58 protein-coding genes and 1 pseudogene (2 of these 59 cut by a window edge) are annotated in these 55,712 nt (G+C 71.0%); 32 read left to right on the forward strand and 27 right to left on the reverse strand.

All coding sequences use genetic code 11. From position 1 onward, the window contains the following. Together H1W00_RS15475 and H1W00_RS15480 are read right to left on the reverse strand one after the other, a co-directional pair. Nucleotides 1–1,449, reverse strand: partial view of an FtsX-like permease family protein gene (locus H1W00_RS15475; protein ID WP_181756699.1) — the 5' portion only. It extends 990 nt beyond the left edge of the window; the window shows 1,449 of its 2,439 coding nt (coding positions 1–1,449); its start codon is at nt 1,447–1,449; the stop codon falls past the left edge of the window. After that, nucleotides 1,449–2,177: an ABC transporter ATP-binding protein gene (locus tag H1W00_RS15480; protein ID WP_181756700.1), complete on the reverse strand. Its 729-nt coding sequence runs from the start codon at nt 2,175–2,177 to the stop codon at nt 1,449–1,451. The genes H1W00_RS15475 and H1W00_RS15480 overlap by 1 nt, the downstream gene beginning before the upstream one ends. Before the next feature lie 109 nt (nt 2,178–2,286). Here H1W00_RS15480 and H1W00_RS15485 point away from each other — a divergent pair, with 109 nt between their 5' ends. The 6 genes from H1W00_RS15485 to H1W00_RS15510 are packed head-to-tail and all read left to right on the forward strand — an operon-like array spanning nt 2,287 to nt 9,525. After that, nucleotides 2,287–3,531 carry a sensor histidine kinase gene (locus tag H1W00_RS15485; protein WP_181756701.1) on the forward strand — a complete coding sequence of 415 codons (1,245 nt, stop codon included), beginning with the start codon at nt 2,287–2,289 and terminating at the stop codon, nt 3,529–3,531. After that, nucleotides 3,519–4,166 carry a response regulator gene (locus tag H1W00_RS15490; RefSeq protein WP_181756702.1) on the forward strand — a complete coding sequence of 216 codons (648 nt, stop codon included), beginning with the start codon at nt 3,519–3,521 and terminating at the stop codon, nt 4,164–4,166. Before H1W00_RS15485 ends, H1W00_RS15490 begins: the two co-directional genes overlap by 13 nt. A 49-nt stretch (nt 4,167–4,215) precedes the next feature. Then, nucleotides 4,216–6,222, forward strand: a complete 2,007-nt coding sequence (locus tag H1W00_RS15495) for an FAD-dependent oxidoreductase (protein ID WP_181756703.1) — start codon at nt 4,216–4,218, stop codon at nt 6,220–6,222. Next, nucleotides 6,219–7,469: an SAM-dependent methyltransferase gene (locus tag H1W00_RS15500; protein WP_181756704.1), complete on the forward strand. Its 1,251-nt coding sequence runs from the start codon at nt 6,219–6,221 to the stop codon at nt 7,467–7,469. Before H1W00_RS15495 ends, H1W00_RS15500 begins: the two co-directional genes overlap by 4 nt. Then, complete coding sequence (locus H1W00_RS15505) at nt 7,466–8,734, forward strand: SAM-dependent methyltransferase (RefSeq protein WP_181756705.1); 1,269 nt, start codon at nt 7,466–7,468, stop codon at nt 8,732–8,734. The genes H1W00_RS15500 and H1W00_RS15505 overlap by 4 nt, the downstream gene beginning before the upstream one ends. After that, a complete protein-coding gene (locus H1W00_RS15510) occupies nt 8,728–9,525 on the forward strand; it encodes a DUF1295 domain-containing protein (RefSeq protein WP_181756706.1) in 798 nt (265 codons plus the stop codon). The genes H1W00_RS15505 and H1W00_RS15510 overlap by 7 nt, the downstream gene beginning before the upstream one ends. A 20-nt stretch (nt 9,526–9,545) precedes the next feature. Here the strand turns inward: H1W00_RS15510 and H1W00_RS15515 are convergent, their stop codons facing one another. The 9 genes from H1W00_RS15515 to H1W00_RS15555 form a co-directional block, all read right to left on the reverse strand. Next, nucleotides 9,546–11,108: a hypothetical protein gene (locus H1W00_RS15515; RefSeq protein WP_181756707.1), complete on the reverse strand. Its 1,563-nt coding sequence runs from the start codon at nt 11,106–11,108 to the stop codon at nt 9,546–9,548. 78 nt (nt 11,109–11,186) lie between these two features. Continuing rightward, on the reverse strand, nt 11,187–11,552 hold the full coding sequence (locus H1W00_RS15520) for an HNH endonuclease (RefSeq protein ID WP_181756708.1): 366 nt from the start codon (nt 11,550–11,552) through the stop codon (nt 11,187–11,189). 40 nt (nt 11,553–11,592) lie between these two features. Then, nucleotides 11,593–13,158: a peptide chain release factor 3 gene (locus tag H1W00_RS15525; protein ID WP_181756709.1), complete on the reverse strand. Its 1,566-nt coding sequence runs from the start codon at nt 13,156–13,158 to the stop codon at nt 11,593–11,595. A gap of 19 nt (nt 13,159–13,177) precedes the next feature. Beyond that, nucleotides 13,178–14,185 (reverse strand): 5'-3' exonuclease, encoded by a 1,008-nt coding sequence (locus tag H1W00_RS15530; protein WP_181756710.1) that lies wholly within the window; start codon nt 14,183–14,185, stop codon nt 13,178–13,180. Between the two features lie 43 nt (nt 14,186–14,228). Then, a complete protein-coding gene (locus tag H1W00_RS15535) occupies nt 14,229–14,864 on the reverse strand; it encodes a hypothetical protein (RefSeq protein ID WP_181756711.1) in 636 nt (211 codons plus the stop codon). A gap of 76 nt (nt 14,865–14,940) precedes the next feature. Next, entirely contained in the window at nt 14,941–15,936 is a 996-nt protein-coding gene (locus H1W00_RS15540) for a hypothetical protein (RefSeq protein ID WP_181756712.1), read from the reverse strand. A 49-nt stretch (nt 15,937–15,985) separates the two neighbouring features. Further along, the gene (locus H1W00_RS15545; RefSeq protein WP_206680096.1) at nt 15,986–16,309 is read right to left on the reverse strand and encodes a hypothetical protein; all 324 of its coding nucleotides are present in this window, start codon (nt 16,307–16,309) and stop codon (nt 15,986–15,988) included. 114 nt (nt 16,310–16,423) lie between these two features. After that, nucleotides 16,424–16,552 (reverse strand): methionine/alanine import family NSS transporter small subunit, encoded by a 129-nt coding sequence (locus H1W00_RS15550; RefSeq protein WP_181756713.1) that lies wholly within the window; start codon nt 16,550–16,552, stop codon nt 16,424–16,426. Further along, entirely contained in the window at nt 16,549–18,090 is a 1,542-nt protein-coding gene (locus H1W00_RS15555) for a sodium-dependent transporter (protein ID WP_181756714.1), read from the reverse strand. Before H1W00_RS15555 ends, H1W00_RS15550 begins: the two co-directional genes overlap by 4 nt. 208 nt (nt 18,091–18,298) lie before the next feature. Here H1W00_RS15555 and putP point away from each other — a divergent pair, with 208 nt between their 5' ends. Further along, nucleotides 18,299–19,810 (forward strand): sodium/proline symporter PutP, encoded by a 1,512-nt coding sequence (gene putP / locus H1W00_RS15560; protein ID WP_181756715.1) that lies wholly within the window; start codon nt 18,299–18,301, stop codon nt 19,808–19,810. Nucleotides 19,811–19,914: 104 nt separating this feature from the next. On the opposite strand, the gene glnA is transcribed toward putP, so the two are convergent. Next, entirely contained in the window at nt 19,915–21,336 is a 1,422-nt protein-coding gene (gene glnA, locus H1W00_RS15565; RefSeq protein WP_181756716.1) for a type I glutamate--ammonia ligase, read from the reverse strand. A 162-nt stretch (nt 21,337–21,498) separates the two neighbouring features. Continuing rightward, on the reverse strand, nt 21,499–22,620 hold the full coding sequence (locus H1W00_RS15570; RefSeq protein WP_181756717.1) for a CHAP domain-containing protein: 1,122 nt from the start codon (nt 22,618–22,620) through the stop codon (nt 21,499–21,501). Nucleotides 22,621–22,982: 362 nt separating this feature from the next. Between H1W00_RS15570 and H1W00_RS15575 the strand changes: the two genes are divergently transcribed. The 9 genes from H1W00_RS15575 (at nt 22,983) to H1W00_RS15615 (ending at nt 28,431) form a co-directional block, all read left to right on the forward strand. Continuing rightward, nucleotides 22,983–23,495, forward strand: a complete 513-nt coding sequence (locus tag H1W00_RS15575) for a hypothetical protein (RefSeq protein ID WP_181756718.1) — start codon at nt 22,983–22,985, stop codon at nt 23,493–23,495. A 143-nt stretch (nt 23,496–23,638) separates the two neighbouring features. After that, entirely contained in the window at nt 23,639–24,850 is a 1,212-nt protein-coding gene (locus H1W00_RS15580; RefSeq protein ID WP_181756719.1) for a TadA family conjugal transfer-associated ATPase, read from the forward strand. Continuing rightward, nucleotides 24,838–25,692 carry a type II secretion system F family protein gene (locus H1W00_RS15585; RefSeq protein WP_181756720.1) on the forward strand — a complete coding sequence of 285 codons (855 nt, stop codon included), beginning with the start codon at nt 24,838–24,840 and terminating at the stop codon, nt 25,690–25,692. Before H1W00_RS15580 ends, H1W00_RS15585 begins: the two co-directional genes overlap by 13 nt. Beyond that, complete coding sequence (locus H1W00_RS15590) at nt 25,689–26,597, forward strand: type II secretion system F family protein (RefSeq protein WP_181756721.1); 909 nt, start codon at nt 25,689–25,691, stop codon at nt 26,595–26,597. The genes H1W00_RS15585 and H1W00_RS15590 overlap by 4 nt, the downstream gene beginning before the upstream one ends. 15 nt (nt 26,598–26,612) lie before the next feature. Further along, on the forward strand, nt 26,613–26,786 hold the full coding sequence (locus tag H1W00_RS15595; protein WP_181756722.1) for a hypothetical protein: 174 nt from the start codon (nt 26,613–26,615) through the stop codon (nt 26,784–26,786). A gap of 2 nt (nt 26,787–26,788) precedes the next feature. Further along, on the forward strand, nt 26,789–27,184 hold the full coding sequence (locus H1W00_RS15600) for a TadE/TadG family type IV pilus assembly protein (RefSeq protein ID WP_338072923.1): 396 nt from the start codon (nt 26,789–26,791) through the stop codon (nt 27,182–27,184). Then, a complete protein-coding gene (locus H1W00_RS17130) occupies nt 27,181–27,597 on the forward strand; it encodes a hypothetical protein (RefSeq protein ID WP_181756723.1) in 417 nt (138 codons plus the stop codon). The genes H1W00_RS15600 and H1W00_RS17130 overlap by 4 nt, the downstream gene beginning before the upstream one ends. Continuing rightward, nucleotides 27,594–27,998, forward strand: a complete 405-nt coding sequence (locus H1W00_RS17135; RefSeq protein ID WP_181756724.1) for a pilus assembly protein TadG-related protein — start codon at nt 27,594–27,596, stop codon at nt 27,996–27,998. The genes H1W00_RS17130 and H1W00_RS17135 overlap by 4 nt, the downstream gene beginning before the upstream one ends. 52 nt (nt 27,999–28,050) lie before the next feature. Continuing rightward, nucleotides 28,051–28,431 (forward strand): RDD family protein, encoded by a 381-nt coding sequence (locus H1W00_RS15615; protein WP_078700673.1) that lies wholly within the window; start codon nt 28,051–28,053, stop codon nt 28,429–28,431. Here H1W00_RS15615 and H1W00_RS15620 read toward each other — a convergent pair. From H1W00_RS15620 to H1W00_RS15635, 4 genes are read right to left on the reverse strand one after another with little or no spacing between them, the layout of a single operon-like run. Continuing rightward, nucleotides 28,421–29,260 carry a DUF4191 domain-containing protein gene (locus H1W00_RS15620; protein WP_181756725.1) on the reverse strand — a complete coding sequence of 280 codons (840 nt, stop codon included), beginning with the start codon at nt 29,258–29,260 and terminating at the stop codon, nt 28,421–28,423. The genes H1W00_RS15615 and H1W00_RS15620 overlap by 11 nt on opposite strands. A 15-nt stretch (nt 29,261–29,275) precedes the next feature. Continuing rightward, nucleotides 29,276–30,172 carry a lipoyl synthase gene (gene lipA / locus H1W00_RS15625; protein ID WP_078701445.1) on the reverse strand — a complete coding sequence of 299 codons (897 nt, stop codon included), beginning with the start codon at nt 30,170–30,172 and terminating at the stop codon, nt 29,276–29,278. 55 nt (nt 30,173–30,227) lie between these two features. Next, a complete protein-coding gene (gene lipB / locus H1W00_RS15630; protein ID WP_476692250.1) occupies nt 30,228–30,920 on the reverse strand; it encodes a lipoyl(octanoyl) transferase LipB in 693 nt (230 codons plus the stop codon). Between the two features lie 5 nt (nt 30,921–30,925). After that, nucleotides 30,926–31,423 (reverse strand): GNAT family N-acetyltransferase, encoded by a 498-nt coding sequence (locus H1W00_RS15635; RefSeq protein ID WP_181756726.1) that lies wholly within the window; start codon nt 31,421–31,423, stop codon nt 30,926–30,928. 68 nt (nt 31,424–31,491) lie between these two features. Between H1W00_RS15635 and H1W00_RS15640 the strand changes: the two genes are divergently transcribed. Beyond that, nucleotides 31,492–31,884 (forward strand): hypothetical protein, encoded by a 393-nt coding sequence (locus H1W00_RS15640; protein ID WP_181756727.1) that lies wholly within the window; start codon nt 31,492–31,494, stop codon nt 31,882–31,884. A 1-nt stretch (nt 31,885) separates the two neighbouring features. Here the strand turns inward: H1W00_RS15640 and H1W00_RS15645 are convergent, their stop codons facing one another. From H1W00_RS15645 to lpdA, 3 genes and pseudogenes are all read right to left on the reverse strand, one after another. Beyond that, entirely contained in the window at nt 31,886–32,779 is an 894-nt protein-coding gene (locus tag H1W00_RS15645) for a TIGR01777 family oxidoreductase (protein ID WP_181756728.1), read from the reverse strand. Nucleotides 32,780–32,781: 2 nt separating this feature from the next. Next, nucleotides 32,782–34,619: pseudogene (gene sucB / locus H1W00_RS15650) on the reverse strand (2-oxoglutarate dehydrogenase, E2 component, dihydrolipoamide succinyltransferase). Between the two features lie 19 nt (nt 34,620–34,638). Beyond that, entirely contained in the window at nt 34,639–36,015 is a 1,377-nt protein-coding gene (lpdA, locus tag H1W00_RS15655; RefSeq protein ID WP_181756729.1) for a dihydrolipoyl dehydrogenase, read from the reverse strand. A gap of 189 nt (nt 36,016–36,204) precedes the next feature. On the opposite strand from lpdA, the gene H1W00_RS16300 reads away from it, so the two are divergent. Continuing rightward, nucleotides 36,205–36,708, forward strand: a complete 504-nt coding sequence (locus H1W00_RS16300) for a hypothetical protein (protein WP_206680097.1) — start codon at nt 36,205–36,207, stop codon at nt 36,706–36,708. 150 nt (nt 36,709–36,858) lie between these two features. Here the strand turns inward: H1W00_RS16300 and H1W00_RS15665 are convergent, their stop codons facing one another. After that, nucleotides 36,859–38,169 (reverse strand): serine hydrolase, encoded by a 1,311-nt coding sequence (locus H1W00_RS15665; RefSeq protein ID WP_181756730.1) that lies wholly within the window; start codon nt 38,167–38,169, stop codon nt 36,859–36,861. Nucleotides 38,170–38,174: 5 nt separating this feature from the next. Then, complete coding sequence (locus H1W00_RS15670; RefSeq protein WP_181756731.1) at nt 38,175–39,590, reverse strand: leucyl aminopeptidase; 1,416 nt, start codon at nt 39,588–39,590, stop codon at nt 38,175–38,177. Nucleotides 39,591–39,623: 33 nt separating this feature from the next. Here H1W00_RS15670 and gcvT point away from each other — a divergent pair, with 33 nt between their 5' ends. Further along, nucleotides 39,624–40,724 carry a glycine cleavage system aminomethyltransferase GcvT gene (gcvT, locus tag H1W00_RS15675; RefSeq protein WP_181756732.1) on the forward strand — a complete coding sequence of 367 codons (1,101 nt, stop codon included), beginning with the start codon at nt 39,624–39,626 and terminating at the stop codon, nt 40,722–40,724. A gap of 1 nt (nt 40,725) precedes the next feature. Beyond that, entirely contained in the window at nt 40,726–40,920 is a 195-nt protein-coding gene (locus H1W00_RS15680) for a hypothetical protein (protein WP_181756733.1), read from the forward strand. Between the two features lie 16 nt (nt 40,921–40,936). On the opposite strand, the gene H1W00_RS15685 is transcribed toward H1W00_RS15680, so the two are convergent. Then, the gene (locus tag H1W00_RS15685) at nt 40,937–41,485 is read right to left on the reverse strand and encodes a DUF3043 domain-containing protein (RefSeq protein ID WP_181756734.1); all 549 of its coding nucleotides are present in this window, start codon (nt 41,483–41,485) and stop codon (nt 40,937–40,939) included. A gap of 56 nt (nt 41,486–41,541) precedes the next feature. Between H1W00_RS15685 and H1W00_RS15690 the strand changes: the two genes are divergently transcribed. From H1W00_RS15690 to H1W00_RS15705, 4 genes are read left to right on the forward strand one after another with little or no spacing between them, the layout of a single operon-like run. Beyond that, complete coding sequence (locus H1W00_RS15690; RefSeq protein WP_181756735.1) at nt 41,542–42,267, forward strand: PspA/IM30 family protein; 726 nt, start codon at nt 41,542–41,544, stop codon at nt 42,265–42,267. Next, nucleotides 42,242–43,135, forward strand: coding sequence for a zinc metalloprotease HtpX (gene htpX / locus H1W00_RS15695; RefSeq protein WP_181756736.1), 894 nt, complete (start codon nt 42,242–42,244; stop codon nt 43,133–43,135). The genes H1W00_RS15690 and htpX overlap by 26 nt, the downstream gene beginning before the upstream one ends. A 2-nt stretch (nt 43,136–43,137) precedes the next feature. Then, nucleotides 43,138–43,707 (forward strand): PspA-associated protein PspAB, encoded by a 570-nt coding sequence (gene pspAB / locus H1W00_RS15700; RefSeq protein WP_181756737.1) that lies wholly within the window; start codon nt 43,138–43,140, stop codon nt 43,705–43,707. A 25-nt stretch (nt 43,708–43,732) separates the two neighbouring features. Continuing rightward, complete coding sequence (locus H1W00_RS15705; protein WP_181756738.1) at nt 43,733–45,034, forward strand: hypothetical protein; 1,302 nt, start codon at nt 43,733–43,735, stop codon at nt 45,032–45,034. Here the strand turns inward: H1W00_RS15705 and H1W00_RS15710 are convergent. From H1W00_RS15710 to H1W00_RS15720, 3 genes are read right to left on the reverse strand one after another with little or no spacing between them, the layout of a single operon-like run. After that, entirely contained in the window at nt 44,998–45,642 is a 645-nt protein-coding gene (locus H1W00_RS15710) for a hypothetical protein (protein ID WP_181756739.1), read from the reverse strand. The two genes, H1W00_RS15705 and H1W00_RS15710, sit on opposite strands and share 37 nt — an antisense overlap. Next, nucleotides 45,639–46,247 (reverse strand): hypothetical protein, encoded by a 609-nt coding sequence (locus tag H1W00_RS15715; protein ID WP_181756740.1) that lies wholly within the window; start codon nt 46,245–46,247, stop codon nt 45,639–45,641. Before H1W00_RS15715 ends, H1W00_RS15710 begins: the two co-directional genes overlap by 4 nt. Further along, nucleotides 46,244–46,888, reverse strand: a complete 645-nt coding sequence (locus H1W00_RS15720; RefSeq protein ID WP_181756741.1) for a hypothetical protein — start codon at nt 46,886–46,888, stop codon at nt 46,244–46,246. The genes H1W00_RS15715 and H1W00_RS15720 overlap by 4 nt, the downstream gene beginning before the upstream one ends. A gap of 76 nt (nt 46,889–46,964) precedes the next feature. Here H1W00_RS15720 and H1W00_RS15725 point away from each other — a divergent pair, with 76 nt between their 5' ends. From H1W00_RS15725 to H1W00_RS15760, 8 genes are all read left to right on the forward strand, one after another. Continuing rightward, on the forward strand, nt 46,965–48,227 hold the full coding sequence (locus H1W00_RS15725; protein WP_181756742.1) for an aspartate aminotransferase type Ic: 1,263 nt from the start codon (nt 46,965–46,967) through the stop codon (nt 48,225–48,227). A 1-nt stretch (nt 48,228) separates the two neighbouring features. Further along, entirely contained in the window at nt 48,229–49,338 is a 1,110-nt protein-coding gene (locus tag H1W00_RS15730) for a glycerate kinase family protein (RefSeq protein ID WP_181756743.1), read from the forward strand. Between the two features lie 123 nt (nt 49,339–49,461). Beyond that, nucleotides 49,462–49,827: a HesB/IscA family protein gene (locus H1W00_RS15735; protein ID WP_181756744.1), complete on the forward strand. Its 366-nt coding sequence runs from the start codon at nt 49,462–49,464 to the stop codon at nt 49,825–49,827. A gap of 92 nt (nt 49,828–49,919) precedes the next feature. Then, a complete protein-coding gene (locus H1W00_RS15740) occupies nt 49,920–50,924 on the forward strand; it encodes a PfkB family carbohydrate kinase (RefSeq protein WP_181756745.1) in 1,005 nt (334 codons plus the stop codon). Nucleotides 50,925–51,015: 91 nt separating this feature from the next. Further along, complete coding sequence (gene ctaC, locus H1W00_RS15745; protein ID WP_181756862.1) at nt 51,016–51,864, forward strand: aa3-type cytochrome oxidase subunit II; 849 nt, start codon at nt 51,016–51,018, stop codon at nt 51,862–51,864. Next, nucleotides 51,864–53,615, forward strand: coding sequence for an aa3-type cytochrome oxidase subunit I (ctaD, locus tag H1W00_RS15750; RefSeq protein WP_181756746.1), 1,752 nt, complete (start codon nt 51,864–51,866; stop codon nt 53,613–53,615). The genes ctaC and ctaD overlap by 1 nt, the downstream gene beginning before the upstream one ends. 3 nt (nt 53,616–53,618) lie before the next feature. Beyond that, complete coding sequence (locus H1W00_RS15755) at nt 53,619–54,014, forward strand: cytochrome c oxidase subunit 4 (protein ID WP_181756747.1); 396 nt, start codon at nt 53,619–53,621, stop codon at nt 54,012–54,014. A 91-nt stretch (nt 54,015–54,105) separates the two neighbouring features. Further along, a complete protein-coding gene (locus tag H1W00_RS15760; protein WP_181756748.1) occupies nt 54,106–55,293 on the forward strand; it encodes an Ig-like domain-containing protein in 1,188 nt (395 codons plus the stop codon). 4 nt (nt 55,294–55,297) lie between these two features. Here the strand turns inward: H1W00_RS15760 and H1W00_RS15765 are convergent, their stop codons facing one another. Beyond that, nucleotides 55,298–55,712, reverse strand: partial view of an HhH-GPD-type base excision DNA repair protein gene (locus H1W00_RS15765; protein WP_181756749.1) — the 3' portion only. It continues 161 nt past the right edge of the window; the window shows 415 of its 576 coding nt (coding positions 162–576); its start codon lies beyond the right edge, outside the window — the gene reads right to left on this strand; it ends in the stop codon at nt 55,298–55,300.

Genomic DNA, 55,712 nt, shown 5'->3' on the forward strand with positions numbered 1-55,712 from the left:
CGCGAGCGCCAGCACGGTCACCGCGCCGGCGGTTCGCAGCGCGTAGGCGTGGGTCTGGTGGAGCGCCAGCCAGCGCGTGACGGGCGCTCGCTCGCCACGGCGTTCCGCCAGCCGGCCGGTGACGGCACGTGCCAGCGCGGGTCCGCACAGCGCGAGGCCGACGATGCCGAGCAGGGTCCCGCTCACGGCGGAGAGGAACGCCTCCTCGCCGGTGACGACCAGCGCACCGAAGGCAGGTGCCAGCGAGAGGACGACCAGCCCGAGGCCGAGCCCGGTGCGCACCCGCGACGGCTGCCGCGGCTCGACCTGGGCGTCGCCCATGGCCTCCGTCGCCGGGCGCCGTGACGCGCGGAACGTCGCGCCGCGGGCGGCGAGCTGGACCACGACCAGGGTCAGTGCGACCACCACCAGGCCGGCGATCGGTGAGTGCACCACGGGGACCACGACGGGGAGGACGCCGCGCTCGGCCAGCTGGTCGCAGAACCATCCGGCCGCGAGGTACCCGAGGGCCACGCCGGGGAGGAGCCCGCAGGCCGCCGCCACGGTGGCCTGCCGCGCCACGAGTCCTCGGACCTGCCGAGGCGTCGCCCCGACGGCACGCAGCAGGGCCAGCTCGCGGCGCTGGTTCGCGACCGAGGTCGCCATGGCGCTCGCGACGATGCAGCCCACCAGGAGCAGCAAGGTGCCGGCGAGGGAGGCGGCCAGCGCCACCAGCTCGAGCCTCGCGTTGCCGACGGCGAGGGACTCCACGGCCCCGCGTGCGTCGCCCGTCGTCACGGCGTACTCGCCGCCCACGACGTCCTCGATCGCGGCGGCGACGGCGGCGATGTCCGCATCGTCGCTCACGCGGATGGCGAGGAGGTCGCTGGCGCCGCCGGGCAGCGCGGCGAGGTCGCTCATGGTCGACGTGGCGAGGTGGACGCCGGGACCGGGGGCGTCGACGATGCCGCTGACCAGCAGGTTGCGGCGTGTCTCACCGACTCCGACCGCGAGACGGTCGCCGACCTCGATCCCGGCGATCTCCTCGTCCACCACCACGGCGTCCGGGCCGGGGGCCGCGCCGCGCAGCGCCGGGTCGCCGAGGTCGGCGACCGGCCACGGGTGCGCCTCGACGGTCCGGGTCACCCCGTCGGTGGTGATCGAGAGTGGCAGTCCCACGTCGGCCGCCACGGCCGACACCCCCGGAACTCGACCGACCCGCTCAACGAGGTCGGCAGGGACCGTCGCGCGCTCGGGCAGCCGCACGTCGAAGTCCTCGACGACGGGGACGCGCTGGGCCGCGGAGACCAGGATCTCGGCGTCCGCCAGGCGCGTGGGAGGTACCTCCGCGCGCAGGCTCGTCTCGGTCAGCACCGCTCCCACGGTGATGAAGGCGCTGCCGCCGAGGATCGCGAAGGCGAGCCCCACGAGGGCACCGACGTGGCCCCGGGCCAGGGCACGGGCGGACATCACCGGACTCCGACCAGGCTGCCGGCGAGCGTCTCGGCCGTGGGTGCGGCGAGGTACTCGCGGATGCGCCCGTCGGCCACGACCACGGTGGCGTGGGCGCGGTGGGCGGCGCGCGGGTCGTGGGTGACCATCACGACGGTCTGGCCGAAGTCGTCGACGAGGTCGCGCAACAGCCCGAGCACGTCGCTCGCGGTGTGGGCGTCGAGCGCGCCGGTCGGCTCGTCGGCGAAGACCACCTCGGGCCGGGCGGCGAGCGACCGGGCGATCGCCACCCGCTGCTGCTGACCACCGGACAGCTCGGCAGGCCGCCGCTCCAGGTACGGTCGCAGGCCGATCCGGTCGACCACCCGGTCCAGCCAGGCGCTGTCTCCGTCGGTGCCCGCCAGCCGCAGCGGCAGGGTGATGTTCTCCCGCACGCTCAGCGACGGCAGCAGGTTGTACGACTGGAAGACGAAGCCGACGGCGTCGCGCCGCACCAGCGTGCGCCGGGTCTCGTTCAGCCCGGAGATCTCGCGACCGCCGATGAGGACCTGCCCCGAGGTCGGCACGTCGAGGCCCGCGGCGCACTGCAGCAGCGTCGACTTGCCCGACCCGGACGGGCCCATGACGGCCAGGAAGGTACCCCGCGGCACCTGCAGGCTGACGCGGTCGAGGGCGTGGACCGTGCCGTAGGTCTTGGTGACGTCGCGCAGTTCCAGCGCGTGGTTCGAAGGAGTCTGGAAGCTCATGCCTCGACGCTAGGAAATCCGGACCCGCGAACCCATCCAGCCAGCTGCTCGATCGAAGGTACAGCGCGCTGTACCGACGCCGCGGCGGCCGGCCGGTAGCGTGATCGCGATGGACAGCGAACAGCCTACGCGAGGTCTCCGGGCACGGCTGCGCGACGCGTTCCGCAGCACCGGCCTCGCGGTCTACGGCGCCGGTCTCGGGTTCCTCGCGGTCCTCACGATCCCCTTCGCGATCGTGGTCGCGGTGCTGTGGTTCCTGCGGATCGGGCGTCCGCTGGTCCTGCCCTCCCTGCGCTGGCTGCAGTGGCTGAGCGGAGCCGAGCGCACCCGTCTGCGCCGCATCGGCCACCGCATCGACGATCCGCCCCGGGTCGCCGGCGAGCCGGAGCAGCAGGTGACGGACCCGGCCACCCGCCGCGAGCTCGGGTGGGGGCTGATCCACGGGACGGTCGGGCTCTTCCTCGGCCTGCTCGCGCTGCAGCTGCTGCTCGTCGGCGTGCACGACCTCGCCTACCCGCTGTGGTGGAAGCACGTGGGCACGGGGGAGCAGGAGCTGCTGAACGGACTGGTTCCTGCCCGCAGCGCCGACGCGGCGCTGTGGGGTCTCGTGACCGGCACGATCGCGCTGGTGCTCTGGTTCGTCGGCGCGCCGAGGCTGCTCGACTGGCAGTCGCGGAGCGGGCTGGCCCTGCTCGGCCCGGCCCCGGGCGCCGACCTCTCGCAGCGGGTCGTCGAGCTCACCGCGACCCGCGCGGCCGCCCTCGACGCCCATGCGGTCGAGCTGCGTCGCATCGAGCGCGCCCTCCACGACGGGGCACAGAACCGGGTGGTCGGCGTGGCGGGGCTGATCGGCGCGGCGCGACGCGAGGGGGAGCGGGACCCGGGCCGCGCGGAGGAGATCCTCGCGAGAGCCCAGGACACGACGGAGGAGGCGCTGGCCGAGCTGCGTGCCGTCGTCCGCTCGATCCTGCCGCCGGTGCTGGAGAATCGAGGACTCGCGGGAGCCCTCACGGCCCTGGCCGCCGACTGCGCCGTGCCGTGCACGGTCACGATCGACGTGCCGGTGCGGTGTCCGGCCAGCGTGGAGACCACCGCCTACTTCGTGGTGGCCGAGTCGCTGACCAACGTGGCCAGGCACAGCCACGCCAGCCGCGCCGAGGTCGAGGTGCGCCTGGACGCTGGCAGCCTCCACGTGCGCGTCGCCGACGACGGCCGTGGGGGAGCGGACCCCGCAGCGGGCTCGGGCCTGGCCGGGATCATCCGCCGGGTCGAGGCGCTCGACGGCGAGGCCCGGCTGAGCAGTCCGCCCGGCGGGCCGACCGAGCTGGAGGTGGAGCTGCCGTGCGGATCGTGATCGCCGAGGACGACACCCTGCTGCGCGAGGGCCTCAGCCTGGTGCTGGCCGGTGAGGGCTTCGACGTCGTCGCCGCCACGGCCGGCCCGGACGAGTTCCTCGCGGCCGTCGCCGAGCACCGCCCCGATCTCGCCGTGGTCGACGTGCGGATGCCGCCGACCCACACGGACGAGGGCATCAAGGCCGCCGTCGCCGCCCGACGCGCCCAGCCGGGCCTCGCGGTGCTCGTCCTCTCGGCGTACGTCGAGCAGAGCTTCGCCACCGACCTCCTCGCCGACGGCGCCGAGCGGGTGGGCTACCTGCTGAAGGAGCGCGTGGGCCGGGTCGACGCGTTCGTGGAGGCGCTCCGGCGCGTGGCCGACGGCGGCACCGCCATCGACCCCGAGGTGGTCGCCCAGCTGTTCGCGCAGAAGCGCTCCGGTGACCCGCTCGAGCGACTGACCGCGCGGGAGCGCGAGGTGCTCTCGGTGATGGCCGAGGGGCTGGGGAACGCCGCGATCGGGCAGCGGCTGCACATCACCGACAACGCGGTGCACAAGCACATCCGCAACATCTTCATGAAGCTCGACCTCGCACCCGACGACCACACCGACCGCCGCGTCGCCGCCGTCCTGCGCTACCTCGACGGCTCCTGAGCTCCCGGCACGAACCCATCCGATCGGCCCGCGGCTCCGAATCGCTCCCATGGATGCTCCGGAGAATCTCCGGGTTGCGGTCATCGGATCCGGGGTATCCGGACTGAGCGCGGCCTGGTTCGCCACCCAAGCGGGTGCACGCGTGGTGCTGTACGAGTCGGACGAACGCCTCGGCGGACACGCCGACACGCACCTCGTCGTCGACGGGACGCAGGAGCTGGCGATCGACACGGGCTTCATCGTCCACAACCGCCACACGTACCCGGTGCTGTGCCGGCTGTTCGACGAGCTCGGGGTGCAGACGCAGCCGTCGAAGATGTCGCTCTCGGTCCACGACGAGGCGACCGGGCTCGAGTGGGCGGGTGCCAAGGGGCGACGGGGACTGTTTCCCGAGCCGCGTCGACTGTTCGACGTGGGGCACTGGCGGATGCTCGTCGAGATCCCGCGCTTCCACCGGGCAGCGCGCCGGCTGCTCGAGGCCCCGTCGGAGGCTGGCGACCCCACGCTCGACGAGTTCCTGGACCGGCACCGGTTCAGCGACCGCCTGCGCCGGCACTTCGTCCGGGCGCTCGTGGCGGCGGTGTGGTCCTGCGACCCGGAGATCGCCGGCCGGTATCCGGCCCGGCACCTGTTCGCGTTCCTGGCGAACCACGGGATGCTCGCGGTGTTCGGCAGTCCCCGGTGGCGCACCGTCGTCGGCGGCTCGCGCGACTACGTGCTCAGGATCGCCAAGGAGCTTCCGGACATCCGGCTCTCGACGGCGGTCACGGGCGTCGAGGAGCACGCCGCCGGCGTGACCGTGCGCGACGCCGGCGGAGGCGAGGAGCGATTCGATCACGTGATCATCGCGACGCATCCCCGCCAGGCGCTCGCGATGCTGTCGGCTCCGTCACCGGCGCAGCGGGAGGTCCTCGCAGCGATGCCGTACTCGCCGAACCCGGCGCTGCTGCACACCGACGAGCGGCTGCTGCCGCGTGCGGACGGGGCCCGGGCGGCGTGGAACCTGCGTCTGCCGGAGTCCCCCGACGGGCGGGTGACGGTCACCTACGACATGACCCGTCTCCAGCGGCTGCACACCGACACGCGATTCCTGGTGACCCTCGGAGGGGACGACCTCGTCGATCCCGCCACGATCATCGCGCGGATGGACTACGAGCACCCGGTCTACACGGCCGAGACCGTCGCCGCCCAGCGCCGCCTGCCCGAGATCGACACGGACCGGGTGGTGTTCGCCGGCGCCTACCACGGCTGGGGATTTCACGAGGACGGAGCGCGTTCGGGCGCCGAGGCGGTGCGTCGGCTGGGCCTGGCCGATCCGCGGGCCGGCTCACCGGCCGGTCGCGCCCCCGAGGTCTACCGCACCCGGGTCGGCCATCGCCGGACCCAGCCCTTCACCCGGACGTTCGAGCAGCGATCCTCGACGTGGGTCGTCGACATCGACGAGCAGGCCGCGCGGCAGGAGCGGGAGCCACTCTGGCGTCGGGTGACCGTGGGCACGATCGAGGCGCGCGACCACCTAGGCGACCCGACGGCCACGTTGCGACAGAACCTGGCGGCGTTCCTGGCCCGCCACGGCATCGAGCTGGGAGACGCGAGCGTCCGGCTGATGGCCCACCCGCGAGCCTTCGGATTCTGCTTCAACCCGATCAGCGTGTGGTGGTGCACTCGCCGCGACGGCACCCCCCTCGCCACGGTCGTCGAGGTGCACAACACCTACGGCGACCGGCATGCGTACCTGTTCGACGGTGGGACGGAGGCCGAGCGCCGGGTGGACAAGGCGATGTACGTCTCTCCGTTCCACGGCGTGGCCGGGTCGTACCGGGTGACGGCGCCCCCGCCGACCGATGCCCTCGACGTACGAGTCGAGCTCGACCTCCCGGAGGGCGCGACGTTCCAGGCGTCGATCCGCGGACGGCGGACGCGCGGGCTCAGGTGGCGCGCCGCCCTGGCCGGCCCGGCCGATCGGCTCGCCATCACCGCACACGGCCTTGCTCTCTGGATCCGGCGACTGCCGATCCAACCTCGCCCCACTCACCACCAAGAAGGTGTTCGATGACGACCCTCAGCCCGCTCGCGGCTCCCCAGTGGCCCAGCCTGGTCCTGCCGCCCAGCACGCGCACGAGCGACCTCCGAGCGGCCATGGCACGCCGCCTCTTCACCTCGGCCGTGGACCGGCTGGACGTGACCGTGGAGTTCGACGGCCACATTCTCGGCGCGGGCGGCCCCCGGATGACGATCCACCGCCCCGAGGAGTTCTTCCGGCGGCTGGGGAGCCAGCCCTCCACGGGGTTCGGCGAGTCATACATGACCGCCGCGTGGGACGCGGACGACCTCGGCGGATTCCTCACCGTGCTCGCTGCGGGGATCCGCACGCTCGTGCCGCGGCCGCTGCAGGTGATGCGCAGTGCCGTCATGCCGCGGCCACCGCGCGACGAGCGGGGGGACAAGGCGGACACCCAGCGCGTCGTCGGGCACCACTACGACCTGTCGAACGACCTGTTCGAGACATTCCTGGATCCGACGATGACCTACTCGAGCGCCCTGTTCGACGAGACCGTCACCGGCACCCCGGTGGTCGGTGGCGACCTGGAGCAGGCCCAGGAGCGCAAGCTCGACCGCCTGTTGGACCTGGCCCGCGTCGGCGACGGCACGCAGCTGCTGGAGATCGGTTCGGGCTGGGGGTCGCTGGCCCTGCGGGCCGCCCGCCGCGGCGCCCGGGTCCGGACCATCACCCTGTCGGTGGCCCAGCAGCAGCTGGCGCGCGAGCGCATCGCCGAGGCCGGCCTGCAGGACCGGATCGACGTCGACCTGTGCGACTACCGCGACGTCGAGGGACGCTACGACGCGGTCGTGTCGATCGAGATGATCGAGGCCGTCGGCTGGCGCCACTGGAGCACCTACCTCGCGACGATCGACCGGGTGCTCGAGCCCGGAGGCAACGCGGCGATCCAGGCCATCACGATGCCGCACGACCGGATGAAGGCGACTCGCAACACCCAGACCTGGGTCACGAAGTACATCTTCCCCGGTGGGTTCCTGCCGTCGGTCCGGGCGCTCGAGGAGGCGACCGCGGGGACGTCGCTACGGCTCACGTCGACCGAGGCCATCGGAGCCCACTACGCCGAGACACTGCGGCAGTGGGACGAGGCGTTCCTGGCCCGTGCCGACGAGGTTCGGGCGCTCGGCCTCGACGACACCTTCAGCCGGATGTGGCACTTCTACCTGCAGTACTCGCGAGCCGGCTTCAGCTCGGGCTACCTCGACGACCACCATCTCGTCTACACGAAGGAGAGCGGCCGATGAGCCATCGACAGCACATCGACGGATTGGCCGGCCAGACCGCGGCCGTGCTCGAACCCGTCGTGGGCGAGATTCCCGTCCGCCTGGAGTTCTGGGACGGGTCGGTTGTCGGACCGATCCGGGGGCCGATCGTGCGGATCACGTCGCCGGCGGCTCTCCGCCGCCTGCTGTGGAGTCCGGGCGAGCTCGGAGCCGCGCAGGCCTACGTGTCCGGTGAGGCCGAGATCGAGGGGGATCTCGATGCCGCGCTGACGACGCTGCTGGCCGCGGGCCGGAACGCGGGACCCGTTCCCGCCACACGGACCGCGAGAACGATGGCGCGCGCCCTGCCGCTGCTGATCAGGGCCGGGGCGATCGGCCGACGTCCCCCGCCGCCGGCGTCGCAGGCGGTCGTGAAGGGCCGGCTGCACTCGCGCGACCGTGACCGCGCCGCGATCGCGCACCACTACGACCTGTCGAACGAGTTCTACGAGCAGATCCTCGATCCGACCATGGCCTACTCGTGCGGGTATTACACCTCCGACGACGTCACCCTGCAGCAGGCGCAGGAGGCGAAGCTCTCGCTGATCTGCCGCAAGCTCGGCCTCGGCGAGGGCAGCCGGCTGCTCGATGTCGGCTGTGGGTGGGGATCGCTCACGGTCCACGCCGCCCAGCACTACGGGGCGCAGGTCGTGGCGGTCACGATCGCGGCCGAGCAGCGCGACTTCGTCGCCGAACGGGTCCGGCGCGAAGGCCTGGAGCACCTCGTGGAGGTGCGGCTGTGCGACTACCGCGACGCCACGGGGGAGTACGACGCCGCCGCGTCGGTCGAGATGGGCGAGCACGTCGGTGCCGAGAACTACGCGGTGTTCGCCGGAGTCCTGCACGACCGGGTGCGCCCCGGTGGCCGGGTGCTGATCCAGCAGATGTCGCGCACGGGACGATGGCCCGGCGGCGGCCCCTTCATCGAAAGCTTCATCGCTCCCGACATGCACATGCGTCCGGTGGGCCAGACGGTCGACCTGCTCGAGCGGTCCGGGCTGGAGGTCCGCGACGTCCACGCCCTGCGTGAGCACTACGTGCGCACCGTCGGGGGATGGATCGAGAACTTCGAAAGCAACGTCGACCGCCTGACGGAGCTGGTCGGCGAGGAGGTCGTGCGCGTCTGGCGGCTCTACCTCGCCGGAGGCGCCGCCGCGTTCCGGGACGGCCGCATGGGGGTCGACCAGATCCTGGCGGTACGGCCGGGAGCGCCGCACGGTCTCGACCGCGAGCCTCGCGCATGGTGACGGTCCTCGTCGCGTTCGTGGGCGTCGTCCTGGTCATGGCGGCCGGGGCGGTGGCGTCGCGGGTCAGGGACACGTTCGCGATCGTGGACGTCGCGTGGCCGGTGGCCTTCGCCGTGGGCATGGTGGCAGCGACGTCGGCGGGCCTCGTGGGTGATCTCGGGGAGGCCTGGCGAACCGTGCTGGCGCTCGTGCTGGTGCTGTGCTGGGCGGGACGGCTCGCCTCACACCTCGGCGCCCGGACCTTCGCGGCGCAGGAGGACGATCCGCGGTACCTCGAGTACATGGGGGGATCGGCGCGCGAGGTGCCGTTCGCGGCGCTGCTGACGAAGGTCTACGGCCTGCAGGCGGTGCTGGTGCTCGCGGTGGGCTACGCACTCTTCGCGTCGGCCTCGCTGCCCGTGCGCTGGCCGGTCGTCGCGGTCGTCGGCGCGGTGGTGGCCCTGGCGGGTATCGTGTTCGAGGCCGTCGCCGACCGTCAGCTCGCGGCCTACCGCGCGGAGCCGAAGGAGCAGCGCGCGCCGGTCCTGTCGACCGGTGTCTGGTCGTGGAGTCGGCACCCGAACTACTTCGGCGAGGCGGTGACGTGGTGGGGACTGTGGCTCGTGGCGGGGGCCGCGAGCGGGTGGGCGCCCCTGCTGTGGACCCTGCCCGCGCCGATCGTGCTGACCGCGATCGTCACCGTCGTGTCGGGTGTTCGGATCGCCGAACGCCGCATGCGCGGCCGATCCGGCTGGGACGCGTACGCGGACAGGACGTCCGTCTTCGTGCCACTGCCCCCGCGTCGGCCCTGACCTGCGGCTCCCGCGATGGGTCAGCGCTTGATCTTGCGACCCTTGCTGGTCTTGGCGACCGTCAGGTAGTTCGTCTTCGAGACGCTGATGCGGACCCGGAGGACCTTGCCGCGGTCGGACTTCTTGACCTTGTAGGTCGACTTCACGGCGCCGCGGATCGGCTTGCCGTTGCGCGTCCAGCGGTAGCGGACCTTGACCGGCTTCGGTCCCCACTTGGCGGTGTACGCCTTGAACTTCTTCCCGGCCTTCGCGGTGCCGACCACCTTGACGGTGCCGACCTTGAGGGGACGCTTCGCGAGCGTGGCGCCCGAGGTGCTGACGTAGCGGTTCCACCAGCCGGGGCGGGTGACCGTCGTGCGCACCCGGACCTTCTGGTTCACGTCGGCGGAGCGCAGCGTGTAGCGGCTGCCGGTGGCGCCCGCGATGGCGGTCGAGCCGCGCAGCCACTGATGAGTTACCTTCGCGGCGGGGTCCGCGGTCAGGCCCGTCGGCGCGGCCAGGACCCGTCCGACGGTCGGCGTGCCGGCGGGCGCCCGGGGCGCGCGCCGCGCCTGGACCGGACGGCTGCCCGCGACCTGCACCTGCGCGCGCTGGAAGCTGTCGCTGCCGTCGACGTAGTTGCCCTGGGCGTCGGTCCGATAGATCTTCAGGCGCGCGTCGATCCGCGCCCCGGCGTGGGCCGCGGCCAAGGTGAAGCGGGAGGTCGCGCCGTTGTACGTGGTGGCTGCCGGCTGCGGGACGCCGTCCACGAACCAGGAGATCTCGCTGTACGTGCTGGCCGGCTTGCCGAAGCTCGCGGTGAGCGTGGCGCCGGGCGTGGCCGTGCCGGAGATCGTCAGCGGCGACGTCGGCTGCACGTGCTGCGTGCCGCCGACCTTCGTCGTGGGCGTGATGAGCGAGGCCGGCTTGTAGCCCGGGCGGCTGGCGGTCACCCGCGCGTGGATCCACGTTCCGTCCTGGGCGGGCGTCGGGGTGAAGCTCGCCGCGGTGGCGCCCGGGATCGTTACCGAGGGAGAGCCGTCGCGCCGCGAGATCCACTGGTAGCTGAAGGTGGCGTCCGTGGGACGCCAGCCCTCCTGGCCCACGATCGTCAGCGGCTCACCGACGCGGTACGACCCGACGATGAACGGGTCGACCGGCGCCATGCCCAGGCCCTGCTTGGGCAGCCTGACCGAGAAGGTCTTCGACGGCGTCGCGGTCGAGGAGGTCCAGGTCTGCGCGGTCTCGAACGACGTGGCGTTGGGCCAGCACGTGTCGCGGTGGCGCACCTCCGGCTGCCAGAACTTCGTCGAGGAGACCTCGCCGTAGTAGGTGTCGGAGAAGCAGACGCGGTACTGCCCACCGACCGGCACCTGCCACGAGAAGCGACCCTGCGCGTCGGTCAGCTTCGGCCCGAACTGCAGCGTCGTCCACGCGCTGCCCTCGCGGATGTAGATCTCCCACCCGACGTTCTGCAGGGGCTTGCCGCTGGGGTCGAGGGCGACGCCGGTGATCCGGCCGTCCGCCGCCTGGGCCGACGTGGCGGTCAGCGGGACGAGCAACAGGGCGAGGAGGGCGAGCAGCACGGGACGCAGGAGACGCATGGTGCTGAACCTAGTGGCCCGGCCGCGTGCTGACTGCCCCCGTTAACGGGGGGTGCGACTCGCCCCGAAGCGTGGGGATCAGTCGGGCGACAGCGCCCGCAGGATCTCGGCGTGGCGGAGCAGGAAGGCGCCCTCGTCGAGTCGCTTGCGACGCAGCCACCCCGAGACCTCGCTGTTGTGCTTGCTCGCGTTGCACGACGTGCACGCCGGGACGACGTTCGTCACCGTATAGCGGCCACCGCGTGAGATCGGCAGGACGCAGTCCTTCTGGAGCGCCGCCGTGGTCGTGCCGCAGTACGCGCAGCCGCCCCACTGCAGGACGAGCGTGTCCCACTGCGCCGGGGTCAGGTCGTTGTCGACGCGGTCGAGGCGCCGCTGCCGGCGCTTCGCGTAGCGGGCACGCGTGGCAGCCGAGGTGCTGCTGGGAAACCGACGACGCGCCACGAGGCGACGCTACCGGACCCCGAGGACGGACGAGGCTGCCTCAGCTGCCGCCGGCCGGCAGCCCCTCGAGCAGGATGGCCGGCTCGGCGCGGGCCACCTTGTTCGCCCGCCACTTGTCGGTGAAGAGCGCGAGGTGGGTGCCGTCGGCGCGCTGGAGGACCTCGACGCCACGCTGGCCGCGCAGTGCCCGCGCGCCTTCCGCATCGGTGCGCCGGGCCACCTGGTAGTCCAGGCGCGAGAGCCGGATCGGGGAGGTGAACTCGTTCTTCATCCGCTCCTCGACCACCTCGAACTGCAGCGGGCCGACGGCGGCCAGGACTGGGGTCTGATCACCACGCAGGTCGGAGCGCAGGACCTGGACGACGCCTTCCTGGTCGAGCTGCTCGATGCCGCGTCGGAACTGCTTGTACCGCCCGATGTCCTTCGCGGTGGCGGTCATGAAGTGCTCGGGCGCGAAGCTCGGCACCGGCGGGTAGTCGATCGCGTCGCCGTCGTAGACGGTGTCGCCGACGCGCAGCGCCTGGGCGTTGACGAAGCCGATGATGTCGCCGGGAGCCGCCTGCTCCACCGAGGACGTCGTCCGGCCGAAGACGGCCTGGGCGTACTTCGTGGCGAAGGGTCGGCCGGTCGAGGCGTGGGTCACGACCATGCCGCGCTCGAAGGTCCCGGACACCACGCGGGCGTACGCGAGCCGGTCGCGGTGGGACGTGTTCATGCCGGACTGCACCTTGAAGACGAACGCGCTGAAGGCGTCGTCGACCTGACGCACCGAGCCGTCGACGCCCGCGGTCGCGCTCGGTCCGGGCGCCAGCTCGACCAGCAGCTCGAGCAGCTGGGCCACGCCGAAGTTCTGCAGCGCCGAGGCGAACATGACCGGCGTGGTCTCGCCGCCGAGGAAGCGCTCCTGGTCGTGGTCGGCGCCGTCGAGGGAGAGCAGCTCGCTCTCGTCCACCGCGGCCGACCAGACGTCGGCGTCGACGTCCTCGACCTCGTCCGGCGACAGCCGTCGCTCGGGCGCTCGCTCGGCCCCGCCGGCGGTCCGGGTGTACTTGACGAACTCGCCGGTGCGGCGGTCCAGGACGCCTCGGAAGTCACCCGCCTCGCCCACCGGCCAGGTGAGCGGGGTCGGACGCAGCTTGATCTCCTGCTCGATCTCGTCCATCAGGCCCAGCGGCGACAGCCCGGGGCGGTCCCACTTGTTGATGACGGTGATCACCGGGATGCCGCGGAGCGCGCACACCCGGAAGAGCTTGAGAGTCTGGGGCTCGAGGCCCTTGCCGGCGTCGACCAGCATCACGGCCGAGTCGACCGCCGACAGCACGCGGTAGGTGTCCTCCGAGAAGTCGCTGTGGCCGGGAGTGTCCACGAGGTTCACCACGTGGTCGCGGTACACGAACTGCAGCGCCGCGGACGTGATCGAGATGCCACGCGCCTTCTCCATGTCCATCCAGTCCGAGACCGTCGCCTTGCGGTCGTCCTTGCCGTGCACGGCACCGGCCTGGTTGATGACACGGGCGTGCAGCGCGAGCGCTTCGGTCAGCGTGGACTTGCCGGCGTCGGGGTGGCTGATGACGGCGAAGGTGCGGCGGGGGCGTTTGTCGGACACCCATCGAATTTACCCGGCGTCACAGCATGGGGACGACGGAGGCCGGGCTCGTGCTGAGCACCCGCACGGCGAGCGTCGTCGTCGCCTCCACCCCGAGGTAGCCCACGACCGTGTTGACCCGGCCCAGATCCAGTGGGAGCAGACCCGGGGTGCCGGGAACGTCAGGGGTGAGACCGAGGTCGAGGTCCTCGCGGCCCGACATGATCCGCACGTTGAAGTCGTAGCGCTCGCGGGCTCCGGGGGCGGCGAGGCGGCGGACGACCGTGGCACCCATCCGTCGCCCGCCGGTCTCGGCCGCCCAGGCGTCCAGGGTCGCGGCGAGGGTGCGACCTTCGTTGTGGTCGATGTCCGCCCAGACGGTCTCCATCGACCCGGCCTGGGTCAGCAGGATCGCGGCGGTCTTCTCCCCGATGCCGGACACACCCGGGAGGTTGTCGCTGGGGTCGCCGCGCAGGGCCGCGAACGCCAGGTAGTGCTCGGCGGCGATCCCGTACATCGTGAGCAGCCGTGCCGGGTTGAGCAGCGGAGAGCCGTCGATCCCGCCGTTGATCAGCCGCAGCACCTGCGTGTGCTCGCTGATGTGGGCGAACGCGTCCCGGTCCGACGTGACGATCACGCAGTTCCAGCCGTTGTCGCGGGCCCACGTGGCGGCCGAGGCGCTCACGTCGTCGGCCTCAAGGCCCGGGGGAGTGAGCGTCGCCAGGCCGAGGGCGTCGAGGAACGCGCCCGTGCGCTCGAGCTGGCCGACGAGCGCCGCGTCCTTCTCGGCCCGCCCTGCCTTGTAGGCGGGATAGAAGTCCGTGCGCACCGACGCCGCCCGGTCGTCGAGCCCGAAGATCACGGCGTCGGGGGCGAACCGCTCGATCGCCTCGATGATCTGGCGCAGCATGCCGTGCAGGGCCCACGCGGGACGACCCGATCGGTCCATCAGCCTCGTGTGGGCCCGGGCATGGTGGTTGCGGTGCAGCAGCGAGGGCGCGTCGACCACGAGCAGCAGCTTGCGGGGACGATTCACGGGGGCAGACATGGGATCCTCGCCATCCTAGGCCGGGTCCCGCGCGACGCCGCCGTCAGATCAGCTTGGGGAAGCTGAGCAGGAATCCCGTCGTCGCCAGGAACCCGACCCCGGCGATCGCCAGCAGCACCCACTGCGTCCGCGGGCGCCGCAGGCGCGTGGCCAGGGCGGTGAAGAACAGCACGCTCGCGAAGGCGACGGTGAGGATCGTGTAGTTGTCGCCGCGCTGGTTGTTGCGCAGGGCCTCCTGGTACTTGGCATCGGCACGGGCGTCGGCCGCCCGCGCCTGCTCCAGCTCCGGAACTGCATACTCCTCGAGCTGGAACGGGGTGGGCGCGGCCGCGGGGTTCTTCAACGGCCGCTCGGCGATCCAGACGGGGAAGGCGCTGGCCAGCGGCTCGGGGAACCGTTCCTCGAGAAACGTGGTCAGCGTGTCGTCTTCCGCCTGGTACGCCTGCAGCCACTGGGTGAACAGCGACACCTGGACGGTCTGCTTGCGGTTGGCGTCGCCCTCGAGGCGCGCTGCCTCGATGCGGGCCGTCGACGCCTGGGCGAAGGAGATGGACATGGCGCCGCCCCACTTGCTGGACTGGAAGCCGGTCCACGCGGTCAGGATGGCCGTGACCGAGAGGAGCACGACGGCGACCAGCTCGAGCCAGTCGACGGAATCATGGGAGCTCTCGTCCGTCACGTGGTCCTCCGTCGAGTCTGTGCCGAGTCTCGGAGGAGCCGGCGCGCCGATGGCTCATCCTAGGCACAGCCAGGCTCTAGCTCCGGCGGCGCGCGAGCCGGTTGCGGCGCTCCTCCTCGCGCTTGGAGTAGGTGGCGGCGCGGATTGCATCGTCCGACTCCAGCCCGCTGCCGAGGCCCCCACCCACGGTCGCTGCTGACGCCACGAACCAGGCCAGCACGAAGAGGTCGCCGTAGCCGAGGGACATCTGGAGGTAGCCGCCCATCACCGAGGGGTCCAGGACGAAGAGCGCCCACAGGAGGTTCACCACGTAGAGCGCGAGGTAGCAGATGAGGACCCCCGAGGTCAGCGTCAACAAGGTCGAGATGTTGTAGAGGCGCGACCTCTCCCGGGCCTCGGAGGAGTCGTCGTCCGGGCGGTCCCAGAGCTCTCCGTCGATCACGAGCCAGCCAACCACCAAGGCGATGGACACGATCGTCGCGACCGTCAGGCGCCACCAGGACAGCGACCCGGCCAGCAGCCACACCGTCGAGTTGATCGTGGCGACGGCTCCGGTCGCCAGCGCCGCGACGAGCGCCGACTTGAGTCCGGGCACGAGGAGCCACGGCCGGTTGGCCAGCACCATGCCCATGAGGAGGCGCCAGCGGCCGCCGACGCGGGAGAGCGGAACCCGCTGCTCCTCCGTGGAGGTGGGATCGGCCATCCCGGCGACGAGGCTGCGCACGGCTCGGCGCGTGCGTGCCTCCATGCGCACACCACCGAGCGCAGGCAGGGACAGCACGGCTCTGCGCTGTTGTGGATCGGCCTCGATGAGGAGGTAGCGACCACCGTCGTCGCGCAGGGGAAGTTCCGTGAGCCCCACGACGAGGTCCCATTGGTGCTCGTGCGCCTGATCGCCCAGACGCGCCAGCGCGGTGTCGACGTCCTCGGAGCCGGTGGTGAACGGCTCACTGACGACCTCGACGTCCCAGCCGCCTGCCCCGTCCACCGGCGAGTCGAGGTCCCTGATCCGGTGCGCCATGCGGGTGGGGGAGGCCGGGTCTGCTACGAGGCCGATCTGGAGCTCGTTCATTCTTCCGACGTACCCAGGCGGCCTGCAGGGATTCGTGTCCGGCACGACCTCACCGGGGACAACCGACCAATTCCTCCTCGGCGCTCCCCTGGCTGTTCTCGCGATGCCGGAGGTACTCGAACCTCAGGTACCAGACGAGCATGAAGACCGTGCTCCCCAGGTGGAACGAGTGCAGCGCCCACAGCGGGCCCGGCGGCAGGCTGAAGACGTACAGCGAGTGCACTGCGTTGCCGACGTTCGCCAGCGCGAGGTTGCCCAGGCTGTACGAGCGCAGATCACGCGTGCGCAGGGCCTTGGCGAGCATCGGGAAGGTGCTGGACGCGAAGATCGCCGTCGAGACGATCCCGGCCAGCACGGGCAGTGCAGAGTTCATGCACGTCGAGAGGCGCCTACGGCACGCTTCCGGACCTCGGGGACGAAAGATGATGCCTTCGGACCCGCTGGGGTACCCGAAAGCACCATCCTTCGTGCCGCCCCCGGGTCAGCCTCAGAGGTCGCGGTGGAAGTCCTCCGCGTCGGCGCCGTCGTGGCGCGTCAGGTTGAAGATCGCCAGGGCCAGGCCGCCCCAGAGGGCGACCATCGCGACGATCATCATGGTGATGGCCTCGGCGTTCATCGTTCGACTCCTTCGGTGTCGTCGGCGGGGATCTCCAGCGAAGTGCCCTTACGCCATCGGATGGGGGCGAGGACGTAGCCGGCGACCATGACGGACGCGGCGGCACCCCAGCCGAACAGCGCGATCATCCAGGTCGGGTAGCCACCGTAGGGCGTCTGGACGTCCGTGCGGAACGAGTCGAACGCCAGGTAGGCCAGGGCGATCGGCACCACGACGCCCACCAGGAGTCGCCACCACAGCAGCAGCTGGATGGACCCGTGCCGGTTCATGTGGGCGGCCAGCTGCGGCACGGCCCGCAACGACCACGCCACGACCACCATCGAGACCATCGCGACGAGCAGGATTCCGAACTGGTTGATGAAGTGGTCGAGGATGTCCAGGACGTACAGGCCGCTCGCGGTGGAGAAGAACACCAGGCTGATCACGGCTGCAGGGATGCTGACGGCGGCAGCCGCCACGGGCCGCGAGAGCTCGAACTTGTCCCGCACGGCGGAGACGACCACCTCGAGCACCGAGACCAGGGACGTGATGCCCGCGACGACGAGGGAGCCGAAGAACAGCACGCCGATCAGCGCCCCGCCGGTCGCCTCACCGATGATCGTCGGGAAGGTGATGAACGCCAGACCGACTCCGCCCTGGACGACCTCGTCGACGGCAACACCCTGGCTCTGCGCCATGAAGCCCAGCGCGGCGAACACGCCGATGCCGGCGAGCAGCTCGAAGCTGGAGTTCGCGAGGCCGACGACCGTGCCCGAGCCCGTCATGTCGGTGTCCCGGCCGACGTACGAGGCGTAGGTGATCATGATGCCGAAGCCGATCGAGAGCGAGAAGAAGATCTGTCCGAAGGCGGCCGCCCAGACGCCTCCGTGGGTCAGGGTGCTCCAGTCGGGAGTGAAGAACGCTTCCAGTCCCTCGGCAGCGCCCGGCAGGAACAGCGAGCGAATCACCAGGGCGAGGAACGCGAGGACGAGTACGGGGATGGCGACCAGAGAGGTCAGGCCGATGCCCTTCTCGACGCCGACCACCATCATGACGATGACGGCGAGCCACACGATCACCATGGGGATCAGCACGCCGGCCACGACCTTCAGGTCGACCGTGAGGTCCCCGGTCTGCAGGAAGTCCTTCATGAAGAACGTCTCGGGATCGTCCCCCCACGCCGTGTTCACCGAGAAGAACGTGTAGCGCAGGGCCCACGCGATCACGGCGGCGTAGTAGATGGCGATCATGAAGCAGATGCCGACCTGCCACCAGCCGATGGCCTCGGCCGGACGACTCAGCCGCGCGAAGGACAGCGGAGCCGAGCCGCGGAACCGGTGACCCAGCGCGTAGTCGAGGAAGAGGAACGGCAGCCCGGCGCAGAACAGTGCCACCAGGTAGGGGATCAGGAACGCTCCGCCGCCGTTCTCGTAGGCGACGTAGGGGAACCGCCAGATGTTCCCCAGCCCGACGGCCGAGCCGATCGCGGCGAAGATGAAGACCTTGCGCGAGGAGAACGCTCCCCGCTTGGCCTTCTCGGTCGTGACATCGGCCGTCATGTCGCTCCTCTCGACGGGGGATCCCTGGTGCCGGATCACCACGCAGTCCGACCATCGTGGCAGAAGTCGGGATCCGGCGTCGGGCGGCGACGGGCCGGGCGAACTGCTCGGTCGGCACGCGGGGGGTCGTCACCGTCCCTGTCGCCTTGCATCGGTGATGTGACGAGAGAGACTCATGGGAGACGTTCGACGGCGGGAAGGTTCCATCATGAGCGACGAAGCGTTTCAGATCACCGCGTTGATCATCTATTTCCTGGTGATGATCGGCATCGGCGTCTACGCCTACACGAAGACGTCCGATCACGAGGGGTACATGCTCGCCGGACGGCAGCTGCCACCCTGGACGGCCGCGTTGAGCGCGGGGGCGTCCGACATGTCCGGCTGGCTCATGATGGGTCTGCCCGGCGCGATCTACGCCGCCGGCCTGATCGAGGCGTGGATCGCGATCGGCCTGACGATCGGCGCCTATCTCAACTGGACGTTCGTGGCACCGCGCCTGCGCGCCTACACCGAGGTGGCGCAGAACTCGATCACGGTCCCGAGCTTCTTCGAGAACCGCCTGCACGACGGCTCCCGGTCGCTGCGGGTGGCCTCCGGCGGGATCGTGCTGGTGTTCTTCACGTTCTACGTGTCGTCGATGATGGTGGCCGGCGGCGAGTTCTTCCGTCTCGCGTTCGGCACCTCGTACACGAACGGCATGCTGATCGTCGTCGCGGTGACGCTCGGCTACACGATGATCGGCGGCTTCCTGGGCGCCTCGCTGACGGACGTCGTGCAGGGCACGATGATGATGGCGGCGCTGATCGTCATCCCGATCGCGGCGGTCATCACGATCGGCGGCTGGGGCGAGACCACCGACGCGATACGCGAGGTCAGTCCCGACCACCTGTCCCTGCTCTCCGGGACGAGCCTCACGGCCGCGACGGTCGTGTCGATCATCTCGGCGTTGGCCTGGGGCCTGGGCTACTTCGGTCAGCCTCACATCATCGTGCGGTTCATGGCGATGCGTGACGCCGGCTCGGCCAAGAGCGCTCGCCGCATCGGGATGAGCTGGATGATCATCTCGCTGGTCGGTGCGGTCGCCTGCGGCCTCATCGGCGTGGCGTTCTTCGAGCTCACCGAGAACTCGCTCGACAACCCCGAGCTCGTCGTGCTCGCGATGGGCGAGGCGCTGCTGCACCCGCTGATCGCCGGTTTCGTGTTCGCCGCGGTGCTCGCCGCGATCATGAGCACCGTCTCGAGCCAGCTGATCGTCTGCTCGTCGGCGTTCGTCGAGGACCTGTTCAAGGTGTTCCGGCCTGACGCGGGCCCGCGGACGCTGCTGAACCTCGGTCGCCTGTGCGTGCTCGCGGTCGCGGTGATCGCGACGGTGCTCGCGATCAATCCGAGCGGCACGATCCTCGAGCTGGTCGCGTTCGCGTGGGCGGGCTTCGGTGCCTCGTTCGGACCGGCGGTCCTGCTGTGCCTGTACTGGCGCAGGCTGACCAACTGGGGAGCCCTGGCTGGCATGGTCTCCGGTGCGGTGACGGTGTTCCTGTGGAGCTCCTACGGTCCGGAGATCTCCGGCGTGGCCCTGTACGAGATCGTGCCCGGCTTCATCGTGAACACGGTCGTGGCGGTGGTCGTCAGCCTGATGAGCCAGCCCGTCGACGCTGCCGTCGAGCGCGAGTTCGACGCGGCCGTCGATCTGGCCGCGGCGAAGCAGGTCGCCGCGCAGTGACCTGACCGACCACGGGGACAGGCGAACGGCTCCTCACCTGGATCAAGGTCCAGATGAGGAGCCGTTCCTGCCAGCTCTCATGCGGCCGGCACGCCGCGGTCGACTCAGATGTCGTAGTACAGCTCGAACTCGTGCGGGTGCGGGCGCAGTGCGATCGGCAGGATCTCCTCCTGGCGCTTGTACTCGATCCACGTCTCGATCAGGTCGGGCGTGAACACGTCACCGGCCGTCAGGAACTCGTGGTCGGCCTCGAGCGCGTCGAGGACGGCACCGAGCGAGGTCGGGACCATGTCGATCTCGGCGTACTCCTCGGGCGGCAACTCGTAGATGTTCTTGTCGATCGGGGCCGGCGGCTCGATCTTGTTCTTGATGCCGTCGATGCCGGCGAGCAGCAGTGCGGAGAACGCGAGGTACGGGTTGCTCGACGGGTCGGGGCAACGGAACTCGATGCGCTTGGCCTTGGCGTTCGCGCCGGTGATCGGGATGCGGACACAGGCCGAGCGGTTGCGAGCCGAGTAGACCAGAGCGATCGGGGCCTCGAAGCCCGGCACCAGACGGCGGTAGGAGTTCACCGACGGGTTGGTGAACGCCAGCAGCGACGGCGCGTGCTTCAGGATGCCGCCGATGTACCAGCGAGCCGTGTCGGACAGTCCGCCGTAGCCGGACTCGTCGTAGAACAGCGGCTCGCCGTTGTTCCAGATCGACTGGTGAACGTGCATGCCCGAGCCGTTGTCGCCGAAGATCGGCTTCGGCATGAAGGTCACGGTCTTGTCCTGGGCCCACGCGGTGTTGCGCACCAGGTACTTGAACTTCATCGTGTCGTCGGCAGCCTTGAGCAGCGTGTCGAAGCGGTAGTTGATCTCGGCCTGGCCGGCGGTGCCGACCTCGTGGTGGCCACGCTCGAGGATGAGGCCCGCGTTCGACAGGTTCGTCATCATGTCGTTGCGCAGGTCCGCGAAGCGGTCGGTCGGCTGGACGGGGAAGTAGCCGCCCTTGTAGCGGACCTTGTAGCCGCGGTTGTCGGCCAGGTCGTCGCCGGTGGACCAGGCGGACTCGGCGGACTGGATCTCGTAGTAGCTCTTGTTCGGGCTGGTGCCGTAAGAGACGCGGTCGAAGATGTAGAACTCGGCCTCGGGGGCGAAGAACGCCGTGTCGCCGATGCCGGTGGTCTTGAGGTACGCCTCGGCCTTGCGGGCGATGTTGCGCGGGTCGCGCGAGTAGGCCTCGCCCGTGATCGGGTCGTGGACGAAGAAGTCCATCGCGATCGTCTTGGGGTTGCGGAAGGGGTCGACGTACGCCGTGCCGTAGTCCGGCAGCAGCTTCATGTCCGACTGGTCGATCGTCTGGAACCCGCGGATCGACGAGCCGTCGAACGCGACGCCCTCGGCGGCGGTGTCCTCGTCGAAGCCCGAGATCGGCATCGTGACCTGCTGCTGGATGCCCGGGAGGTCGGTGAATCGGACGTCGATGTACTCGACGCCCTCGTCCCGGACAAACTTGAAGAACTCGTCGGCATTGCCGAACATGTGGCCTCCTCGACCGCGGTGCGGCGGATAGATCGGTGCGGACAGCATCTCCCTGCGTCCACCTAGAGGCTAGGCGGAGGCAGTTTCCCGTCCATCACCGGATTGTTACATGCAGGTTACGCGTGTTCGGCGGGCCGCCGAGGGGCTCGGTTGCCCGCTCACTCAGTACTTCGGGTCGGCGTAGAAGACGACCGCGGACTTGTGCCGCTTGATCACGTGGACGCCGCGGGGATGCTTCGACCCGCCGCCGGAGTCGACGTTGCCCTCGACCATCCAGACGTGGTCGCCCTGGGTCTTCACGACGATTCCGACGTGCGAGGGAGTGCCCTTCGCGAAGTAGCCGATGTAGGCCAGGCGGCCGACCCGAGGCGTCTTCGAGGTGCGTCCGCGCTTGCGCTCGGCCTTGAGCAGCGAGGGGTACGACTTGGCCTTGATCACCGAGCCGGGCTTGCCGGCGGCGTGCGCCAGCCAGGACACGAAGTAGCCGCACCACGGGTCGCGGGGGCCCGTTCGACCGATCCACTTGTTGTACTTGCTCTTACGGGGGCTCTTCTCGCGGTAGCCCACCTGCGACTTCGCGACGGCGATCAGGTCGGCGGCGCCGAGCTTCGACGCCACGGCCGACGTCACCGTCTTCTTCGCCTTCTTGTTCACGTAGACCGCACCGGTGCGGAACTGCTGGAGGCAGGCGCCCTCGGGAAGGCCGCACCGGAGGTCGCCGGTCGGGGCGCCGAGCCTCCCGGTGGGGCCACCGTGGGTCCGCATCTGCTTGAGTGCGTGCGTGCGGACGACCGAGGTGCGGGTGCCCCGCTGGACGAGTGTCGCCTTCGTGTAGTCGCGCCAGACGACGCCGTTGGCGCGCTGGACGCCGCCCTTCGGCGTGCCGAGGAGGAAGGACATCGCCTTCGCGCGCGATGCGAGCGTCCGCGTGCCGTAGGTGCGCTTCACGGTGATCTTGGGGGAGTAGCGGACCGAGCTGACGATGGCGCGGTACTTGCCGCTCTTGGGCACGCGCGGCATCCACGAGTACCAGCCGTTCGCCGAGGTGCGCACCGTGGCGACCTTGACGCGGCCCTTGCTCGTGTCGCGGTAGATCCGCACCTTCGTGCGGGCGTGCGGCTTGCCACTGGTGGTCAGGACGCGGCCGCGGAGCCAGAAGTTCTCGCGCGTCAGGACGCGGGTGTCGGCGCCGCTGTTGATGCGGATGCTCACCCAGCGGCCCGACTTCGCGGGCGTGTTGACCGAGGGCGCCGAGGCGGCTGCCGGCGCACGCGACGCCGTCATTCGGCGAGCGGGTGCGGCCGGTGCGGCCGTCGATGGTTCGGGGGACGCGGCCGGCGCGGGTTCGGGACTCGCAGCGTTCTCGGGGAGCGCCGTGACGGCGGGAGCGGACGGGGTCGAGCTCGGTTCGGACACCGGGGTCTCGGCATGGCTGGGAAGGGCGACAAGGGAGAGGGCGAGGGAGGAGGCGACTGCAATGCTCCACCGACGGGCGACGCGGACCATGCCCACAGCGTGCAACACATCGGTCCCAGACGCATCCTGCGCCCCGGTGTAGCAACCGCCTGGGCAGGTATCGGTCGGAGCACGCGCCGCTCACCTGGGGAGAGGGCGGGCACGGTGCCCGCGCGCGAAGGAGGCCGACGATGAGGCGTTCAACCATGGTTCCCGCGCTGCTCGGCGCAGTGCTGCTCGTGGGCGGGATGGCCGCCCCGGCGTCCGCCCAGACCGTCACGAGGAACGACCCGAGCGGCGACGCACCGGCTCGGATCGACATCACGAAGGTGCGGTACACCCACGAGTCCGACCGCGTGCGCGTCGCCGCGAAGATCCCCGAGCTCGGCAAGTCCGGCACGGCCGACTTCCTGGTGTCCCGCTACGAGATCTTCGAGGCCGGTTACGTCGTGCGGATCCGCCAGCACAAGGGCCAGCCCGCCAAGGTGTCGTTGCTCTACTTCGACCACTTCGACCTGAAGAAGCGCGCCTGCAAGGGCCTCTCCGGCAGCTGGGGTCCGCAGGTGGTCCGGCTGAAGGTGCCGCGGTCGTGCCTGAAGGGGCACGCGACGAAGTACGTCTCGACCCAGTTCGTCATCTCATTCGGCGCCGGCGGTGAGCAGTTCGACGAGGCCCCGATGGTGAAGCGTCTGCGCCGTTCGTAGGCGCGCGGGCGAGCCTGGATTCCCCCATCAGGCTCGTCCGTCCCACCGTCCACAGGGTTTGGGACGCCGCCTTGCACGCGTCACTGCGAGTTGGGCAGGATCGGGCCCACGTTCGGGTGGGAACGGCTTTCGGGGGGAAGCGAATGGAAGTACTGAGCGATCGCGTGCGCGCGCTCGTCCGTGAGCGACGGATCGATCCGCGCACCGACGTCGAGGCCGTGCGCCGGGCTGCCGCCGAGGCGGTCGCCGAGCACGAGCAGCGCAGCCTCACCGGTGCCGTCCGGGCACTCGATGAGCCCGACCGGGTCGTGGGAGAGCTCGTCTCCGACCTGGTCGGATTCGGGCCGCTGCAGCGGTTCCTCGACGACCCCGAGATAGAAGAGGTCTGGGTCAACGAGCCCGATCGGGTCTTCGTCGCCCGCGCCGGCCGGCACGAGCTGACTTCGGTCATGCTGACCACCGCCCAGGTGCGTGAGCTGGTGGAGCGGATGCTGTCGTCGAGCGGGCGGCGGCTCGATCTCAGCCAGCCGTTCGTCGACGCCATGCTGCCGGGAGGGCACCGGCTCCACGTGGTGCTCGACGGCATCACGCGCGGGTTCACCGCCGTCAACATCCGGAAGTTCGTCGCCAAGGCGGCGAGCCTCGACGACCTCGTCGCGCTCGGCACCCTCGACGAGCGGTCGGCCGCCTTCCTCACGTCGTGCGTCCAGGCAGGCCTCAACATCGTCGTCAGCGGAGGTACCCAGGCCGGCAAGACCACGCTGCTGAACTGCCTCACCGGCGCGATCCCCGGAACGCAGCGCCTCGTGTCGGTCGAGGAGGTCTTCGAGCTCAAGACCGGGCACCCCGACTGGGTCGCCATGCAGACCCGACAGGCCGGACTGGAGGGCACGGGCGAGATCACGCTCCGCATGCTCGTGAAGGAGGCGCTCCGGATGCGCCCGAACCGGATCATCGTCGGCGAGGTGCGCGCCGAGGAGGCGCTCGACCTCCTGCTCGCGCTGAACTCGGGCCTGCCGGGGATGGCATCGATCCACGCGAACTCGGCGAAGCAGGCGCTCGTGAAGCTGTGCACCCTGCCGCTGCTCGCCGGTGAGAACGTCTCGGCCAGCTTCGTGGTGCCCACCGTGGCCACGGCGGTCGACATCGTGATCCACACCGGCATCGACACGGCTGGCCGCCGGGCCGTCCGGGAGATCGTCGCCACCACGGGCCGCGCCGAGAACGGGATCATCGAGGCCGAGCCGATCTTCGTCCGGCGCGGCGGGCTCCTGGTCCGTGGGGCGGGGACGCCCCAGCGCCGCGAGGCGTTCGAGGCCGCCGGGATCGATCCGGAGGCGCTGTGGGAACACTGATCGGCCTCGTCTTCGGCATCGGCGTGCTGCTGATCGTGGACAGCCGGCATCCTCGGCAGTCACGCGCGGCCCGCCCAGTGCGTCCGCCACGCCTGGCCGGGTTGCTGCAGCGAGCAGGGATGCCCGACGTCGCGCCACTCGCGCTGGTACTGGGCTCGCTGGTCCTCGCGGTGGTCGCGGCTCTCGTGGCGTTCACCCTCACCGCGGTTCCGGTGGTGGGCCTGCTGGCGGGCATCGCCGGAGGATGGCTGCCGTTCGCGCTCATCCGCTCGCGGGCAGGCCGGCGTCAGCGCGAGCACGCCGAGGCCTGGCCCGACGCCGTCGACCACCTCGCCTCGGCGGTCCGAGCGGGACTGTCGCTGCCCGAGGCGCTCATCCAGTTGGGGGAGCGGGGGCCAGAGCAGCTGCGCGAGCCGTTCAGCCAGTTCGGGCGCGACTATACGTCCACGGGCCGGTTCGCCGAGAGCCTCGACCGCCTGAAGGAACGCCTGGCCGACCCCATCGGGGATCGCGTGGTGGAGGCGCTGCGCATCGCGCGCGAGGTGGGTGGTGGAGATCTCGGACGGCTGCTGCGCTCACTGTCGGGCTTCCTGCGCGACGACCTGCGCACGCGCGGCGAGCTGGAGTCGCGTCAGTCGTGGACGATCGGCGCCGCCCGGCTCGCGGTCGCGGCGCCCTGGCTCGTCCTGCTGATGATGAGCCTCCAGCGTGACGTCATCGCCCGCTTCGCCACGCCGTCCGGCGTCGTCCTGCTCGTGGCGGGCGCCCCGACGTGCCTCGTGGCCTACCGACTGATGCTGCGACTCGGTCGGCTCCCCACCGAGCAGCGGATCCTCGCATGACCGGCGCGATCGTCGCGGCCATGCTCACGACGGGGCTCCTGCTCGTCGCCGACGGGTGGCGGCGGGCACGACGGCCGTCCCTGGCCGATCGCGTCGTGCCCTACGTCCGCGACGTCCACCCCACCGCCGACCTCCCCGCGAGCCGGGTGATCGACCAGCTCATCGGGCCGTGGTGGCGACGCCTGACGCGCTCCATCGGCGAGTCGCTCGGGAGCAACGCGGCGATCGCCCGGCGGCTGCGTCGGTGTGCCAGCGACGAGACCGTCGAGAGCTTCCGCGTCCGGCAGGCCACCTGGGGAGCGATCGGCCTCGCAGGGGCGGTCGCCGTGTCGATAGTGGCGTGGTCGATCGCTCGGCCTCCTGTCGCCGCGCTGCTGCTGTGGTGCGCTGCCGGTTTGGTCGGCGGCTGCCTCGCTTGCGACCAGTGGCTGTCCTCCCGGGTCCGCACCCACGAAGCGCGGATGCGCGCCGAGTTCCCGACCGTCGCCGACCTGCTGGCGCTGTCGGTGGCGGCGGGGGAGAGCCCGGTGGCCTCGATCGATCGCGTCAGCCGCGTCAGCCACGGAGCGCTCTCGCTGGAGCTGAGCCGTGTCCTCGCCGAGGTCCGGGCCGGTGCCACGGTCGTCGACGCCCTCGACGGGCTGGCCTCCCGCACCGGCGTGATGAGCGTGGCCCGATTCGCCGAGGCCCTCGCCGTCGCGATCGACCGCGGCACTCCGCTCATCGACGTCCTGCACGCACAGGCCGCCGACGTCCGTGAGCACGCCCGCCGCGAGCTCATCGAGTCGGGCGGGCGGCGCGAGATCGCGATGATGGTGCCGGTCGTCTTCATGATCCTGCCCGTCACCATCGCGTTCGCATTCTTCCCAGGTTTGGCCGGACTCCACCTGTCCTCGGGTGGTTGAGATGAAGGAGACCGCATGACGTCACGGATCGAGCAGCTGCGCCGACGCCGCCATCACGAGCGAGGTGACGTGCCCGGTTGGGTGATGATCACGCTCATGACGGCAGGCATCGTCGTCGGGCTCACCGCGATGGCCGGGCCGAGGCTGTCGGCCATGCTCAACCAGGCGCTGTCGTCCGTCGGCGGCTGAGCGTGCGCGCGCGGTGGCCGGCGCGCGACGAGCGCGGCTCCGCGGTCCCCGAGTTCGTCATGGTGCTGATGGTGCTGATCCCGCTGGTGTTCGCCATCGCGCAGGTCGCCCTCGTGATGCACGTGCAGAACACGATGACCGCCGCCGCGTCCGATGGTGCCCGGGCCGCAGCGTCGTTGGACGCGCCGATCGGCGAGGCGCGCTCGCGAGCCCGCGAGGTGCTGCGGACGACCTTGGCCGATAGGTACGCCGAGGACGTGAGCGTCCGCGAGGCGCAGGTGGACGGGATCCCGGTCATCGAGGTTCGCGTCAGCGCGGAGGTGCCGCCACTCGGGCTGTGGGGTCCGGGCGTCGCGGTGGATGCGGTGGGCCGGGCCGTGCGCCAGGAGGCGCCGTGAGAGGCGAGCGGGGGAGCGCGACCGTGGAGTTCACGTGGCTGGCACTGCTGCTGCTCGTGCCGCTGGTCTACATCGTGGTCGCGGTGTTCGAGACGCAGCGCGCCGCGTACGGGGTCACGGCCGCGAGCGAGGCCGCCGCACGCGCCTTCATCCAGTCCGAGAGTCCCGCCGGAGCCGAGGCGAGGGCTCGGGTCGCGGCGCGCCTGGTCCTGGCCGACCACGACGTCGTCGGTGCTTCGATCTCCACCGAGTGCCGGCCCGATTGCTTCGTACCCGGCTCGAGCATTGTCGTCCGGGTGCGCTCGACCCAGCGCCTCCCACTGGCCCCGGACCTCTTCGGCGATCCGATCGCAGCCTTCGACGTCGCCTCGACCCACACCGAGCCCTTCGGCCGGTACAGGGCGGCACCGTGAGCACCCGCGAGCGCGGCAACGTCACGGTGCTGACCGTGGGGTTCCTCGCGGTGCTGGGCCTGCTCGTCGTCGTGGTGGTGAACGCCTCGGCCGCGTTCCTCGAGCGCCGCGAGCTGATGAACCTCGCCGACCGGATCGCGTTGCACGCCGCCGACGGCCTCGACCGCGACCGCGTCTACCTCGGCGGCCTCATGGACGAGGCGACCCTCGACGCGGTCGACGCCCTCGCACTGACGGCGGGGATCGTCCCTTCCGACGTGAGCCTCACGCTGGTCACCACCGACGACCGCGTCGACGTCCGGGGGACGCGCCGAGCCCGGTTGCCGCTCGTGCCTCCGGGACTCCCCGACACCGCGACAGTCCGCGCCGAGGCGTCAGCCCGCCTGCACCTCGCGCCCTGATGGCGTTCGACCCGGCCCGGGGGAGGGCGGCGCCGCTGCCTAGGCTGGGCCCGTGACCGAGACCTTCGACGAGCCGTCCCTGGGGCGGCGCCTGGTGGCGCTGCTGATCGACTGGGTGATCGCCTCGTTCTCCGCCGTGGCGCTGTTCGGGTGGACCGGGGTGCGGTTCCCGCCCGATGGCATCCGCGACCAGCTGATCATCAACGGCGTGTTCGTCGTCGAGGTCGCGATCCTCGTCGGGCTCACCGGGTTCTCGATCGGCAAGCGCATCATGGGCCTGCGGCTGATCAACCCCGACGGACGCCCGATCGGCGTGCTGCGGGCGCTGCTGCGCACCGTGCTGCTGAGCCTCGTGATCCCCGCGATCGTGATGACCGACGACAAGCGGGGCCTGCACGACCTCGCCGCGGGCAGCAAGGTCGTCAAGGCCTAGGTTCGGCGCGGCCAAGCGTGATCTCGATATGCGTCTCGCTGCGCTCGCCAGCTACTCGATCACCGAGGGGCGCGACAACGCCCGCCACTCGACGAGTGGCGGGCGCTGAGCGGGGGCTGGGGCAGCCGCGCCTCATCTTGCGGGCGCCCCTGGTGCTGGTGGGCACCGGGCCGCGCGGCATCGGGGCGGCGGGGCGCATCGCGTCGAGCGCCTTGAGCTTGTAGAGCACGTCGGTCTGTTGCGCGGGCTTGATCGCCTTCTTGAGCTTCTTGACCCGCTTCACCAGCTGGGGCAGGGGCACCTCGCCCTCGCCGCGGCCGACGATGAGCGTGGTGATCGGGACGCCGTCGCCGACGATGCGGCGGTGCTTCTTGACCTCGGAGCCAAGCAGGTTGCTCACGCGGGCGTGCTGGCCCTCGCCCACCAGGACGACGCCGGGACGCCCCACCAGGCGGTGGACCACGTCCTGCTGCTTCGTGAAGCCGACAGCAGGCTTGACGTCCCAGCCGCGGCGCAGCATCTGCAGCGCACCCGCGCCGGCGCCCAGCTGGCCCTCGGCCTGCTCGTACATCGACTTCTCGGCACGCTTGCCGAACACGATCATCGTGACCAGCAGGGCGGTGGTCAGCGAGAGCAGGACCGCGATGATGATGCCCAGCCACCAGATCCCGAAGATGAATAGGGACAGCGCCGCCATGGCGGCGGCGGTGAGCACGAAGACGCCGAGCAGGAGCAGGCCGAGACGCGGCTGCGTTCGCTTGGTCATCTGGTACGCATTGCGCAGCTGCGCGATGCGTCCGGTGGGTGCTGCGGGAGCGGGGCTGGACATGAGCCCGATTCTACGTCAGGCCCGAGCGTCCATCGCCTGCTGGTAGAGCCTTCCGGCGCGGTAGGACGAACGGACGAGCGGTCCGGACATCACACCGGAGAATCCGATCTCGTCGGCCTCCTGCTGGAGCTCGACGAACTCCTCGGGCTTGACCCACCGCTCGACGGGGTGGTGACGGGCCGAGGGGCGGAGGTACTGGGTGATCGTGATGAGCTCGCAGCCGGCCGCGTGCAGGTCGCGCAGCGCCTGCGAGACCTCCTCGCGCGTCTCGCCCAGGCCCAGGATCAGGTTGGACTTCGTGACGAGGCCGAAGGCCCGCGCCTGCGTCAGCACGTCGAGGGAGCGCTCGTAGCGGAACGCCGGGCGGATGCGCTTGAAGATCCGCGGCACGGTCTCGACGTTGTGCGCGAGCACCTCGGGACGCGACTCGAAGACCTCGGTCAGCAGCTCGGGGATGCCGTTGAAGTCGGGGATGAGGTTCTCCACGCCGGTGCCCGGGTTGAGCTCGTGGATCTTGCGGACCGTCTCGGCGTAGAGCCAGGCGCCGCCGTCGGGCAGGTCGTCGCGGGCGACGCCGGTGATGGTGGCGTACTTCAGCTCCATCGTGCGGACGCTCTCGGCCACGCGGCGGGGCTCGTCACGGTCGAGATCGGAGGGCTTGCCGGTGTCGATCTGGCAGAAGTCGCAGCGGCGGGTGCACTGCTCGCCACCGATGAGGAACGTCGCCTCGCGGTCCTCCCAGCACTCGAAGATGTTGGGACAGCCGGCTTCCTGGCAGACCGTGTGAAGGCCCTCGCTCTTCACGAGCTTCATCAGCTCGTTGTACTCCGGCCCCATCTTGGCGCGCGTCTTGATCCACGCGGGCTTCTTCTCGATGGGGGTCTCGGCGTTGCGGACCTCGAGCCGCAACATCTTGCGTCCTTCGGGAGCGATGGTCACGGTCACCACCCTACGTGGCGTCCGGTGATCAGAGCAGCGGGACCGCCGCGTGCTCGACGCGGTCGATGTCGGGGGAGGGCTCGTAGGTGCGCCACGTCAGCAGGTCATCGAGGTGGTTGATCACGGTGGGCGCCACGTCGCGCGGGGCGGCGTCGCGGCCGATCTCGCGGTCGAGCGACGTCACGCCCGCATCGGCGATGCCGCACGGGACGAAGCGGTCGTACCAGCCGAGGTCGACGTCGCAGTTGAGGCTGAAGCCGTGCATTGCCACGCCGCGCGAGACGCGGATGCCGATCGCGGCGATCTTGCGCTCGGGACGACCCGCGGACTCGGGCAGCCACACCCCCGAGCGACCCGGCACGCGGCCGGTGGCCAGTCCGTGGTCGGACAGCGAGCGGATCAGCGCCTCCTCGATGCGGCGCACGTAGTCGACGACGAGCACGTGCGAGGGAAGCTTCACGATCGGGTAGCCCACCAGCTGGCCGGGCCCGTGGAAGGTGATCTTGCCGCCGCGGTCGACGTCGACGACGGGCGTGCCGTCCTGCGGGCGCTCGTGGGGCTCGGTGCGACGGCCCGCGGTGTAGACCGGCGGGTGCTCCAGCAGCAGCGCCGTGTCCTCGATGCGGTCGGCCACGCGGTCGGCGTGCAGGTCGCGCTGGAGCTGCCACGCCTGCGTGTAGTCGATCGCAGCGTCGCCGTACCAGTCCTGGAGGTAGCGCACGGGGTTCAGCCTACGACGCGGCGCAGGATCGTCAGGTCGAGCCAGCGGTCGAACTTGCGGCCGACCTCCTCGAGGCGCCCAGTCTGCTCGAACCCGAGGTCCTCGTGCAGCTCGATCGAGACCGTGTTCCCCGACTCGATCAGGGCCAGCACCACGTGGACGTCGGGGGCGTCGCAGGCCTGCCCCAGCAGCGCGACCATGAGCTGGCGGGCGATGCCGCGGCGCCGGTGGTCGCGGTGGACGTAGACCGCGTTCTCGACCGTGTGCCGGTAGGACTCGCGCGGGCGGAACGTCCCGTAGCTGGCGTAGCCGGCCACCTCGCCGTGCACGTCGGCCACCAGCACCGGGTGACCGGCGCGGACGCGGGTCTCGTACCAGTGCAGGCGATCGGCGAGGTCGACCGGCGTCTCGTCCCAGATCGCCGTGGTGTTCTCGATGGCTTCGTTGTGGATGTCGAGGATCGTCGGCAGGTCGGCCGGGGTCGCTGCGCGGATGGTCGCCACCGGTCCATTTTGGCAGGGCTGTGGACCGCGAGTCGACACGGCACGCGGGCACCCGCGAGGCTGCGGCCATGGGGGAGTGGATCGCGGCACTCGCCGCCCTCGCCGTGCCGTTCACGGGGCACTGCGACGCGCTCGCGGCGCTCGACGCCCTGCGAGCCCTCGCGTGGACCTCGGGTGACGAGCGTCTGCTCTCCCGGGCCTACGCGCCCGGCACCGACGAGGCCGACGTCGAGCGGCTGCGGTCCTGGCGCGAGCGGGGGATCACGGTCGAGGGCGCGCGCACCGTGCGGGCCTCGTGCCGTATCGGCGCCGGAGGCGTGGAGGTCGTCGAGCGCCTCGGCCCCACGGTGGCGGTGCTCGCCGACGGCACGCGCCACCGGCTGCCCTCCGACGCGTGGGACCGCAGGATCGTCGAGGTCGCCCACCGCGACGGCTGGTGGCGGATCGTGCGGGTGCGCTGAGTCAGGCGCCGCGGCCGAGTGCCGTGCGCAGCACGCGGTCGATGCCCGGGTCGGCGAAGGAGAACCGGTCGGCCATCAGCGCCGCGGGACGGACCCGCAGCGAGCCGAGGAGGTCGTCGGCCAGGCCGCCGAGAGCGAGCCGGATCGCGAACGCCGGAGCGGCCAGCACGGCCGGCCGGTGCACGGTGGTGGCCAGCGTGCGGGTGAAGTCGCGGTTGGTGACGTCGTCGGGAATCGCGAGGTTCACCGGGCCGCTGAGGTCGCCCTCGAGCACGTGCGTCACCGCCGAGACCCAGTCGCGACGGGAGATCGTGGAGAAGTACTGGTGCCCGTCGCCGAGCCGGGCGCCGAGGCCCAGCCGGAACGGCAGCAGCATGAGCTTCAGTGCACCACCGGACTTGTCCAGCACGATCGCCGTGCGCAGGTAGGCCACACGGGCGCCGGACTCGACGGCCGGCGCGGCCGCCGCCTCCCACTGCTGGGCCACTTCGGCGAGGAAGCCCGTGCCGGGTCCGGAGGTCTCGTCGAGCTCCTCGTCACCGCGGTCGACCCCGTACCAGGACATGCCCGACCCCGACAGGAACGCCGGAGGGGTGGGCGAGGCGGCGACGGCGCGCGCGAGCGTGGAGGTGGCGCCGAGGCGCGAGGCAAGGATCTCCCGCTTGCGCGACGGGGTGCGGGGCCACTGCGAGATCGGCGACCCGGACAGGTTGATCACCGCGTCGGCCCGGGCGATCAGGTCCTGGTCGATGAGGCCCTCGGAGGGCTTCCACCAGGACTCGCCATCGCCCGCCGTGCGCCGCACCAGCGTCGTGACCTCGTGGCCACGCTGGCGCAGGTGGTGGACCAGGGGCGCGCCGAGAAATCCCGACGCGCCCCCGATCACGACTCGCATGCTCAGCCCAGCTCACCTTCGAAGGCGCCGGCCTGCAGCCGCTCCTTGATGGCGGTCAGGAAGCGGCCCGCGTCGGCACCGTCGATGATGCGGTGGTCGTACGTGAGCGCCAGGTAGGCCATCGAGCGGATCGCGATGGACTCCGAGCCGTTCGCGTCGGTGATGACCACCGGACGCTTGACGATCGAGCCGACGCCGAGGATCGCGACCTGCGGCTGGTTGATGATCGGCGTGTCGAACAGGGCGCCGTTGCTGCCCAGGTTCGTGATCGAGAACGTGCCGCCGGAGAGCTCGTCCGGAAGGATCTTGTTGTTCCGGGTGCGATCGGCGATGTCGGCGATCTTGCGGGCCAGACCGGCGATGTTGAGGTCGCCGGCGTCCTTGATCGTGGGCGCCAACAGGCCGCGCTCGGTGTCGACCGCGATCGAGAGGTGCTCGCCATCGGGGTAGGTGACGGTGCCCCCCTCGAGGTCGAGCGCCGCGTTGACCTGCGGGTACTGCTTGAGCGCCTCGATGGCCGCCTTCGCGAAGAACGGCAGGTACGTCAGCTTGACGCCCTCACGCTCCAGGAACGCGTCCTTGTGCTGGGCGCGCAGGCGGACGACCTCGGTGACGTCGACCTCGTGCACCTGCGTGAGCTGGGCCGCGACCTGCAGCGACTCGACCATGCGGTTGGCGATGGTCTTGCGCAGGCGGCTGAGCTTGTCGGTGCGACCACGCAGCGGCGAGGCCGGGGCCGACGGCGCCGCGGAGGCGGCAGCCGGCTTCTCGGCGGCGGGAGCCTCGGCGGCCTTGCTCTTCTCGGCCGCGTCGAGGATGTCCTGCTTGCGGATCCGGCCGCCGACACCGGAGCCGGTGACGGTGGACAGGTCCACGCCGTGCTGCTTGGCGAGCTTGCGGACGATCGGGGTCACGTAGCCCTCGGACGAACCGGCGTCCGAGGACGCGGAGACCTCGACCTTCGGCTCCTCGGCCTTCGGCTGCTCCTGGGGCTCCTCGGCCTTCGGCTCCTCCTTCGGCTGCTCGGGCTCCGGCTCGGGCTGGGGCTCCTCGGCCTTCGGCTCCTCGGCCTTCGGCTCCTCGGCCGGGGCCTCCTCCTGCGCGGGTTCCGGCTCGGGCTCGGGCTCGGGCGCCGACTCGGCCGGCGCTGCGCCCTCCTCGCCGATGATCGCGAGCTCGGCGCCGACCTCGACGGTCTCGTCCTCGTCGACCTTGATCTCCAGCAGCGTGCCGGCGATCGGGGACGGGATCTCGGTGTCGACCTTGTCGGTGGAGATCTCGAGCAGCGGCTCGTCGATCTCGACGGTGTCGCCGACGGACTTGAGCCACTGGGTGACGGTGCCCTCGGTGACGGACTCGCCGAGCGCGGGCAGCGTGACGGCCTGGCCGCTCGTGCCGCCGGACGAGGCGGGCTTCGTCTCGGGCTCGGGGGCCGGGGCCTCCTCGTCGGACTCCGCCGCAGGGGCGGGCTCCCCGGCGGGAGCCGGCTGCGACTCCTCCTCGGCCTCGCCGGCGCCGGGAGCGGGCTCCTCGGCGGCGGGCTCGGGCTCAGCCTCGGCCTGCGACGACTCACCCGAGTCGCCGGAGTCGGAGGAGGACTCGTCCGCGTCACCGATGATCGCCAGCACGGCGCCCACCTCGACGGTGTCGTCCTCCTCGGCACGGATCTCCAGATCGTGCCGGCGACGGGGGAGGGGATCTCGGTGTCGACCTTGTCGGTGGAGATCTCGAGCAGGGGCTCGTCGACCTCGATCGTGTCGCCGACGGCCTTCAGCCACTGCGTGACGGTGCCTTCGGTGACCGACTCGCCGAGCGCGGGAAGGGTGACTTCGGTTGCCATGTGGTGTCCTGTTCGGTTCTCAGGCGTGCGAGTGCAGCGGCTTGCCGGCCAGGGCGAGGGCAGCCTCGCCGAGGGACTCGTTCTGGGTGGGGTGGGCGTGGATGAACTCGGCGACGTCGTCGGGGTAGGCCTCCCAGCCCACCCAGAGGGTCGCCTCGCCGATCTGCTCGCCCATGCGCGCGCCGAGCATGTGGACGCCCACGATCGGGCCGTCCTTCTCGCGCACCACCTTGACGACACCGGCGGTCTGCAGGATCTGGCTCTTGCCGTTGCCGCCGAGGTTGTACTCGACGGTCTCGACCTCGCCGTGCTTGTCCTTGGCCTGGGCCTCGGTGAGGCCGACCGACGCGAGCTCGGGCTCGCAGTACGTGACGCGGGGGATGTTCACGTCGACGATCGGGCGCGGGTTCAGGCCCGCGATCTCCTCGGCGACGAAGATGCCGTGGGCGAAGCCGCGGTGCGCCAGCTGCAGGCCGGGCACGAGGTCGCCGACCGCGTAGACGCCGTCGACGTTGGTGCGCAGGCGCTCGTCGGTGGGCACCCAGCCGCGCTCGACGGTGACGCCGGCCTCCTCGAAGCCCATGCCGGCCGAGCGGGGGCCGCGGCCGACGGCCACGAGGACCAGGTCAGTCTCGATCGTGTCGCCGTTCTCCAGCGTGACGACGGCGCCGCTGTCGCTCTGCTCGACCCCGGTGAACTTCACGCCGGTCTTGAAGGCGATCTTGCGCTTGCGGAAGGCGCGCTCCAGGCCCTTGCTGAGGATCGGGTCCTCCAGCGGGACGAGCGTGGGCAGCGCCTCGACGATGGTGACCTCGGCGCCGAAGTGGTTCCAGACGGAGGCGAACTCGACGCCGATGACGCTGCCGCCGATGATGACGGCGCGCTTCGGGACCTCCTCGAGCTTGAGGGCCTGGTCGCTGGTCATCACGCGGCCGCCGATCTCGATCCCGAGCGTGCGGGGCTCCGAGCCGGTGGCGAGGACGACGTTGGTGCCGGTGTAGCGCTGGCCGTCGACCTCGACGGTCTTGGCGTCGACGAGCTTGCCCTCGCCCTCGACGACGGTGATGCCGCCGGACTTCACCAGGCCGGTGAGTCCCTTGTAGAGGCGGTCGATGACGCCCTGCTTGTAGGCGTTGACCTTGGTCATGTCGACACCGTCGAACGACGTGTGCACGCCGATCGAGTCACCTTCGCTGGCGACGTGCGCGACCTCGGCCGCGTGCAGGAGCGCCTTGGTGGGGATGCAGCCTTCGTGGAGGCACGTGCCACCCACCTTGGCCTTCTCGATCATGGCAACGGTCTTGCCGAGCTGGACGGCGCGCAGGGCACAGGCGTAGCCCCCGCTTCCGGCTCCGAGAATGACGATGTCGAACGAATGGGGTGCGTCGTCGGGCACGATGTCCTCCGGGTAGGTGGTCTGCTGTCATCTTGTCACCTGTCCGGTGAGGGCTGCCACCGGGGAGGGCTCGCGGGATGTGACTTCGGGGTAGGTTCCGCGCGCTTCCTGATGGGGGTGGGTGCGGTCGGGCAGAATTGCGCCGTGGGCCTGTTCAAACGCCGTCGACGCACCTCAGCCGGTGCCGTCGTGTCCGATCGCGACGCCAGCCGAGCCGATCTGGCCGCGCTGAAGGAGTTCGCGACCTCTCGCTCCGGGGTCGAGGCCTTCGTCGAGCCCAAGACCACGGTCACCCAGACCACGGTGGTATTCGTCGCCGCCGACGGGGAGTGGACCCGTCGCCGGGTGCCGAACGAGAAGGCCGCCACCGACCTCGCCCGCAGCCTCAAGATCCCGCTCTACGACGCGAACCGCGTGGGCTACCCCCAGCGGATGCGCGACTACAACGCCCGCGCCAGCGCGAAGAAGACCAGCGTCGAGGTGGAGCGCGGCGACTACAGCCCCGCGCAGTTCGCCGCGATCATGACGCTCGAGACGATCGCCGGCACCGAGCCGCTGCCGCGCAACCCGTCGAAGTCCGACCTCGAGCGCGTCCTGCGCGCCGCGCGCGGCAAGGCCCACCCCGACCGCACCGGCGGCGACCGCGCCCGCTGGGACCAGGTGGAGCAGGCCGCCCGCAAGCTCGGCCTCTAGTCGCGCTCCATCCTGATCTCGATACAACGTCTCGCTGCGCTCGCCGTCACTCGATCACCGAGGCCGCTGCGCTCGCCGGCACTCGATCAGCGAGGCCGCTGGTCGAGTAGCAGGGCGAGGAACGAGCCCGCGTATCGAGACCCTGGGACCTCAGTGCCAGCCGCGGGGGTCGAGGCCGCCCGGATGGTCCACGGCCGGGTCGTACGGCTCGCGGCTGAGGACGAAGGTGGCCAGGTCGAGGGCGCCGTCGTCGCGCACGACCAGGCGTTCCCCGGCGAAGTACGTGTCGAGCCCCCGCCAGCCTTCGCCGTCGCGCACGAACCGCGAGCGCCGGTTGCCGTTGACGTCGGAGAGGTGGAACCCGTCGGTCGTCGGCTCGAGCCGGTAGGGGACCGGTCCCCAGTACCAGTCGCCCACGAGCGCGGCCACGTCCTCCGCTGCCTCGACGGGTGCGGTCTCGGTGGGTCGCTGGTCGAGCGCGGTCGCCGCGTCGAGCAGGCGGGTGGCGAGGTCGCCCAGGTGCAGCGTGTCGTTGGCCAGCACCACCACGCCCCAGCCGCTCGCGGGCTGGGCGATCGCGGTCGCGAGGAAGCCGGGCATGGATCCGCCGTGGCCGACGAGGCGACCGGTGCCGTTGCCGGGCCAGATGCGCCAGCCGAGTCCCTGCGCGGTCGCCCAAGGCACGCCGGGCCGGTCGTCGACCGCCAGCGGCACGACCATCTCGGCCCAGCTCGACTCGGCCAGCACGCCACCGGTGTCGCCCGCGGCGAACGCCGCCCAGCGGGCGAGGTCCTCCGCGCTCGACCACAGCTGGCCGGCCGGGGCCATCGCGCCGGCGTCGTGGTGCGGCTCGACCATGAGCCGGCCGTCGGACGGATGGTGCGAGAGACCGGTGGCAGCCCCGTCGCCCGGCTCCTGGGTGATGCCGTGCAGGTCGAGGGGCTCGAGGATCCCGGTGCGGATCGCCTCGAACCAGGTGGTGCCGCGCAGCACCTCCACCAGCCGGCCGAGCACGGCGAAGCCCACGTTCGAATAGTGGAAACGCGTGCCGGGCGTGTGCACGAGAGCGGGCCCGGACGCGATCAGCTGGTCCCAGTCGCCGCCGGGCGTGCGCTCCCACCAGGGGCCGTTGGTCTCGGCCTGCAGCCCCGAGGTGTGGGTGAGCAGCTGCGCGATCGTCACGTGGCCGAACGGCACGTCCGGCAGGTGGCGATCGATGCGATCGGCGAGGTCGAGCCGCCCCTCGTCGCGCAGGCGCATCACCTCGACCGCGACGAACGTCTTCGTGATCGAGCCGATGCGGTACGCGGTCGCGGGCGTGGCCGCGGGGCCGTCACGCCCGTCGAGCGTGCCGACCGCACCGGACCAGTGCAGGCTGCCGTGCCGCACGACCGCCGCCGAGACCGAGGCCGAGTGCGATCCCTCGTGCTCGGCGTGCAGCAGGTCGTCGAACGCCGACACCGAGGTCAGCCCAGTTCGCGGGCGAGGTGGACGAGCGTGCGGACGCCCGCGCCGGTGCCGCCGACGGGCGTGTAGTCGAAGGCCGCGCCGTCGTTGAACGCCGGTCCGGCGATGTCGAGGTGCGCCCACGAGGCATCGGCGACGAACTCGCGCAGGAAGGCCGCGGCGTACATCGTGCCGCCGTAGGGCTTCGGGTTGTGCTGGCGCAGGTCGGCGATCGACGAGGTCTTGACGGCCGCACCGATCTCCTCGGTGATGGGCAGGCGCCACATCGACTCACCGGCCACCTCGGCGGCGCCGAGCACACGGTCCTGCAGCGCCTCGTCGTTGCCGAGCACCGCGGTCGTCCGGGTGCCGAGGGCGACCATGGCCGCGCCGGTCAGGGTGGCGACGTCGATGACGTGGTCGGGCTTGGCCTCCACCGCGAGAGCGAGGCCGTCGGCCAGCACGAGGCGACCCTCGGCATCGGTGTTGTGGACCTCGACCGTGGCGCCCGAGCGCATGCGCAGCACGTCGCCGGGACGCGTGGCGGTGCCGCTGGGCAGGTTCTCGGCGATGCAGGCGAAGGCCGTGACGCGGATCGGCAGGCCGAGCCGCGCGATGGCGGTGGTGGCGGCGACGATCGCGGCCGCGCCGCCCATGTCGCACTTCATCGTCATCATCGAGGCACCCGGCTTGAGCGAGAGTCCGCCCGAGTCGAAGGTGATGCCCTTGCCCACCAGGGCGAGGTGGGTCTTTGCGCCCTCGGGGTTGTACGTGAGCTTCACCAGACGCGGCGGGGCGTCCGAGCCGGCGCCGACGCCGAGGATGCCGCCGCAGTTCTCCTTGGTGAGGCGCTTCTCGTCCCACACCTGCACGCGGACGCCGGCGGGCGCGGCGGCCTTGATGGCGTCGGCGAAGGCGGGCGGGCGCAGGTCGCCGGGAGGCGTGTTCACCCAGTCGCGCGCCACGCACGTGGCCTCCGCGATCACGACGGCGTCGTCGACGAGGCGCTTGGCCGCGGCCTTGCGGGCGTCGGGGCTCAGGATCGTGACGGTGTCGACGGAGGTGGTCTTGCGGCGGGCCTCGTCGCCCTTGTAGTCGAGGTAGGAGTAGGTCGTCAGGACGGCGGCCTCGGCGATGGCGGCGAGGTCGGCCTCGGCCACGCGGCTCGGATCGATGCCCACGCGGGTGGCCTTCGGCACGGAGCGCAGGCCCTTGGCGACGGCGCGGCGCTGCTGCTCGGCGGTGGGCTGCTCGGCGGTGGCCACCCAGGCCGTCAGCTGGGTGTCGCCGCTCGGCACGACGGCGACGTCGCCGGCCTCACCGGTGAACCCGAAGGCGCTCCAGGGGACACCGTCCGGAAGGCCCGATCCCGAAGGGATGAGGGCGACGACGGCATCGACGGTGGGCAGGGTGGCACGCAACTGGACCGTGGACATGCCGTCACTCTAGTCAGCGGTAGTTTGGCTCGCATGGTCCTGCTCCTGTCGCCCCTGCACCAACGGCACGAGGCCCTCGGCGCCAAGTTCTCCGAGTTCGGCGGCTGGTCGATGCCCCTCGAGTACGCCGGCGGCGGAGTTCTCGCCGAGCACAAGGCGGTGCGCGAGGCGGTCGGCCTGTTCGACGTGAGCCACCTGGGCAAGGCGCTCGTGCGCGGCACGGGCGCGGTCGACTTCGTCAACAAGTGCCTGACCAACGACCTGAGCCGGATCGCCCCGGGCAAGGCCCAGTACACGCTGTGCTGCTCCGAGGACGGCGGCACCGTCGACGACCTCATCGCCTACCTGCGCAGCGAGTTCGAGGTCTTCCTGATCCCCAACGCCGCGAACACCGCCGAGGTGGTGCGCCGCCTCCGCGCCGCGGCTCCCGAGGGCATCGAGGTCGAGAACCAGCACCGCGACTTCGCGGTCCTGGCCATCCAGGGTCCGCTGAGCGACGAGCTGCTCGACGCCCTGGGACTTCCGTCGGACCACGACTACATGTCCTTCACGAAGGGCACGATCGACGACGTCGAGCTCACGGTGTGCCGCACCGGCTACACCGGCGAGCGCGGCTACGAGCTCGTCGTCGCCGCCGAGGAGGTCGTTCCCGTCTGGGACGCCGTCATGGCGGCGGGGGAGTCGCTCGGCATCCGCGCCTGCGGCCTCGGCGCTCGCGACACGCTGCGCACCGAGATGGGCTACCCGCTGCACGGCCACGAGCTGTCGGCCGAGGTCTCGCCGGTGATGGCGCGGGCCGGCTGGGCCGTCGGCTGGTCCAAGCCCACGTTCTGGGGCAAGGAGGCGCTCGAACGCCAGCGCGAGGAGAAGTCCGTGCGCACCCTGCGCGGCCTGCTGGCCCAGGGTCGCGGCATCCCGCGTCCCGGGATGGCGGTGCACGCGGCCGACGGTGGCGTCCTCGGCGAGGTCACGTCAGGGACGTTCTCGCCCACGTTGCGCCAGGGGATCGGCCTGGCCCTGCTCGACCGTACGGTCGCCGACGGCGACACGGTCACCGTCGACGTGCGCGGACGTCAGCAGGAGTTCACCGTGACCAAGCCCCCGTTCGTCGAACCGTCCACCAAGGAGGACTGACATGAGCTTCACGTGGCAGTACGAGAACAGCGCCGGCGAGACCGTCGGCACGTCGGAGGAGTTCGACCAGCGCGGCGAGGCCGAGTCGTGGATCGGCACGAGCTTCGAGGACCTGCTCGAGGACGGGGTGGAGCAGGTGCGCCTGCTGGAGGACGGGACCGAGGTCTACGGCCCGATGTCCCTGCGCCCGGAGTGATCCGGCCGCTCGCGACTCAGTAGTGCTCGCGCAGCGGCTGCCCGACCGCGATGGCCGGCTTCGGCAGGCGCATGCGGCGGATCTGCGTGCTGCGCAGGACGGCGTAGAGCACCGCGCCGCGGCGCTCCGCCGGGGTGAAGCGCTTCTTCAGCTCGCGCTTGAGCACGGCGATCAACCAGATCTCGTCGATGAGGGTGGCGAAGATCGTGACGGTCCAGAGCGAGAAGACCACTTCGGCCATCGCCGGGAAGAAGCTCAGGACCAGGATGACGACGAGCAGCGGGAGCATGAACTCGGCGACCGTGCGGCGACGGTCGACGGCGTCGCGGGCGAGCGCCTTGGCCGGGCCGCGGTCGCGGGCGGGCAGGTCGGCGGCCGAGCCGCCACCCAGGAGCGCCTCGCGCTGCTTGTCCCGGGCAGCGGAGCGGCGGCGACGCTCGCGCTCGGCCTGCTCGCGGCGCGTCAGCGGACGCTTCATCTGCTGCTTGCGGGCGGCCTCGGCCTCCCGGCGGCTACGGGTCGGTCCACCCTTGCGCTGGGGGGTCTCGTCGGCTGCGTCGTTCACGCGGACGACCCTACAAGGCCGGGGCGAGTGCTGGAGCGCACGGTTAGGGTGGGGCCATGGCTGAGGGCGGGTTCTGGACACGTGTCACGCGCATCTTCAAGTCGCGGTCCGCGAGCAACGACGGACCCGACATCGAGGAGGTCGGCGCGCGGCTCGACGAGGCCTACCGCACCCAGTCCAAGCTGCTGGCCCAGGTGCGCCGCGGCGTCGCCGACGTGGCCACGAGCCGCAAGCGCGTCGAGATCCAGCTCGCGTCGCTGCGTCGCGAGATCGCGGCCGCCGACAGTGAGGCCAAGGCCTCGGTCACGCGCGGGGACGACGCCGGCGCCCGGCTGGCGCTCGAGCGCCAGGTCGCGCTCGAGAAGGCCGCGGGCGAGCTCGACGACCGTCACGCCCAGCTGCGCTCCGAGGAGGAGCAGCTGATCAGGTCGGCCGCCTCCATCGAGCGCCAGATCGAGGACTTCCGGGTCCGCAAGGACACCCTGGCCGCGCGCTACTCGGCGGCCCAGGCCCGCAACGAGATCCACGGCGCCACGGCCGGGATCGGCGCCACGGCCGGCGAGGTGGGCCGAGTCATGGCCGACGCCGAGCGGCACACCCGCGAGCTGGAGGCGACGGCCGACGCCGTCGACGAGCTCATGAACGAAGGCATCCTGGCCCGGCCGGGAGAGTCGCAGGACGAGGCGCTGCTGCGGCGCTTCGACGAGGCCCTCGGCTCGGTCGATGCCGAGCCGCGCGCCGTGGAGGGAGACGGACATGGCCCGCACCAGATTTCGCAGTGACAAGGGGCTGACCCTGCGCATGGGCGGGGTCGGCCTGGGACTGGTCCTGCTCTACGTGCTCTTCGGCGCGATGCTCATCACGGTCGCCGGCAACCTCTGGATCGCGCTGATCATCACGGTCGGCATGGCCTGGGGACAGTGGTTCTTCTCCGACTCGCTCGCGCTGAAGTCGATGGGCGCCCACGTCGTGACGCCCGACCAGGCGCCCGAGCTGCACGCGATGATCGACCGCCTCGTGGCGCTCGCCGACATGCCCAAGCCCCGCGTCGCCGTGGCGGTCACCGACATGCCGAACGCGTTCGCCACCGGCCGCTCGCCGAAGCACTCCGCGGTGTGCGTGACCACCGGCATCATGCAGCGCCTCGACGCCGACGAGCTGGAGGGCGTCCTGGCCCACGAGCTCGCGCACGTCGCCAACCGCGACGTCTCGGTGATGACGGTCGCGTCGTCGCTCGGTCTGCTGGCGGGCTTCCTCACCCGCTGGGGGATGTGGTTCGGCGGCGGCAGCCGCGACAAGAACAGCGGCCCGGCGATGATCGTCGTGATCCTGGTCAGCCTCGTCGTCACGGCCGTCAGCTTCCTGCTCACGCGGGCCCTCTCGCGCTACCGCGAGCTCAGCGCCGACCGCTCCGGCTCCTACCTGACGGGCCGCCCCTCCAAGCTGGCCTCCGCGCTGGTGAAGATCTCCGGTGACATGGGGCGGATCCCCACCTCCGACCTGCGCGAGGCGCAGTCGATGAACGCCTTCTTCATCGCGCCGGCGCTCAAGGGCGACACGGCTCAGGCGCTCATGTCCACCCACCCGCCGCTGCAGGCCCGCCTCGACCAGCTCGCGCGCATCGGCGCCGAGCTCACCGAGAGGCACTGAGCGTGGGATTCCTCGACGGCCTGCTCGGCCGCAGCAAGCCGCCGAAGGCCAACCTCGACGTGCTGTTCTCCGTGCCGCAGGCGGCGCTGACGCTGCAAGCCGAGGGCTTCGCCTTCAGCGGACACGGCGCGGTCTGCTTCCGCGACGCCGAGGGCCGCGCCGACGACGAGGTGATCGCGTCGGCGCAGGAGATGATCCGCACCGACCCGACCGCCACGGTCGAGATGCACCACGACGAGTTCGGGTTCACGTGGCTCGAGGTGGTGCGGCCCTCGGGCGACGTGTCGGGTCTGGTCACCGACCTCCACGCCGTGAACTCCACGATGGCCGCCCAGGGCTTCGACGCGTCGATGCTGTGCTCCACCGTGGTGTTCGACTACGAGGGGCAGCGGTCGGCGCTGGTGTACCTGTTCAAGCGGGGGACCTTCTACCCGTTCGTCCCCGATCCGACGGCCGCGCGCCGCCGCGACAACCCCACCGAGCTGCGGATGCGGGCGCTGATCGAGCAGGACGTGCCGATCGAGCCGGACCTGGAGCGGTGGCTCGCCATCTGGGGTGCCCCCGGACTCTGACGATCCCGGTCTAGACTCGGCGCCCATGGGGGAGCTGAGGAGCGTGCTGCGCGACGCGATCGCCGTGGTGTGGCAGGGATTCCGGCTCGTCGGAGCGCACTGGCCGGTGCTCGTCACGATCTACCTGCTCGGCGCCGCCGGCCGCTACGGCTTCCTGTGGCTCGCCGTCGAGCTGAGCAAGGAGCACTCCACGCTCGCCGGTCTCGTCGTCCCGCTCGCGCCGCTGTCGAGCCTCGTGGCGATCATCGCGATGCTGCTCGTCGTCTCCACCTCCGTCACCGTGCTGGTCGCCGACACGTCCGATCCGGCCGCGGGCACGCGGGGCGGCGGCTGGCTGGGAGTGCTGGCGGGAGCGCTGCTGCCGTTCCTGACGGTGTACGCCGCGCAGGGCCTGCTCAAGGCCGACGTGCGCGCCTACGTCAACGAGGCCACCTACGACGAGCTCTACGGCAACGCCGGCACCTTCTACGGCGAGGCGGCCAACATCGACCGCACCGCGATCGCCACCGGCTGGATGCTCGCAGCGATCGTGGCCATCGCGCTGGTCCTGCGCTTCGCGTTCGACCGCTTCAACCTCCCGGCACGCAGCCGTCCGCTCGCTTTCGCCGCGGCCTACGTGGAGACGCTGTGGATCGTCACGCTGGGCGTCTCGTTCTCGACCTTCCAGGACGAGATCTGGCAGTGGGTCACCGAGCGGCGGTTCGTCCACTGGGTGCAGGACACCTGGGCCGACGTCATCGAGTTCCTCGGCCCGCTCGGCGACCCCATCGCCACGGCCGTCGGATGGATCGGGACCTTCATCGACAACGCCGACGACGTGGTGCTGGTGCCGCTCGCGTGGCTCACCGTGGCCGCCGTGGTCTTCGGCCGCAGCATCGCCCCGCCGCCGCCCAAGCAGCGCACGTCCCGCTTCGGCCGGGTGCGCCCCATCGCCGCCGTGGGCTCGCGCACCCCGGCCGTGGTCAAGCGCTGGGCCGGCGAGGCGACGTCGGACTTTCGCGGCCGCTTCAGCGGCCTGCGCGACGGCTTCCGCGTGCTGGCGCTCGGCGGGCTCGTGCCGATGGTGATGTTCTGCCTCGTGTTCGTCATCGCCGACCAGGCGAACGCCCTCGTCAACGAGCTCTGGCGCCTCGTGCTCGGTCCGCGCGACCGCGACACGGCCCTGGCGTTCTCGCCGTGGCTCGACATCACCGCGTCGGCGATCGAGTACGTCATCCTGGCCGGCCTGCTGGCCGCCGCCATCGGCCGGATCCTGGGCAACCAGCGCCGCAGGGAGCAGGAGGCCGCGGGTCAGGCGGCCGAGCCGTCGACCGGCAGCTCGACGTAGCGGGGCAGGAAGTACCAGAGCCGCACCGCGGCGGGCTCCGCCTCCTCCGGCAGGACGAAGACGGTGTCGGTCGTGAACTGCTCGGGGCGGGGGTCGTCACCCTCGCGGAGGCTGGGCGGCTCGGTGCTGCCGTACGTCGCCTGCGGCCCGGGGGTGTCCCGCGGCACGCACGACGAGAACTGCGGACCGTCGACCACCAGCGCCGAGTCGGACTCGCCGTGGAGGTTCCCCTCGGTGTCGACGACCGCGACCGTGCAGCCGACGAGCGAGACGTCCGGATCGGCGGTCACGTCGAGGCGCAGTCGCCACGCCCGCACGCCGTCGGGGAGCGGGTCGCCACCGAGGAGGGTGAGGTCGTCGGCCGGCTCGAAGGCGTCCACCGCGTAGCGGGCCTCGATCGGGTAGCGCAGGTGACCGTCGTCGTACTCGTCCACGAGATGGGCCTGGCTCGAGCTGACGGGCGCGGGGGAGTGGAAGCCCCGGGTCCACCAGTAGTCGTGCAGGCGCGAGCTGCCCGCGGCCAGGGCCAGGACGAGGGCGACGGGCAGGGCCACGAGGCCCCACCGGTTGCGCTGCCACCACGTGCGGCGGTGCTCGATCGTGCTCACGGCGCCTCCGTCCCCGTCATGATGCCGGGCTCGGGGAGCTCGAGGGGCTCGGTGCGCGCCTGCCACGCCGTCACGTCGGCCTCGTCCACATCGAGGTCGACGAGGGCCATGGAGTCCCACCGCTCGTCACCACCGTTCGGGGCGAGGGCGACGAGCGCGCCGGGGAGCGTCGCGGGATCGGCCTCCACCACCGCGAGGCACCGCGTGGGCCGGTCGACGAGACGCCCCGTGCAGCTGATCGAGCTGCGGCCGCTGGTCCCGTAGATCGGGAGCACGCGACCGCCGTTGTCCCGCAGCGCGGCGTAGGTGAGGTCGGAGGACTCGCCGCGCGGCGTGAACGTGAACTCGACCGCGACGAAGACGCCGGGGGAGACCAGCACCGACCCGCCCCGCGGCGCCACCGAGGACGCGCCGTCGACGGACAGCACCTCGAGGTCGCCGCTGCGCAGCTCGGCGGTCTCGCCGACCCCGGCCTCGACCTCGAACGGACGCGACGACATGGCGCGCTCGGGCAGCTGCTGGTGGAGCCACTGGCCCATGACCAGGGCGAGCACGACGAGGACGCCGGCGGTGGCGGGCGGCCGGCGCAGTCCGAGCCGGCTCACGACTCGCGCCCCTGCTCGACGTCGAACGTGCCCTCGTGCGTCGGTGCCCGGTCGAACCACATGAACTGGTCGTCGAGGGTGCTGCGGCGCCAGGTCCACTGCGAGACCTCCACGGTGGCCTCCGTGGGCAGCGGCTCGGACTCCGCCTGCTCCCACACGAACGCGACCTCGTACTCCAGGCCCGGAGCGGCGGCGCTGAGCGGCGAGCCGTCGGCCAGCACGAGCACCTGCGGCGTCGCGTCCTCGCTGCGCTCGGTCTCCTCACCGGTCAGCCCGGCGTAGAAGCCCTCCAGCCCGCGCAGGCGGATCGTGTCGCGGAGCGTGCCGGTGTAGACGGGGTGGTCGGAGGTGTTCTCGAGCGTCGCGACGACCGCGAGGTAGCGCCCGCGGACCTCCTCGTCGAGACCGAGGTCGGTGGACCAGCGCACGCGGTCGACCGTGAGGTCGAACGGCTCGGCGTGGATCTTCTCGCCGGACTCCAGCGCGGCCGGCCCGGTGGTCTCCGCCGTGGCCAGCCCGCCGAACAGGCCCGAGGCCAGCACCACCACGGCGGCCAGTGCCGCGAGCACCTGGCGCAGCGTCATCGTCCGCGACACCTGGCGCAGCCATCGGCGCAGGCGGCCGCCCTCGTCCCCCGTCATGGGCCCGATGGTAGGGCAGCGCGTCCTCCCGCGATGCCGGGACTGACCGACCGCCCGTGCGCGATACCTTGGGACCGTGACCCTCGACTCCCTCTCCCGTGACCAGCTCGACGCCTTCCTGGCGGAGCAGCAGCAGGCGTACGCCGACCTCCAGCAGGCCGGTCTCAAGCTCGACATCACGCGCGGAAAGCCCTCGTCGGACCAGCTGGACCTCTCCGAGGGACTGCTCACCACGCCGGTCGAGGATCACGTGTCCGGCGGCGTCGACGTGCGCAACTACGGGGGCGGCACCGGCCTGGCCGAGCTCCGCGCGATCTTCGCGGAGCTGCTGGGCGTGCCGGTCGACCAGCTCGTCGCCGGGAACAACGCGAGCCTGTCGATGATGCACGACTCGATCGTCTTCGCGATGCTGCACGGCACGCCGGGCGGATCGCCGTGGAAGGACGGGCCGGTCAAGTTCCTGTGCCCGTCGCCGGGCTACGACCGCCACTTCGCCATCTGCGAGCACCTCGGCATCGAGATGATCCCGGTCGCGATGCTGGAGGACGGGCCCGACATGGCCGCGGTCCGCGAGCACGTCACCGACCCGGCGGTCAAGGGCATCTGGATCGTGCCCACCTACGCCAACCCCACCGGCGCCGTCGTCAGCGAGCAGGTCGCGGCCGAGCTCGCCTCGCTGGACACCGCCGCCGGCGACTTCCGGATCTTCTGGGACAACGCCTACGCGGTGCACGACCTGACCGACCAGCACGTGAAGTCCGCCGACATCGTCGGGCTGTGCTCGGCCGCCGGTCACCCCGACCGCCCGCTGATGTTCGCGTCCACGTCGAAGATCACCCTCGCCGGCTCGGGCGTCAGCTTCCTCGCGGGCTCGCCCGACAACATCGCCTGGTACCTCTCGCACACGGCCGTGCGCACGATCGGCCCCGACAAGGTCAACCAGCTGCGCCACGCCCGGTTCCTCGGCAGCCCGCAGGGCGTGCTCGACCTGATGGCGCGTCACCGCGAGATCCTGGCCCCCAAGTTCGAGGCCGTCCTGCGGATCCTGTCCGAGCGCCTCGGCCCGCACGAGGTGGCCACGTGGACCACCCCGAAGGGCGGCTACTTCGTCAGCCTCGACGTCGTCGACGGCACGGCCTCGCGCGTCGTGCAGCTGGCGAAGGAGGCCGGCATCTCGCTGACCCCGGCGGGCGCCTCGTTCCCCTACGGCAAGGACCCGCGCGACCGGAACATCCGCATCGCGCCGTCGTTCCCGCCCATGGCGGAGCTGACGCAGGCGATGGAGGGCCTGGCCACCTGCGTGCTGCTCGCGGCGGCCGAGAAGGCCGTCTCGGCCTGACGTGCGCATCGTCATCGCGCCGGACAAGTTCGCGGGCACCCTGACCGCTCCCGAGGCGGCGCACGCCATCGCCGAGGGCTGGCGGCGCACGGCCCCGGACGACGACCTCGTCGAGGCGCCGATGGCCGACGGGGGACCGGGCTTCGTCGACGCCCTGCAGGACGCGTTCGGCGAGGAGGGGCGCCTCGAGGTCGTCAGCGTCCCCGGACCCCTGGGCGAGCCCACGCCGGTCGGGCTGCTCGTGGTGGGGGACACGGTCTACCTCGAGTCCGCCCAGGCGTGCGGCCTGCACCTCGTGCCCGAGCCGCGGCCGATGGACGCCACGACCGTGGGAGTCGGCCGGGCGATCGACGCGGCCGTCGACGGGGGAGCGCGGCGCATCGTCGTGGGCCTGGGCGGCAGCGCCACCAGTGACGGGGGCGCCGGACTGCTCGCCGCCCTCGGGGCCACGGCCGACGTCCCCCTGGACGCCGGGCCCGCCGGACTCGACGGGGTCACTCGCGTGGACCTCGGTCCGGTCCGGGAGCGGCTGGCCGACGTGGAGCTAGTGGTCGCCGCCGACGTCGAGACCACGCTGCTGGGCATGTTCGGCGCCGCCCGCACCTTCGGCCCGCAGAAGGGCCTCACCGACGAGCAGGTCCTCACGGTGGACCACCGGCTCGACCGCTTCGTCGAGGCCGCGTGCGGCAGCACGCCGGCGGAACGTCGCGTCGCCGACCAGAAGGGCGCCGGCGCGGCGGGCGGGCTGGGCTTCGCACTGCTCGTGCTGGGCGCCGAGGTGACGTCCGGGATCGCGCTGGTCGCCCACGAGGCCGGACTGGCCGAGCTCGTGGCGGGGGCCGATCTCGTGATCTCGGGGGAGGGCGCGTTCGACTACTCCTCCCGCGCGGGCAAGGTCGTCCACGGCGTCGCCTCGCTCGCGATGGCCGGGGCCACGCCGTGCGTCGTGCTGGCCGGCCGGGTCGACGTCGGCAGCCGCGAGATGCGCGCGCTGGGGGTCGAATCGGCGTACGGGCTGGTCGACCGGGTGGGCGAGGAGGCCGCCCTGCGCGAGCCCGCACGGCACCTGGCCGATCTCGCCGCACGCGTCGCGCGGTCCTGGTCGGCCTGAGGCGACGCGCGATAGGCCCCGGCCGGCTCCACGGGTTCGATCGGCCGCGTACCATGGGAATCGAACCGGATCGCGCCGTGTTGCACCCGGTAGCACGATCCATCCGTAGACCGAGGAGCCTCGATGACCGCCACGGACCAGACCAGCACCGAAACCACGCCCGCCGACGGGATCACGCTCAGCGACGGCGCGGCCGGCAAGGTCAAGAGCCTGCTGGAGCAGGAAGGCCGCGACGACCTCGCGCTGCGCATCGCCGTGCAGCCCGGTGGTTGCTCGGGCTTGCGCTACCAGCTCTTCTTCGACGAGCGCACGCTCGACGGTGACGAGATCCGCGAGTTCGACGGCGTCAACGTCGTCGTCGACCGCATGAGCCTGCCGTACCTCCACGGCGCCACGATCGACTTCGTCGACACCATCGAGAAGCAGGGCTTCACCATCGACAACCCGATGGCGACCGGCTCGTGCGCCTGCGGCGACTCCTTCCACTGAGCCGAGCAGACTGAGCCGTTCGGGCACGTACGTCGATCGGGGCACGCCACCGGGTTTCCGGAGGCGTGCCCCGATCGCCTATCGTGGCGGCCGTGCACCTTGCCATCGCCGGATCGGTAGCCACCGACCACCTGCAGACCTTCGCCGGTAAGTTCTCCGACTCGCTCGTGCCCGACCAGCTGGACAAGCTGGCGGTCTCGTTCCTGGTCGAGGACCTCGACGTCCGCCGCGGCGGATGCGCCGCCAACATCGCCTTCGGCCTGGGCAGCCTGGGCCTGCACCCCACCCTCGTGGCGGCCGTCGGGCGCGACTTCGACCTCGGCTACCGCGAGTGGCTGCAGGAGGCCGGCGTCGACACCTCGACCGTCCTGGTCCACCCCACGCTGCACACCGCCCTGTGCACCATCACGACCGACGAGGCACACGCCCAGATCGTGACGTTCTACCCCGGCGCGATGGCGCAGGCCCGCGAGATCGACATCGCCGCCCTGCACGCCCATCAGCCGATCGACCTGCTCCTGATCGGCCCCGACGATCCCGACGGCATGCTGCGCCACACGCGCACGGCCCGCGAGCTGGGCATCCCGTTCGCCGCCGACCCGTCGCAGCAGCTGGCCTGGGCCGGTGGCGAGCTGATCCGCGACCTCATCGACGGCGCGGCCTACCTCTTCAGCAACGACTACGAGGCGGCGCTGATCGCCAAGAAGACCGGCTGGAGCGACGCCGACATCGCCGAGCGGGTGGGTGTGCGCGTCGTGACGCACGGCAAGGACGGCTGCGTCGTCATCGAGTCCGACGGCACGCGCCACGAGATCGGCGCCATCGGCGGCGTCACCGCGGTGGACCCGACGGGCGTCGGCGACAGCTTCCGTGCGGGCTTCATGGCCGGCATCGCGGCCGGCCTGTCGCTCGACCGCGCGGCCCAGGTCGGCTGCACGATCGCGGCCAGTGTGGTCGAGACGATCGGCACCCAGGAGTACGTGCTGGAACGCTCGGCGTTCCTCGATCGGGTCCGCTCCACGTACGGCGACGAGGCCTGCGACGAGATCGGCGAGGCCCTCTCGATCAGCCACGACGCGGTAGTCAAGTCAGGCTGACCTAACCCGCTGGGCGACCGGTCGCCTGCGTTACTGTTCTTCAAAACCCTGTGTGGTCAAGATCTTCTGAGAAAGGCGCCCCGTGGGTCGGATGAAACTGGCGGTGTTGACCGCCCTGGCCGCTGTCATGCTTGGCGGCTGCTCGCCCCTGGACGAGTCGGATCTGAACCGACTCGCCCTCCCTGTGGCCGGATCGGACCGATCCATCTACATGTGGAACCTCTGGCTGGGCACCTGGATCGCGGTCCTCGTGGTCTTCCTGCTCGTGTTCGGCATGATCGTCTACGCGCCGGTCCGCTACCGCCGCAAGAAGAGCGACGAACCGGCCCCCGTGCAGGTGCGCTACAACCTGCCGCTGGAGGCGCTCTACACGATCGCCCCGGTGATCATCGTCGCCGTGTTCTTCTTCCACACCGTGGAGTCGCAGAACGCCCAGCTCGAAGAGGTCGAGAACCCCGATCACACGATCGAGGTCGTCGGCAGCAAGTGGCAGTGGACCTTCAACTACCTCGAGGGCGCCCCCGGCGGTGAGCCGGTCTTCGACCAGGGCGACACCGCGAACCTGCCCGAGCTGTGGCTGCCCGTGAACGAGTCGGTGAAGTTCGAGCTGATCTCGCCGGACGTCATCCACTCCTTCTGGGTCCCCGAGTTCTACTTCAAGATGGACGTCGTCCCGGGCAACATCCCCGGCAAGGACGGCAACAACTCATTCACCATGACGCCGAACCGCGAGGGCACCTTCACCGGTCGCTGCGCTGAGCTGTGCGGCGTCTACCACACCCGCATGCTGTTCAAGGTCAAGGTCGTGTCCGCCGAGGAGTACGAGGCGCACCTGGCCGACCTCGAGGCGGCCGGACAGATTGGCACGCCGAAGGGTTCCACGACAGCTGACACCGTCGCCGGCATCACTGCCAGCGGCGAGAGCGAACCGGAGGACTGATGGCCACCGCAACCTTCGACGCGCCCGAGGCACGCAGCAGCACCGGGGTCCGGGAGCGCTCCTTCGGGACGAAGGCCTTCACGCTGCTGACGACCACCGACCACAAGGTCATCGGTCAGATGTACGCCGTGACGACGTTCTTCTTCTTCATCTTCGGCGGCATCCTGGCGCTCATCATCCGCGCCGAGCTGGCCCGCCCGGGTGGACAGTTCGTCGGCGACGAGACGTACAACCAGCTGTTCACGATGCACGGCACGATCATGCTGCTGATGTTCGCGACGCCGTTGTTCTTCGCGTTCGGCAACATGATCATGCCGCTGCAGATCGGCGCCCCCGACGTGGCGTTCCCGCGCCTGAACATGTTCAGCTACTGGCTGTACCTGTTCGGCTCGCTGATCGCCGTCTCGGGCTTCGTCGTCCCCGGTGGCGCCGCCAGCTTCGGCTGGTTCGCCTACATGCCGCTGTCGGACTCGATCAACAGCCCTGGTGTCGGTGGCGACCTGTGGGTCATGGGCCTCTACATGTCCGGCCTGGGCACGATCCTGGGCGCGGTCAACTTCATCACCACGATCTTCTGCATGCGCGCACCCGGCATGACGATGTTCCGGATGCCGATCTTCGTGTGGAACACGCTGGTCACCAGCATCCTGATCATCATCGTCTTCCCGGTGTTCGCCGCTGCGCTGCTCGCGCTGGGCGCCGACCGCATGCTCGGGGCGCACGTGTTCGACCCATCCACGGGCGGGCCGATCATGTACCAGCACCTGTTCTGGTTCTTCGGTCACCCCGAGGTCTACATCATCGCCCTGCCGTTCTTCGGCATCATCACCGAAGTTCTGCCGGTCTTCAGCCGCAAGCCCGTGTTCGGCTACGTCGGCCTGGTCGGCGCGACGTTGGCGATCGCAGTCCTGTCGGCGGCGGTGTGGGCGCACCACATGTTCGTCACCGGCGCGGTGAATCTGGCGTTCTTCAGCTTCATGACGTTGTTGATCGGCGTGCCGACCGGCGTGAAGTTCTTCAACTGGATCGGCACGATGTGGGGAGGCTCCGTCTCCTTCGACACACCGCTGCTCTTCGCGCTGGGCTTCCTGACGACCTTCCTGTTCGGTGGCCTGACCGGCATCGTCCTGGCCTCGCCGGCCCTGGACTTCCACCTGTCCGACACCTACTTCGTGGTCGCGCACTTCCACTACGTCGTGTTCGGCACGGTCGTGTTCGCGATGTTCGCCGGCTACTACTACTGGTGGCCGAAGATCACGGGCCGGATGCTCGACGAGAAGCTGGGCAAGATCCACTTCTGGCTGCTGTTCGTCGGCTTCCACCTGACCTTCCTGGTGCAGCACTGGCTGGGCGTCGAGGGCTTCCCGCGTCGCTACGCCGACTACCTGCCCGGCGACGGCTTCACCCGCCTGAACGAGATCTCCACGATCGGTGCGTTCCTGCTGGGAGCCTCCACGCTGCCGTTCATCTACAACGTGTGGAAGTCTCGCAAGGCGCCACTGGTCCGCCAGGACGACCCGTGGGGCTGGGGCCGCACGCTCGAGTGGGCCACTTCCAGCCCGCCGCCGCGTCACAACTTCGTGTCGCTGCCGCGGATCCGCTCGGAGAGCCCCGCGTTCGACCTGCACCACCCGGACGTGGTCGAGCTCGAGCTGGCGCAGAACCCCGACGAGGACAAGCCGCTGGCCGACGCCCCCGATGTCGAGGGTCGTCGCGAGGCGCTCGGCAACGACCCGAAGGCTGGTGAGTGAGCGATGCGCAAGGAATTCTGGCTGTTCTTCAGCTGCGCCATCTTCTTCGTCATCGTGACGCCGGTCTACTGGGCGGTCGCCCACGAGGTCACCGGCACGGTCGCGCTCGTCATGGCGATGCTGCTGTTCTTCATGATCAGCTTCTACCTGTGGTTCGTCGCCAAGGCGATCCCCGAGCGTCCCGAGGACCGTCAGGACGGCGAGATCGTGGAGGGTGCCGGCGAGCTCGGCTTCTTCCCGCCCTACAGCTGGTGGCCGCTGTTCGCGGCGATGGCGTTCGGCATGCTGGTGCTGGGCGTCGTCTTCGGCTGGTGGCTGTTCATCATGGCCCTGCCGTTCGGGGCGATCTGCGTAGTCGGCTGGCTGTTCGAGTACTACCGGGGCGCGCACGCTCACTGAGCCTCGCCTCGCACGACGATGCCCTCGGAGTTTCGGCTCCGGGGGCGTTTCGTCGTCCGGGCGGTGGGTCGGCCTGCCTAGACTTTCAGGCGTGAGTACGTGGGGAACGCGGGCCGTGGGCCTGCTGACGGTGATGGTCCTGGCTGCGTCGTGCACCGGTGGCGGAGCGGCGAGCCCGGAGGACGAGGTCGAGGCGAAGGCGCCGCTGACCATCTCGGCGAGTGTCGACGACGGTGCTTCGGACGTCGCCGTCGACACAGTCGTCACCGTCGACGGCTTCGAGGGTCAGCTGGCGGAGGTTTCCCTGGCGTCCGACGACGGGAAGTCGACCGTGCCGGGCGAGATCCACGGCGTCCGCTGGACGGCGTCCGGGCTCCTCGAGCCGGCCACCTCCTACGTGCTGAAGGCCTCGGGCACGGGCGACGACGGCAAGCCGGTCACCAGGATCTCGCGGTTCACCACCCGGGCATTGACTCTCGACGAGCAGACGTACCCCGCCGTCGCGCCGCTGGAGGGGGAGACCGTCGGGATCGGGATGCCCGTGATCGTGAGCTTCGACGTCCCGGTCACCGACCGGGCAGCGTTCGAGAAGCGGATGAAGGTCACGGCGCAGCCGGCCACCGCCGGTGGCTGGTACTGGCTGAGCAACAACACCGCCCACTGGCGGCCGAAGCAGTACTGGAAGCCAGGCACCGAGGTGTCCGTCGACCTCGGGCTCAACAGCGTGCACGCGGGCAACGGGATCTACGGCCAGCAGGACCAGCACGTGAAGTTCCGGGTCGGGCGCTCCGTGATGACCGTCGTGGACACCCGGCGTCACCGCGCGACGGTCAAGATCAACGGGAAGAACGTCCGCACGATCCCGGTCTCCACGGGCGACGCCGACCACCGCAGCCGCAACGGCATCAAGGTCGTCATGGAGAAGCACCGGTCGATCGACATGGACGCCGCGACGACGGGCGTCGACTCCGACGATCCGAACTACTACAACCTCAAGGGCGTGAAGTGGGCGATGCGCGTCACGAACTCGGGCGAGTTCCTGCACGCGGCGCCGTGGTCGGGCGCAGCCCAAGGCAACGCCAACGTGAGCCACGGCTGCGTCGGCATGAGCACCAAGGACGCGGCGTGGGTGTTCGCGCAGAGCAAGCGCGGCGACGTGGTCAGCTACGTGGGCAGTCCACGCCGGCTCGAGCCGGGCAACGGCTGGACCGACTGGAACCGCTCGTGGGACGAGTGGCTCGAGGGGTCGGCCCTGGGGGAGGACGCCGAGGGCGCCTGAGCCCTCAGCCGCCCTTGGCGGCCTTCGCGGCCGCCTTCTGCTCGCGCTTGAACTCGCGCACCTTCACGAGCGACTCGGGGCTCGTGATGTCGGCGACGCTCCGGTGGCCCGGCTGCCCGTAGTCGCCGGCCGCCTCACGCCAGCCGGGGCCGTCGTAGCCGTACTGCTTGCCCAGCAGGGCGAGGAAGATCTTGGCCTTCTGCTCGCCGAAGCCGGGCAGCGCCTTGAGCCGCTTGAGGACCTCGGGACCGTCGGGGGAGCCCTGGGTCCAGATCGCGGCGGCGTCGCCGCCCCACTCGTCGCGCACGGCGGCCGCGAGGGCCTGCACCCGTCCGGCCATGGAGCCGGGGTAGCGGTGCACGGCCGGGGTCTGGCGGAAGACCGCCTCGAACGCCTCGGGCTCCTGTCCGGCGATGTCC

The organism is Aeromicrobium phoceense, assembly GCF_013868155.1.
In the GTDB taxonomy this organism is placed as follows: domain Bacteria; phylum Actinomycetota; class Actinomycetes; order Propionibacteriales; family Nocardioidaceae; genus Aeromicrobium; species Aeromicrobium phoceense.

Bases quoted from the DNA above. Each gene is read 5' to 3' on its own strand.
- H1W00_RS15575 (WP_181756718.1), top strand. From the start codon at position 22,983: ATGAGGCGTTCAACCATGGTTCCCGCGCTGCTCGGCGCAGTGCTGCTC.
- H1W00_RS15495 (WP_181756703.1), top strand. From the start codon at position 4,216: ATGGATGCTCCGGAGAATCTCCGGGTTGCGGTCATCGGATCCGGGGTA.
- H1W00_RS15550 (WP_181756713.1), bottom strand. From the start codon at position 16,552: ATGAACGCCGAGGCCATCACCATGATGATCGTCGCGATGGTCGCCCTC.
- H1W00_RS15620 (WP_181756725.1), bottom strand. From the start codon at position 29,260: ATGTCCAGCCCCGCTCCCGCAGCACCCACCGGACGCATCGCGCAGCTG.
- ctaC (WP_181756862.1), top strand. From the start codon at position 51,016: ATGAAACTGGCGGTGTTGACCGCCCTGGCCGCTGTCATGCTTGGCGGC.
- H1W00_RS15485 (WP_181756701.1), top strand. From the start codon at position 2,287: ATGGACAGCGAACAGCCTACGCGAGGTCTCCGGGCACGGCTGCGCGAC.
- H1W00_RS15705 (WP_181756738.1), top strand. From the start codon at position 43,733: ATGGGGGAGCTGAGGAGCGTGCTGCGCGACGCGATCGCCGTGGTGTGG.
- lipA (WP_078701445.1), bottom strand. From the start codon at position 30,172: ATGTTGCGGCTCGAGGTCCGCAACGCCGAGACCCCCATCGAGAAGAAG.
- H1W00_RS15680 (WP_181756733.1), top strand. From the start codon at position 40,726: ATGAGCTTCACGTGGCAGTACGAGAACAGCGCCGGCGAGACCGTCGGC.
- H1W00_RS15480 (WP_181756700.1), bottom strand. From the start codon at position 2,177: ATGAGCTTCCAGACTCCTTCGAACCACGCGCTGGAACTGCGCGACGTC.
- glnA (WP_181756716.1), bottom strand. From the start codon at position 21,336: ATGTTCGGCAATGCCGACGAGTTCTTCAAGTTTGTCCGGGACGAGGGC.
- H1W00_RS15720 (WP_181756741.1), bottom strand. From the start codon at position 46,888: ATGACGGGGGACGAGGGCGGCCGCCTGCGCCGATGGCTGCGCCAGGTG.
- H1W00_RS15645 (WP_181756728.1), bottom strand. From the start codon at position 32,779: ATGCGAGTCGTGATCGGGGGCGCGTCGGGATTTCTCGGCGCGCCCCTG.
- htpX (WP_181756736.1), top strand. From the start codon at position 42,242: ATGGCCCGCACCAGATTTCGCAGTGACAAGGGGCTGACCCTGCGCATG.
- H1W00_RS15670 (WP_181756731.1), bottom strand. From the start codon at position 39,590: ATGTCCACGGTCCAGTTGCGTGCCACCCTGCCCACCGTCGATGCCGTC.
- H1W00_RS15530 (WP_181756710.1), bottom strand. From the start codon at position 14,185: ATGTCTGCCCCCGTGAATCGTCCCCGCAAGCTGCTGCTCGTGGTCGAC.
- H1W00_RS15545 (WP_206680096.1), bottom strand. From the start codon at position 16,309: ATGAACTCTGCACTGCCCGTGCTGGCCGGGATCGTCTCGACGGCGATC.
- H1W00_RS15505 (WP_181756705.1), top strand. From the start codon at position 7,466: ATGAGCCATCGACAGCACATCGACGGATTGGCCGGCCAGACCGCGGCC.
- H1W00_RS15555 (WP_181756714.1), bottom strand. From the start codon at position 18,090: ATGACGGCCGATGTCACGACCGAGAAGGCCAAGCGGGGAGCGTTCTCC.
- H1W00_RS15690 (WP_181756735.1), top strand. From the start codon at position 41,542: ATGGCTGAGGGCGGGTTCTGGACACGTGTCACGCGCATCTTCAAGTCG.
- H1W00_RS15515 (WP_181756707.1), bottom strand. From the start codon at position 11,108: ATGCGTCTCCTGCGTCCCGTGCTGCTCGCCCTCCTCGCCCTGTTGCTC.
- H1W00_RS15595 (WP_181756722.1), top strand. From the start codon at position 26,613: ATGACGTCACGGATCGAGCAGCTGCGCCGACGCCGCCATCACGAGCGA.
- H1W00_RS15500 (WP_181756704.1), top strand. From the start codon at position 6,219: ATGACGACCCTCAGCCCGCTCGCGGCTCCCCAGTGGCCCAGCCTGGTC.
- H1W00_RS15580 (WP_181756719.1), top strand. From the start codon at position 23,639: ATGGAAGTACTGAGCGATCGCGTGCGCGCGCTCGTCCGTGAGCGACGG.
- H1W00_RS15640 (WP_181756727.1), top strand. From the start codon at position 31,492: ATGGGGGAGTGGATCGCGGCACTCGCCGCCCTCGCCGTGCCGTTCACG.
- H1W00_RS15510 (WP_181756706.1), top strand. From the start codon at position 8,728: ATGGTGACGGTCCTCGTCGCGTTCGTGGGCGTCGTCCTGGTCATGGCG.
- gcvT (WP_181756732.1), top strand. From the start codon at position 39,624: ATGGTCCTGCTCCTGTCGCCCCTGCACCAACGGCACGAGGCCCTCGGC.
- H1W00_RS15735 (WP_181756744.1), top strand. From the start codon at position 49,462: ATGACCGCCACGGACCAGACCAGCACCGAAACCACGCCCGCCGACGGG.
- H1W00_RS15755 (WP_181756747.1), top strand. From the start codon at position 53,619: ATGCGCAAGGAATTCTGGCTGTTCTTCAGCTGCGCCATCTTCTTCGTC.
- H1W00_RS15590 (WP_181756721.1), top strand. From the start codon at position 25,689: ATGACCGGCGCGATCGTCGCGGCCATGCTCACGACGGGGCTCCTGCTC.
- H1W00_RS15570 (WP_181756717.1), bottom strand. From the start codon at position 22,620: ATGACGGCGTCGCGTGCGCCGGCAGCCGCCTCGGCGCCCTCGGTCAAC.
- ctaD (WP_181756746.1), top strand. From the start codon at position 51,864: ATGGCCACCGCAACCTTCGACGCGCCCGAGGCACGCAGCAGCACCGGG.
- H1W00_RS15540 (WP_181756712.1), bottom strand. From the start codon at position 15,936: ATGAACGAGCTCCAGATCGGCCTCGTAGCAGACCCGGCCTCCCCCACC.
- putP (WP_181756715.1), top strand. From the start codon at position 18,299: ATGAGCGACGAAGCGTTTCAGATCACCGCGTTGATCATCTATTTCCTG.